Here is a 57671-nt window from a genome sequence, read left to right on the forward strand (position 1 = left end):
CTGCTCTCGGCAACCAAATGCCTGTTACCTCTTCTTTGAATACAGAAAAATTCAGTTTATCAAAGAGAGGATCCGAAGACCTCCCGATGGTTACATTGTGAAATTCTAAAATGGCTTTATTCATTGCTTTTTGCTCCTTTAGAACGTCACAAACTATAAAGGTTCTGGTAAAAGTACTCTTGCAGTCATACCATTTTTTAAGATTCCTTTGCTATTATCAACTTGTATCTTAATCGCAAAGGTTTTCACGTCAAAGTCTCCTAGATCTTGCGTCGCTTTTCGAGTCGCAAAATCAGCACTAGCATTGATCCATACCAATGTTCCTGTAAATGGTTCTTCTACACCAGCAACATATACAGGCAGTTCTTGACCGATGGAAAGAGTCGTTACCAGATCTTCTGGTACTTGTGATCGCACCCAAACCTGATCGTTGTTCACAATGGTCATCATAGTCATGCCTGCTATAACCATCTCACCCATTTCTACCATGCGATACGCTATGATGCCTTCTTGCGGAGCTTTAATCTCTGTATTATCAACCATGGCTTGCGCTGCTTCTAGAGCCGCTCTTGCTTGCTCCACCACAGCATTTTGTAAAGAAAGTTGATGGCGGTTCCCGATGGCCATTTGATAGACTGCTTCTGCTTGGGCAACCTTGGACTTTCCTCCGTCAATTTCTTCACTGCGACTGCCTTCTTCCACCATAGCTAGCTTTTCTCGGGCTTGTATGTAGGTGGCTTCTGTGCTTTCTACCATCGTTTTGGCGTCATCACGACTTTTGGCCGGGACAGCACCATTTTCAAATAAAACTTCCATTCTTTCATAATTATTTTTGGCATTTTCATAACTCGCTCTAGCTTGATCGACCGCTGCTTTGGTCATGGCGATTTCTTGAGAACGAGGTCCTTTTTCTAATGCCTGTAAGTGAGCTTGGGCACCTTCTAAAGATGCTTTGGCTTGTGCAATTTGGCCTTCTATGGTTTCTGCTGCCAACAAAGCGCCATATTGGGCTTGCGCTAATGCAGCTTTCGCTTGATTCAATTGTTCTATCAATTCACGACTTTCTAAGCGTACTAGAACTTGTCCTGCTTCGACTCTGTCTCCTTCTTGGACCAGAATCGCTTCTACTTTGCCTGGTATTTTGCTGCTTATATTCACTTCTGTACCTTCAATATATCCGCTCAAAAGTTTATCTCTCTGTCCGCTTTCTTTAGAAGACCAAGGATAGAAAGTAAAGCCTAGTAAAGAAAGGATAAACAAAAGGAGAACTGCAATGATGGTCATTTTTTTGTTTATTCTGTCCACCTCTTTCTGTTAAACTGACCAGTCAGTCTAGTAGAGATTATAGTAAAATATTTATGTTGCGTCAATATCTGATATATAGAAAGACCTATCTCAAAAAAACATGAGATAGGTCTTTCTATATTTTCTTCTGTTGCTATAAGTCTTCAATTTATACCTTTAGACCAGCATAAAACTGTTGAAATAAAAATTCAGCCATTTCTCGGTGTTGCATTGGTTTTTCATCTAATATAAAGCGTAATGCTAACATAGCTGTTGTACCGAACAATGTGATAGAAGACCAATCAATCGGCGATTTCCTGATCTTTCCCATCGCTTCTGCTCTCGTAAGAATATTCTCAATGAGCCCATAGTAATCTTGTAACAAATATCGAAACTGTTTCTCACGACAGTTGTCAGACCAGGCACCTTTGAGTAATATCTGGCAGAGATTTCTGTTTTGATCAAAGAACATCAATTGTGCTTCAATTAAACTCTTAATCTGCAAAAGTGGATCTGTCTTATTATCAATTTTTTCTTTTACTTGTTCTATCAGCAAGTTCATGCCTTTTTTGATCAAGAAAGAAATCAGTTCTTCCTTGCTTTTGAAGTGATAGTACAAGGTTCCTTTGGCCACACCCGATTGCTCGGCAATTTCATCCATGGTCGCGCGGTCAAAACCTTTCTCAGCAAAAACCTCAATGGCACCAAGAAAGATTTTATCGACCTTACGCATTGAATCCACCACCTAGACTTCTTCTTCCTTCATGGCCACTCGAGCCAATGCTACCACTTTATCATCTTGACTCATACGCATGATGTTTACACCTTGTGTCATTCTGCTTAGCTTGCTAATTTCATCTACAATGAGACGAATAATCACACCTTCGGCAGAAATAACCATGACTTCATCACCAGAACGAACCACTCTAACGCCGGCCATGAGTCCTGTTCGATCGGTCAGGCGCATGACCATAATTCCTTTTCCGCCTCGACGTTGCTTTCGATATTCCGATAAGGATGTACGCTTGCCCATACCACTTTCAGTAATCATAAGCAAATCATCATCGTCTTTAACGATTTCAAGGGCTGTCAATTGATCGTCATCAGAAAGATCGATGCCTTTTACGCCACGAGCGACTCGACCCATGGTTCGAACATCGGCTTCATTAAATCTTACTGCCATGCCTTTGTTGGTAACGAGCAAAATATCACTTTGCCCGTCTGTCATTTTTACGCTAAAGAGTTCATCGCCGTCATCGAGATTTAATGCAATAATGCCGTCTTTACGAGAACGATCATAATCTTGTACCGGTGTTTTTTTCACTACACCATTGCGTGTAGCCATAAATAGATAATGATCGGGATCGTAGTCTTTTACAGGGAATACTGCTGTAATCTTTTCTTCAGAGACGCACTCTACTTTATGGCTCATATCACAGCGGGCTTCTAACATGGTTATGACCAGGCTGTACGGTTCCCCTGAAATAGCCAATAAGTTAACGATAGCTGTTCCTTTGGCTGTACGAGAAGCTTCCGGTATTTCATGCGCTTTTAGGCGATAGACTTTGCCTCGATTGGTGAAGAAAAGTAGGTTATGGTGCGTAGTGGTGATGAAAAGAAGTTCTACAAAGTCATCGTCTTTTGTTCCCATTCCTGTTACACCACGACCACCACGATGCTGTGCCTTGTATGTATGAACAGGCAAGCGCTTGATGTAGCCGTTGTGGGTAATTGTAATGACAGCGTCTTCTTCTGCAATCAGATCTTCAATGTCAAATGCTCCACCTGCTGCAGTGATTTCACTGCGTCGCTCATCAGCAAACTTTGTTTTGATTTCGATAATTTCTTTGCGGATAATATCGAGTACCATTTTTTCTGAGTTCAATACTGCATTATAGTAAGCAATGTCATTGAGTAAAGATTGATATTCTTCTTCAATTTTCTCTCTTTCTAGTCCAGCTAGCCTTTTTAACCGCATGTCTAAAATGGCCTGGGCTTGCTTTTCACTTAGTGAAAATTCGCTCATCAAACGTGGACGAGCTTGTTCTTCTGTAGGTGAGGATCGAATGATTTCGATGATCCGATCGATATGATCGATAGCAATGCGCAAACCTTCTAGAATATGAGCTCTTGCTTCTGCTTTTTCTAAGTCATAGCGAGTACGGCGTACAATTACATCTTTTTGGTGTTCTAAGTAATAATAGATCATGTCCCGAAGGTTCAATACTTTCGGGACACCATCGACAAGGGCTAATAAGATAACGCCAAATGTATCTTGAAGTTGTGTCTGCTTAAACAGTTGATTCAAGATAACCTGTGGATTGGCATCTCTTCGTAATTCGATGACGATTTGCATCCCTTTGCGATCGGATTCATCGCGAAGATCTGTAATACCATCAATTCGCTTGTCTCTGACGAGATCTGCAATTCTTTCTAAAAGGCGAGACTTGTTGACCTGGTATGGAATTTCATGAACAAGAATGCGCATCTTGCCGCCATTCATCTTCTCGATGCGCGTTTTCGCTCTCATCACAACACTGCCGCGACCTGTTAGGTAGGCTTGTCGTATTCCATCTCTACCCATGATCAAACCACCTGTTGGGAAGTCAGGCCCTTTAATGACTTTCATAAGATCTTCTGTTGACACCGTTGGATCATCAATCATCATGATGGTGGCATCGACGACTTCTCCTAAGTTGTGCGGTGGAATGTTGGTAGCCATACCCACAGCAATGCCTGAAGAACCATTAACCAGTAGATTGGGTACACGAGCTGGCAAGACAATGGGTTCTTCTCGTTTGTCATCATAGTTGGGTTTGAAGTCTACTGTGTTTTTTTCAATATCAGAAAGAATATGTGTTGTAATTTTGGCCATGCGCAATTCTGTATAACGCATGGCTGCAGCTGGATCGCCATCAATAGAACCAAAGTTGCCGTGACCATCAATGAGTGGATACCGTGATGAAAAGTTTTGAACAAGCCGAACAATGGCATCATAAATAGCAGCGTCGCCATGGGGGTGATAACGACCCATGACGTCACCAACGAGACCGGCTGATTTGCTATAAGGTTTTTCAGGTGTTCTACCTGTTTCATGAAGGGTATAGAGGATTCTTCGATGAACTGGTTTTAGGCCGTCTCTTACATCGGGCAATGCCCTAGAGACTATAACGCTCATCGAATAGTCTAGGAACGATTTTTTCATTTCGTCTTCTAATTTGATAGGTACTACTTTACCAACGATTTCGGTCATTCACAAATTCACTCCAAGCTCTATTCCTAGTAGCCTTGATGAGTAATAAGACCTTTTCAGGAATAATAAACTCGTTCTATAAAGAAGAAGCTCAAAAATACTCACTATTTCTATTATAACCAATCTTTTCAATGATTTCAAAGTCTGAGGGCACAAAAAGGTTATAAGAAGAATTTTTTTAACAAAAAAAAGAATTATTATTGTTAATTTGATGGTATAATTATTTTTATATGTCACAATGAAAGAGGCTTTACAATGGATAATAAAGGGTTTCGGTTCCGTAAAACTCCTTATACGTTACTAAGTTTTTTGCTTCTTGCTGTGATCTTATTGAATTCTTTTGCCTTCACAGCAGCTTGGGCGAATGAAAGAGCTGTTTATTATGAAGCTCCTACAGAAGATTTTTATACCGAGGCCTATGCCGAAGATATCTTGCCTTTTCACGACTTTGGTCCTGTCAATGAAGTATTTCTAAAGGGCAAAGTGATTTCTATCATTGACGAGACACCGCTCTCTGGTGATTTTTTTGATGTTAGGCATAATGATTTGATGCGGCAGCATTTGCAAATCGAGATCATAGACAAGCCTTACCAGGGACAGCGCAAAATAGTCGAACATACGGCTAGTATCACGAACCCTTTTCAAGGCGTCTATCTTGTTCCTGGCGACAAAGTTGTTCTGTATGGTGTCTTAGATCAAAATGATAATTTACAGGAGATTTATATCCAAGATTTAGTGAGAGAAAGGTCTGTTTTTTGGCTTGCCTTTACTTTTGTTGCAATACTTCTCGTTCTAGGTGGTCTTAAAGGATTAGGCGCTATCTCTACCGTTGTATTGACAGGGCTGCTATTATGGTTCTTTTTATTGCCTGCCGTTTTACAAGGCTTTAATCCTTTGTGGGGTGCTGTGTTGGTCTGTGCCATTGTTAGTATTGTGAGTACTCCTATGGTGGCGGGCTTAAATCGTAAAACCTTAGCCGCCATTATAGGCACCATTTCCGGTGTTTTTATCGCCGGTATATTGGCGTATTATGCTGGCTTTCAAGCGCGCATTGTAGGTATTGAGTTTGATTACATTAACTTGCTTCTTAATATTCCTGGTGATGTAACCTTAGATTTACGAGGCGTCTTTTTTGCCGGTGTTCTTATTGGTAGTTTGGGTGCTGTTATGGATACGGGCATGTCTGTTGCTTCATCAATGCGAGAGATCGCTGCAGCAAATCCGAAAATTACTTTCAAAGAACTTTGGAAAGCGGGTATGAACGTCGGTAAAGATGTTATGGGCATGATGTCAAGTACACTCATTCTGGCCTATGCCGGTAGTGCCCTTCCACTTCTACTACTGATGGTTGCTTATGAAACACCAGCTTTAAAACTCTTAAACTCTGATCTGATTGTGAGTGAAATTATCCGTTCATTAGCTGGTTCCATCGGTCTTTGTTTATCCATTCCAATTACAGCTCTCGTCTCATCCTATTTGTTGCTAAACAGAAAAAAATAACTTAATTTATGCTTGTCTGAAGTCTTTTATGTATGTTACTCTTTAAATACGTGTAGCTGGGAGGAATTTTTTGGTTTTATTTTCCACCCCGTTACCAGTTTAATTTATACTAGAAAGGTGGATGCTCCTTTGAGTCCAAAGAAAGTTGTACAAAATGTTCCTGGCCTAAAAGGTACGGAGACAGAGAAAAATTTATTAGCTGCCTTCGCCGGTGAATCTCAAGCAAGAAACAAATATGAATTTTTTGCTGAGATTGCTGAAAAAGAAGGCTACCGTCAAATCGGTCAAATTTTTAGAGAGACTGCTATCAACGAAAGAATGCACGCGAAACGTTTTCTTCAGGCTGCTACCAATCTAGGTACAACGGAAGAGAACCTACTTATGGCTGCAGCGGGTGAGAACGAAGAGTGGACCATGCTGTATAGAGACTTTGAAGTAAAAGCTCGTGAAGAAGGCTTTGAAGAAGTAGCTGATCTTTTCAAAGAAATTGCTGAAGTAGAAGAAGCTCATGAAAAGCGCTATCGTGCTTTGGCTGAAAGCGTGAAAGCTGGTAAAGTCTTTACTCGCGACACAGCTGTTGATTGGCACTGCTTGAACTGCGGCTATATTCATAACGGTACCGAAGCACCCGATATTTGCCCTGCTTGTCAGCATCCCCAAGGCTGGTACGAAGTGGCACCCTATAACTATTAATTAGGATTTTCAAGGAATCTAATTAATATAAGCTTTTACAGCGCTCTATGATTCTCTTTAAGGGAAATGGAGCGCTGTTATTTTATTCCTTTTTCTTGTTTCTATCTTCTATTTTACGGTACAATAAAAAATGGCGATAGAAAGGAAGGTGTTGCTTTTGCATGAATGGAAAGAAATCGTATTAGAAGTCATTCAAGCTGTGATTCCCGTAATTGTTGTCGTTTTTTTATTGCAAGTTTTTGTTGTTTCCATGCCCACGTCCGTATTTCTCCAATTTTTAATTGGTGCTGCCATGGTGATGGCAGGTCTTGTGCTCTTTTTACAAGGTGTTCAAATCGGTTTATTACCGATGGGTGAAGCCATTGGCGCAGAGCTACCCAACCGAGGCTCTATCTTTTTTCTCGTCTTTGCTGCTTTTATGCTTGGTTTCGTTGTGACGGTAGCAGAGCCAGACGTTCGCATATTAGCCAGCCAAGTTGAGTTTGCTTCTGAAGGCGAAATTAGTAAAACCATTTTAATAACCATGGTAGCACTGGGGGTCGCTTTTTTTGTCGGTCTGGCTATGCTACGTATTGTACTAGGCGTACCAATCGCCTACATTCTTGCAGCAGGCTATGCGATTGTCTTAATCCTTTCTTTTTTCACGCCGGAAAATTTTGTGCCCATTGCCTTTGATGCTGGTGGCGTCACCACAGGACCTATGACCGTACCCTTTATTCTTTCTCTCGGCCTTGGTACAGTCTCCGTACTAGGCGGTAAATCTTCTTTGAGTGACGGTTTCGGACTGGTTGGTCTGGCCTCCATTGGTCCCATTATTGCCGTTCTCCTGCTAGGAGTGATGTATGGTTGAGCGATCTGGTTATTTTTCAGGGCATGGGCCATGTATTTCTTGAGGTCTTTCAAGCACTTGCACCGTTGTTGCTTTTCTTTTTCTTCTTTCAAATTTTTTATCTGAAGCAATCGAAAGAATTTGTTATACGGGTCGTAAAAGGCGTCGTTCTCACATTTTTTGGCTTGACCCTCTTTCTACATGGTGTTCATATTGGTTTTTTGCCTGCAGGAAGAGAAATGGGAGAAATCATGGGTGCTTACGAACATCGATGGATTTTAATCCCCATTGGCTTTGTATTGGGTTTTGTAGCTACCATGGCAGAGCCAGCTGTTCGTGTTCTTAGCTCGCAAGTCCAAGAAGCTTCTACAGGCTATATTCAAGAAAAGATTATGATTTATACTCTTTCTTTTGGCGTAGCTGTTTTTGTTGCTCTTGGTATGGCAAAAATCATCTATGGTATTCCACTTTATTATCTCGTTGTTCCCGGTTACCTGTTGGCCATGGTTCTGCTTAAATTTTCTAACGCCACCTTTACTTCCATTGCTTTTGACGCTGGTGGTGTCGCTACAGGGCCGATGACGGTAACTTTTATCATGGCCATGGCCATTGGTGTCGCCACTGTCATGGAGAACCGCGATCCTGTTATAGACGGTTTTGGATTGATTGCCCTTGTAGCACTAGCACCGATCTTATCAGTCATCACCTTGGGTGTTTTTTTGGGGCACCGTGAAAAGGAGGAAGCCTAATGCAAGTAAATAGTCATGATCTTATTGTTACCATCGTAAAAAAAGGTTGGTCTGAACGAATTATCAAAGCAGCCAAAGCTGCCGGTTCTGAAGGCGCTACCATTCTCTACGGTCGCGGTACGGGGATACACGAACAAAAGAAGTTGCTTGGTATACCAATTGAGCCGGAAAAAGAAATTATTTTAACGGTAATCAACAAATGTAAAACCGATCAAGTCTTAGAAGCCATTATGGAAGCCGGTGAATTGAAAAAGCCTGCAACGGGGATTAGCTTTGTTCTCGGCTTAGATAAAGTCGTGGGTATTGCTCACCTTATGAATAAATGTTAAGTAAGAATACTCAGTATCCACATAGTTATCCACAAAACTGTGGATAACTATGTGGATAAGTGGTTGTTTTTCTAGCTAAATGTGTTATCAACATGTGAATAATTATTTTTCTTTCCTCGATCTTTATTTTTTAAAAAGCAATTGATAAAAAAACCCCCTCCCATAAACATAGGAGGGGGCTTTTTTTTAGATAGACTGCTTAAATGTCCAGGTTACGAACTTCCCGAGCATGATTCTGAATAAACTCTCGGCGAGGCTCAACGCGATCACCCATCAAAGTGGTGAAAACCGTTTCTGCTTCCATGGCATCTTCCATCGTAACTCGTAAAATCGTACGTTCTTCAGGATTCATCGTTGTTTCCCACAACTGATCTGGATTCATTTCACCGAGACCTTTGTATCGTTGAAGGGTAACATTTTCTTTGCCTTTTTCTTTCAAATGTTCGCTTAATTCTTTATCACTATAGAAGTAGCGAACATCTCTGCCTTTTTTCACTTGATAGAGAGGCGGCTGGGCAATATAGATATATCCTTCTTCTACGAGTGGCTTCATGTATCGATAAAAGAAAGTTAAAAGCAAAGTTCGAATATGGCTGCCATCTACATCAGCATCGGTCATGATACAGATACGATGATATCGTGCTTTTTTGGCATCAAAGTCTTCTCCAATGCCTGTTCCAAGCGCTGTAATAATAGCACGGATTTCTTCATTGGACAGAATCTTATCCAGTCTTGCTTTTTCCACATTCAAAATCTTACCACGCAGCGGCAAGATGGCTTGAAAACGCCGATCTCGACCTTGCTTGGCACTGCCACCGGCTGAGTCACCTTCCACTAGGTAAAGTTCACAGAGGGATGGATCTCGCAAGGAGCAGTCAGCCAATTTTCCTGGCAGGCTTGTTGATTCGAGAGCACTCTTACGCCTTGTTAGTTCTCTAGCTTTGCGGGCTGCTTCACGAGCCCGCATGGCATTGACCGACTTTTCTATAATTTTTTTGGCTATCGATGGGTTTTCTTCAAGAAAAGTACCAAGGCCTTCTGAAACTGACGAATCGGTCAGTCCTCTTACTTCAGAATTGCCCAATTTCGTTTTCGTCTGCCCTTCGAATTGAGGTTCCCTTACTTTTACAGAAATAATTGAAGTTAGGCCCTCTCGAATATCTTCACCCGATAAATTGTTATCGTTGTCTTTAAGCAAATTTTGACGACGGGCATAATCGTTGATCACTCTGGTTAAAGCACTCTTAAACCCTGATTCATGGGTCCCACCTTCGTGCGTATTAATATTATTGGCAAATGAAAAAATATTTTCAGCGTAGCTGTCGTTAAACTGCAAAGCCACTTCAATGTCTACGTTTTCTTTTAGGCAATGAAAATAAATTACATTCTGGTGTAATACATCTTTGTTTTTGTTGAGGTATTTAATAAAGTCTACGATTCCGCCAGCATGTAAAAATTCTTTTTCTTTACCAGTTCGTTTATCCGATATCGTAATTTTTACATTTTTATTCAAAAAAGATAGTTCACGAAGGCGATGAGCCAAGGTATCAAAGTTATATTCTAGCTCTTCAAAAATTTCTGCGTCCGGTTTAAAGAAAATGGTCGTTCCCGTTTCTTCAGACTTTCCAATGACAGTTAGCTCTGTTTTTGTGACGCCCCGTTCGTATTTTTGTTCATATACGTTCCCGTTTCTTTTAACAATAACTTTTAGTTCTTCTGAAAGTGCATTGACAACAGAAAGACCAACGCCATGCAATCCTCCAGAAACTTTGTACCCATCACCACCGAATTTACCACCAGCATGCAGCACCGTTAACACGACTTCTACAGATGGTTTGCCCATTTTGGGATGAATATCTACAGGAATACCACGGCCGTTATCGCTTACTTCGATACTATTATCTTCATGAATAATCACTTCAACGGTATCACAGTAACCTGCCAAAGCTTCATCGATAGAGTTGTCGACAATTTCATATACAAGATGATGAAGTCCACGAGCACTTGTGGATCCAATATACATACCCGGTCGACGTCGTACTGCTTCTAAGCCTTCTAAGACTTGAATTTGACTGGCGTCGTACTTGCTGTCTCCATTCATAGACCAATTTTCTTGATCGGCCACCCGAAAAAACCTCCATTCAAGGTTTAGATACAGGTATTCTTAAAGGAACATTATACCATACTTTCGTAAGGTTCACAAATTTTCGGGCTAGCCAGTAGCACTTTCTTCCCATTGTTTTACCATAATCGAAAAGTTATTTCCTCTTTTCATCAGTGTGTTCGATGAGATAGGAGAATAATAAATATATTTATCAGTAATCACAAAAGATTTTTCTTTTCCTTCTTCGGAGATACGAACGACATATCGTTTCGTAGTATCAGATTCTAGAAATTCTTGGGTGGGAAGACCTTGTAAGGATGAATCTAAATCGATAATCGCAATAATATCTTTTTTGGGTACAATTACGTCTCCACCAAGATGTAAGTACATAATCTTCCCTCCTATTCAGTGGTGGGCCACAATCGCCCTTCTTGCACACGAAAAAGAGCCATCTCTTTGATTCGCTCCTTAGAAAAAGCTCTCAAATGGGTCGTCGTTATAAAAACTTGAATCTGACGACGATGTAAATATTGAAGCAACTGCTCCCTCCGGTTGGGATCTAGTTCACTCATTACATCATCGAGCAACACAATCGGGTACTCTCTTCGAAAATGGTAGATAAAAGCGATCTCAGCCAGTTTTAGAGAAAGGGCAATGGAGCGTTGTTGACCCTGGGAAGCATATACTTTGGCTTCTCTTTGATTAAGATAAAGCTGTAAATCATCGCGATGGGGGCCTGTAAGCGTTATCTGTCGGTTAATTTCTTCCCTTCGTCGTTCTTCCAATGCTTTTTTATAATCATTCTGCCAACGACTGCGATCGTGATGCAAAGGAAAAGAAGAGCGATAGGTAAGTTCTAGTTCTTCCTTTCCTTCACTGAGGGCTTGATAGATTTGACGAGCATAAGGTGCAATTTTGGCGATCCCATCGAGACGACGTTTTAGTACTTCTACAGCTAAGGGGGCTACCTGGTCATCCCACAGCTCTAATTCTGTTATTGATGCTTCTTGTTGGCGAAGACGACGAAGTAAGGCATTTCGTTGTGTAATCACTTTTTGATATCGCTGTAGCGCATCGCTATAGGCAGGACTGGTTTGCCCGATTTCTCTGTCTACAAAGCGTCGGCGTTGTTCCGGAGAGCCTTTAACCAAAGCCAGATCTTCAGGTGAAAAAACGACTGTATTCACAGCTTCAGACAGTTCATAAGCACGACGTAAGGTACGACCGTTCAGTTGTACTTTTTTTCTTTTTTCGTTGCTGTACAAGTAGTCAATCTGAAAAGGATGCTGTGATGAAAGACCCTGGGCTTTAATGCGATAATAGTCTTTTTGCCATCCTAGCATGTCTCCATCTTTGGCATCGCGATGAGATCCTTTTCCATTAAGTAAAGCAATGGCTTCTAACAGATTGGTTTTACCTTGTCCGTTAGGGCCAACCAAAATATTAATACCTTGATGAAAAGGAATTTCTACATGCTCATAATTTCGAAACTGGACCAACTCGATGGATTTTATTTCCATGGGAGCACGTCCCTGTGAAAAATTTTAGTTCTTTCTTTCATTAACAGGATCATATATATGGGATAAGATTCCAGATGAATCCTATCCATCTTCGTTAAACCGTTCGAACCGGTACAATGAGATAAAGATAACGCTCTTCACCAATGGGTCGAATGACACCAGGGACGAGAGGACCTGTTAAATCAATATGAATGTCTTCTACCGACAAAACTTTTAATGCTTCTTGTAAGTATCGGTAATTAAAAGCAATGGGAATTGATTCTCCATCCATATCTACAAATACTTCTTCGTGAATATGGCCTACTTCTGGAGAGTTAGAACGAATGGTTAAGATGTTGCCTTCCATCGTTACTTTTATAATATTAGAACCTTCTTTACCGATGGAAGCAAGAGCTGCTCGATCGACAGCCTCTAATAGAGCTTTTACTTTTACAGTAATTCGAGTCTTGTAGTCTTTCGGTATTACTTGCTGATATTTTGGATATTGCCCTTCAATAATGCGAAGAATCACTCGCATTTGTGCTGTTTCCATTAAAACTTGTGATTTTGTAATGGTCAGCTCAATTGCGCTTTCTTCATCATGGAGCAGCCTAGCTACATCAATTAAGGTTTTGCTGCTCAGAATAATTTGTCGTTCTTCTTGAATCGAGCCTTCCAAATAATGGCCTTGTAATAATGCAAGTCGATGCGTATCGGTAGCAATCCACTTAATATGATCAACTTGCAGATCCCATAATATACCTGTGAACCAAGGTCTTGACTCATCTGTAGAAGCAGCAAAACCAATTAGACGGGTCATTTCTTTGAATTGTCCCTGCGTAAAAGATATTTGTTGACCTTCTACAATATGAGGCAGTACGGGAAACTCTAAAGGATTCATCGTATGCAAAGTCAATTCAGATCCAAAGAATCGTACTTTTAGCAAATGGCTTTCGTCTACTCGAAAGGTAACTGGGCCATCTGGCAAACGACGTACCATTTCACTGAAGATTTTAGCATTAACCACGGTGGTACCTGTTTGCGTAGCTCGAATAGGAATCGTATATTCAATGCCTAGTTCCATATCCGTAGCAAGAAGTCGCAAATGGCTTTCCTGCACTTCCATATAGATACCAGTCAGAATCGGTATAGGTGGCCTAGCAGAAACGGCTCGTAAGACTGCGCTTACACCTTCTGTTAACTCTTGTCGTGTACAGGAAAATTCCATCGGTGTAACCTCCTTCGTTTGCTCTGCTTTTCTTCACAAATAGATAGTAGTCATAGTATAGTCACTGAATATGTGGATAAGTGCTTGTAGCCTTGCGATGTTAGGAAAAACCTCTGTGGATAACCATGTGGATAACTAGGATAATAGGGGATAACTTTTATTTTCGCTGAATTTTTTCTTTCAATAGCTGTAGAGCCATCTCTAATTGTGGGTTTTTTTGTCGTTCTTTGCTGATTTTTTCGTGGGCGTGAATGACCGTCGTATGGTCTCTTCCACCAAATTCTTCACCTATTTTAGGTAAAGAGATATCCATGAGTTCTCTCGATAAATACATAGCGATTTGTCGAGGAAAGGATACATCACGGGTTCGTTTTTTCGCTTTTAGATCTTCTACTCTGAGATTATAGTGCTCTGCTACGATTTCTTGAATCAGAGCAATCGTAATGGGCTTGATCTGATTGGCTGGCATAATATTGCGAAGTGCTTCTTCAGCCAGTTGAATGGTCAGCTCTTTTTTTGATAGAGAAGAAAAAGCCATGATGCGGTTTAGCGCACCTTCTAGCTCCCTTATGTTTGATTGAATGGTGTTGGCAATAAAAGCAATCACTTCATTGGGGACTTCTAAGTTTTCAACCATCGCTTTTTTTCGTAAGATGGCAATCCTTGTTTCTAAGTCGGGCGCATTGATATCAGTAATCAAGCCCCATTCAAAGCGACTTCGCAGTCGGTCTTCTAATGTTGGAATTTCTTTAGGAGGACGATCAGAGGAGATAATAATTTGTTTATTGGCTTCATGGAGAGCATTAAAAGTATGGAAAAACTCTTCCTGGGTTCGCTCTTTACCAGCTAGAAATTGAATATCATCAATCAACAAAACATCGATATTGCGATATCGATTTCTAAAATCAACCGTTTTATCGTCTCGAATGGAATTGATCATTTCATTCGTAAACTTTTCCGATGATACATACATAACTTTTGTCTGCGGCCACTGGTTAATTACGTAATGGCCAATGGCTTGCATTAAGTGGGTTTTTCCCAATCCAACACCGCCATAAATAAAGAGCGGGTTATAAGCTTTTGCGGGAGATTCAGCTACAGCAAGAGAAGCAGCATGAGCAAAACGATTAGAATTGCCCACTACAAAGGTATCAAAGGTGTACTTGGGATTTAATTGTGGTTGAAAATAATCTTCATCATTATGGGCAGGCCGTTGCTTTGTTTTTTCATTTTGACTGCTTTCTTGGTTCGGTGAGAAAAAATGAAGCTCAATAGGATGTCCGACAACGACAGAAAGAGAGTTCTTGATTAAGGTTGCATAACGGTTTTCCAGCCAGTCTCTAGCCAAATCGTTCGGAACAGCAACATAAGCGTCGCGGTCTTGAATCGAGACAAGCTGTGTGTTTTTCAACCAAGTGTCAAAACTCTCCGGGTTTAGTTCTTGTTTTAATATCTCCAAAGTTTGCTGCCAAAGACCTGCGATCTGTGTTTGTGCCACCGATCCATACCCCCAAAACGGATATTAACAAATTCTCCACTGTTCTATCCCCGTGGATAAAACAACAAAAAGCTTTATGCATAAGGATAATCGCGAAAAAAGCGATTATTATCCACAAAAAACATTAGACTGAATAATTTTCAACAGAGGATAAAGTATAAGAAAAAAATGATCCACCAAAGAGGCCTTAAAAAAGTGGAATTAAAAACAAAAAAACACACAATTTATCCACAGCCTGTGGAGAAAAGGGTAGAAAAGTCTTGTATAGCAAGGGTTACACACCTGTGGAAAAGTTTCATCCACAATTGTACAGTCTTACTGAGTTATCCACAAGGGGATAAGTGTCGAAAGACATCTATTTTACCCACATTTTTGAATGCTTCACTTTATGTCGCCACTTTTCTTGACTTGTTACGGCTATTCGAATATAATAGGTGTGTTTGTTAAGTGCTGTCAGGTCAACCTATTGGCAGGATGTATAAAAAACCATCTGGATCAACAACATACTAAGGAGGTGTTTCGTGTGAAGCGCACCTATCAGCCAAAAAATAGAAAGCATAAGCGTGTCCATGGCTTCTTAAGCCGCATGCGTACGAAAAATGGCCGGAATATATTAAAACGTCGCCGGGCCAAAGGTAGAAAAGTTCTCAGTGCATAAGGCCGCTTCGGGGGCCTTCTTTTGTTTATGGGGGTGATCTTTTGCTACCCCGTCGTTACCGTTTGCGGCGCAGCAAAGATTTTCAAACTGTTTACAGGCGTGGAAATTCTGTAGCCGGACGTTATGTTGTTTTATATCTTCTAAAAGGGAAAGGCACCCAACGCTTTGGTTTTTCTGTATCTTCTAAAGTTGGAAAAGCTGTTATTCGGAACAAGGTAAAAAGGCAACTCAGAGAAATATGTCGTCGTTATCGTCCACGGCTTCACCAGGGGCGAGATGTTATTTTAATAGCTCGTCAAAAAATAAAAGGAATTCCTTTTCGTGAAGTCGAAAAAGATGTAATTAAGCTATTTAAAAGGGCTAAGCTCTGGATGGGAGAATCTAATGGCAATCAATAAACTTATTATTGTGCCCATACGATTCTATCAACGCTACATTTCTCCCTTACTTGGCCCTCGCTGCCGCTTTCTACCTACTTGTTCGGACTATGCCATTCAAGCCGTGGAGAAGTACGGATTTTGGCGAGGTATAGGTAAAGCCATCTGGAGGATTTTACGTTGTCACCCTTTTCATCCTGGTGGTTACGATCCAGTGTAAGGCCCGGCATCAAGAGCGACCGATTTTTCGGTACATATGTAAGGAGGAATGCTTGCCTTGGGTCTGTGGGATCTCATAGTAGGATCATTTATCTCATTCATTCAGTTTTTCTATAACATTACGAACATGATTGGAATTCCCAATTATGGATTGGCCATTATATTGATAACAATCTTTATCAAAATGGCTCTCTATCCCCTTACGGTAAAACAGATGCGATCGATGCGATCGATGGCGGAATTAGCACCAAAGCAGAAAGCGATTCAAGAGAAGCACAAGAAAAATCCACAAAAAGCACAAGAAGAAATGATGAAGCTATATAAAGATGCAGGCGTCAACCCACTAAGTGGCTGTTTACCACTGCTTATTCAGCTTCCCATTCTAATTGCTTTTTATGGAGCCCTTTTGAATTTCAATTATGCCAATGAAGCGCATGCTCAATTTTTATGGCTTGATAGCTTGTCTGTTGCTGATACGACCTTTATTTTACCTATCTTAGCTGCCGCTACAACTTACTTACAGATGAAAGTATCGGCACCACCTGCTAACCTACAAACACCACAATCAGAACAGATGCAGAAGATGATGTCCGTGATGATGCCACTTTTGATTGGTTGGATGGCTTATACATTCCCTGCCGGTCTTGCGCTTTACTGGGTGACATTTAATACCGTAGGTATCCTTCAACAGTTGTACATCAACCGATCCTTTGAAGTTCAGAAGGGAGAAGGAACCGCTTAATGACCCAGCCCATTATCGTTGAAAAAACGGCCAAAACGGTGAAAGAGGCTGTAAATGCCGCTCTAGCAGAACTTCAATTGGAAGAAAAAGATGTTGAAGTTCATGTGATTGAAGAACCATCTAAAGGATTTCTAGGCTTAATTGGTGTAAAGCCAGCACGTGTAAAAGTTACTGTGAAGCCTGATCCATTGAGAGACACCCTTCGATTTCTTAATGACATCTTTCAAACGATGGAAGTTCAAGCTGAAATCATTCCACAATGGAAAGATGAGATTCTTCATATCACATTTAAAGGTGACGATTTAGGCATCTTAATCGGTCGACGTGGAGACACTTTAGATTCTCTTCAGTATTTGACCAACCTTGCCATTAATCGCCAAAGCCTTTCTAGAATTCGCATCATTCTAGATGTTGAAAATTATCGTCAGCGTAGAGAAGAAACACTGGTGCGGTTGGCCAAGCGATTGGGAGACAAGGTAAAGAGAAGTGGTACTCGAGTCGCCCTAGAACCAATGAGTCCTCAAGAACGTAGAATCATTCATACAGCTCTACAAGGCGATCCTAAGTTATCAACTTTTTCAGAAGGTGAAGATCCCTTTCGTAAAGTTGTAATTGTACCAAAACAGGAACAACGTCGTCCTAGAGGGAACAATCCTAATTCTGCAAACGAATATAAAGGCGAGTACAATCGCTCGGCAACTGCAACGAGAGGAAAGAGTCGTCCTTACGAGCAGAGAGAAGGAATCTCCAAGAGTATGGAAAAAGATAGACCAGGGTATGATAGATAAAAAGCGCTTAGGCGCTTTTTTTCCTATGTGGAAGAGGTAAGTATTTCATGTATCAAGATACAATAGCAGCTGTTTCAACAGCCATTGGAGAAGGCGCCATTGGAATCATTCGTGTTAGTGGACCTGAAGCAATTGAAATCGTTCGTAAAGTTTTCAAGCCCAAGTATGGAAAAACAATTGATCAGTGGCAGAGTCATACGTTACATCTAGGTACGGTCATTCACCCTGATCAAGGGCAGCCCATTGATGAAGTTTTGGTAGCTTGGATGAAAGGGCCGAAAACATTTACAACAGAAGATGTTGCTGAATTTCACTGTCACGGGGGATCCCTTCCTTTACGAGAAACTTTAGAAGCGATACTACGAGCCGGAGCAAGACTGGCTGAGCCTGGAGAATTTACAAGACGAGCTTTCTTAGGTGGTCGACTCGATCTGGCCCAGGCTGAGGCAATTATGGAAGTGATTCAATCTAAGACACGAGATGGTTTGGGAGCGGCTCTCTCTCAATTAGAAGGTCATTTATCTAAAAAAATAAAAGAAGTAAGCGATCGTCTCTTACAAGTGATGGCTCATCTAGAAGCGCTCATTGACTTTCCAGAGGAAGATTTGCCTGAATTGAGCGACGAAAAATTACGTACCGATCTGGAAATCATCAAAAATGAATTGATAGGATTGTTACAAAGAGCCCAGACAGGAAAAGTATTACGAGAAGGCTGGAAAACAGTCATAATAGGACGGCCCAATGTGGGCAAGTCGAGTCTTTTAAATGCTTTATTAGATGAGCAGAGAGCTATTGTTACAGATATACCAGGTACAACTCGTGATGCCATTGAAGAGATGATCGATCTTGGTGGCATTCCTTTGCGTCTTATTGATACGGCAGGCATTCGAGAAACAGCGGACCAAGTTGAAAAAATTGGTGTAGAGAAAACGTTGCACTACATGGAAAAAGCAGATCTCATTCTTTTTGTTCTTGATGGTTCTGAAAAAGTCACAGCAGAAGAAAAAGAATTGCTTAGCTCCTTGAAAAACCGTCCGGCGATTGTTTTGATTAATAAAGCTGACTTGGAAGAAAGAAAGATTGATCAAGAAGAAGTAAAAACTATTACGCACCAAAAGCCGATTATTTCAATTTCTGCTCGAGAAGCCTGGGGATTAGAAGAATTGTCAAAGGTGATTCGTCAATTTGTTTACGGTGATGAAAAAGAAAAAACAGCATCATCACTAGAATATGAACGACTTGATCTTATTACACAAGCGAGGCATCGAGAAGCCATTGAAAGAGCTCTTCAGCATATTCAACAAATGATCGTTGATTTGGAACTTCAGACGAGTCCTGATTTTTTAACAATAGACTTAAGAGCTGCTTGGGAAGCACTTGGTGAAATCACAGGTCATACAGTTGGAGAAGATGTTATGGATAAGATCTTCTCATCCTTTTGCATTGGAAAGTAAAATGGAGTTGATGAACGGTGCCATACGAGGCCGGACAATATGATGTAATTGTAATCGGTGCCGGTCATGCCGGATGCGAAGCTGCACTGGCAGCGGCTAAAATGGGATGCCATACTCTTGTTGTCACAATAGCCTGGGACAATGTAGCTCTTATGCCCTGTAATCCAGCCATCGGTGGTCCTGCTAAAGGTCATCTTGTTCGAGAAATCGATGCTTTAGGTGGTCAAATGGGTTCGGCCATTGATCATAGTGCGATTCAAATCCGTATGTTGAATACAGGAAAAGGCCCAGCCGTCCATGCTTTGCGTGCACAAGCTGATAAAAAAGTCTATCAGCATTACATGACCCAACAACTAGAAAACCAAAAGAACCTCGATGTAAGACAAGCTATGATTGATGAAATACTTGTGGAAGAGAATCAAGTCGTTGGTATAGTAACTCAAACGGGTGCTACCTATCGATCGCCGACTGTGGTTTTAACGACAGGTACATACCTTACTGGAAAAATCATTTTGGGTGATCTCTATTATGATGGTGGACCCAATGGCTACTTTTCTGCTCGATCATTGAGTCATTCCTTAAAAAAGCTTGGTTTACGTTTGGGGCGCTTTAAGACAGGTACACCGGCTCGAGTCGATGGTAAAACCATTGATTTTTCTAAAATGACAGAACAACCTGGTGATGCTGGTAATTTACGATTTTCTTTTATATCTGAACCACATGAAAGAGAACAAATCTCTTGTTGGCTTACTTATACAACTGAACAAACGCACCAGATCATTCGTGATAATCTACATCGCTCGCCCCTTTTTAGTGGCATTATAGAAGGAACAGGGCCTCGCTATTGCCCGTCCATTGAAGATAAAGTGGTTCGATTTGCTGACAAAAAAGCCCATCAAGTTTTTATAGAACCAGAAGGTAGAGAAACCCAGGAGTACTACGTACAGGGGATGTCTACCAGTTTACCGGAAGATGTACAGCTACAAATGTTACAATCAATCATTGGCTTAGAATCTGTAAAAATCATACGACCTGGTTATGCCATTGAATACGACTATGTAGATCCTACACAGTTAAAGCTTTCTTTAGAACATCAAGAAATTAAAGGTCTTTTTAGTGCTGGCCAGATTAATGGAACTTCTGGCTATGAAGAAGCAGCGGCGCAAGGATTGATAGCTGGTATTAATGCAGCTTTACTGGTACAACATAAAGAACCTTTTGTATTAAAACGTTCTGATGCCTATATAGGTGTTTTAATCGACGATTTAGTAACCAAAGGCACCAATGAGCCTTATCGAATGTTAACATCAAGAGCAGAATATCGACTCTTGTTACGACAAGACAATGCCGATCAAAGACTAACTGAAAAAGGTCGTCAGATTGGACTTGTAGATGATCGTCGATATGAAATATTTCAAGAAAAAATTAAATTGTTACAAACTGAGAAAGAACGATGGCAAAGCACGATGATGAAACCAAGCAATGAAGCCTTTATGAATGTACTATGTCAGGAGAATAGTGCCTCTATAACAAAAGGTATTAGCTTGTATGATCTATTACGTCGCCCTGAGCTTAGTTATAAAATTTTGCGTCCTTTTCTAGATAGTGATAAGAGTGATAGCGATCTTGAAACTAGAGTTTCCTATTTAGCGGAAGACGTGGCAGAACAAGTAGAGATTATCGCTAAGTTTGAAGGCTATCTAGCCAAGCAAGAAACTCAAGTTGAACGTTTTAACAAGTTAGAAAACAAACGCTTACCGGAAAATATTAACTATGAAGAAATCGGCGGGCTTTCCACGGAAGCGCGTCAAAAGCTACTTCAAAGAAAGCCAGAGTCACTCGGTCAAGCATCAAGAATATCTGGAGTCAGTCCGGCTGACATATCATTATTACTTGTTTACTTAGAGCAACGGCGAAGAAAGAAAAAGAATGAGGGGTCTTTGGATGAATCTTGAGAATCGCCAGAGTTCTGTGACGAACAAAAGAAATAATGATTGGTCGGAAAAAGATGATCAAAGATTTCGTCATGTTCTTTTAGAAGGGTCGCAGTCATTTCATCTACCTATAGAAAGCCACATAATCGATAATTTTTCTCTCTATGCAAAAGAATTGGTTTTAACGAACAACAGCTTAAACTTAACAGCAATTACGGAAGCAAGTGAAGTGGCTGAGAAACATTTTTTAGATTCTATACTTCCTTTATTGGCTTCCTCGATACAAGATCTAACAAGCAATTCTATTAAAGTTGCTGATATTGGAACGGGTGCTGGTTTTCCAGGGTTACCCTTGGCTATCATGTATCCTTCTTGGCAAGTGACCTTACTTGATTCTTTACAAAAGCGCTGCCGATTTTTAGAACAACTTGCGAATCAATTAGATTTATCAAATACCCAAGTGATTCATGGACGGGTCGAAGAATTGGGTAGGCAAAAAGAATTGCGAGAACAATTTGATCTAGTTATGGCTCGTGCTGTTGCACGCTTACCTGTTTTGGTAGAATATTGCTTACCCTTTGTGAAGAAAGATGGTTTATTTATCGCTATGAAAGGTCCTGAAGGGAAAGATGAAATAGTAGAAGCCCAAAAAGCAATTTCGCTATTGGGTGGAAGCGTTGAGTGGGTTGAAGAAAATACATTGCCTTTGTCAGGAGATAAGCGTATTTTAATTTGTATAAGAAAAGAGAATTCAACGCCTCATACCTTTCCTAGAAAAGCTGGTGTTCCATCGAAAAAGCCGATTCTTTAATACGAAAATAGATTTTTCATCATTGGTTGTGCCCGGGCGGGCATGAGGGGTTAACACGAAAATAGCATTTTCATCATTGGTTGTGCCCAACCGGGCATGACTGGTTAGTACGAAAATAGCTACCCTGTGGTGGGGCAGGCGTTATGATTTCCTTCCGAACGGACTCATCCCACGCCATGAGCGGCAGCAAGCTGCCGATGGCTGTAGGTCTGAAGTCCTCTCCTCCAGGAAGTCATAACGCCTGCCCCAGGTACATCTTGCTGGTTGTGACTGAGTTTTGGCCTATTGCAAATGCAATAGACAGTTGATTTTCATCAAATGGTTGTGCCCGACCGGGTATGATGGTTTAATAAAAAAACAGTTTGGTTTTATAGACCAAACTGTTTTTTTATTTTATCATGCAATAGACAGTTGATTTTCATCAAATGGTTGTGCCCGACCGGGTATGATGGTTTAATAAAAAAACAGTTTGGTTTTATAGACCAAACTGTTTTTTTATTTTATCAATGTTCCACGTGGAACATCAGTACAAGTGGTAATATAGATTTAAGCAAGGAGCATATCAAAGAGCTGCTTAATGTTCCACGTGGAACATCAGTACAAGTGGTGATATAGATTTAAGAAAGAGCATATCAAAGAGCTGGTTAATGTTCCACGTGGAACATCAGTACAAGTGGTAATATAGATTTAAGCAAGGAGCATATCAAAGAGCTGCTTAATGTTCCACGTGGAACATCAGTACAAGTGGTAATATAGATTTAAGCAAGGAGCATATCAAAGAGCTGCTTAATGTTCCACGTGGAACATCAGTACAAGTGGTAATATAGATTTAAGCAAGGAGCATATCAAAGAGCTGCTTAATGTTCCACGTGGAACATCAGTACAAGTGGTAATATAAATTTAAGCAAGGAGCATATCAAAGAGCTGCTTAATGTTCCACGTGGAACATCAGTACAAGTGGTAATATAGATTTAAGCAAGGAGCATATCAAAGAGCTGCTTAATGTTCCACGTGGAACATCAGTACAATGACCACCATATAAATTTGAACAACAGTATATCAATTTATAACAGAATATAACACAAAATTTCGAACAAGAATTCCCCAGTTTAATCAGCCTATAAGCCTCTGAAAAACAATGTGAATATGATTGCCTTTAGAAGGGGGTAATTTTGACTAGGAGTCTTTTTAGGGTCTTTACAGGACATGGACATTTTTTGTGTCGAAAAGATTATGATGTAGAGAAACTTCTGCAGGAGTTACCATATTCATGTTGAAATTGAAAAATGAAAGGTATACTAAAAACACAGCAGAATAGGTGGTGTTACGATTTGACTCAAATCATTGCAATTGCGAATCAAAAAGGTGGAGTAGGAGTGCGTCCGTAAAGGAACTTTCTATATCGTCCTTAAAGGGATTTCAGAGTAGAGAGAACTCTGAATGGTCAACTGACTTACCTAAGATGGAAACATTGCAAGGGAACATAGCATGTCAGTAAAGCCTGTGGTTTCATAGCTAGCAATGGAACAGACAGGCAAGACCAAGAAGTGATATGGCTAAGGCTACACTGCTTGAAACCCAGTCTCTTGGCTTTAACCACGGGGTACACAGAAGCTAGTTGATATGTGTATGAGAGCCTGTTATGCAAGAATTTTCCTATGACTTGTATACTCTCTACAAGCTCTCCGGCGTATTGTAGATACGTTAAAGAGACGAACGGGTGCCTACGTCACTTTTATTGTATAGAAAGATCTAAACGGAGATAGTCTACGTCGATCAAAGCAATCGATAGGGCTACGGAGCTTCCATAGTAGTTTGAGGTAGGGAAAGCCTACTACATGGCGAAGGGAAGCAGGTTATTCAATTGACAAATTATAGAGGTGTGCGAAATGCAAAAGGCCGAAGTAGTTTTGTCAATACTAAGCGAACAATCAAAAATAAATAAAGACTATCGCTTTGACAGACTTTATAGAAATTTTTTTAATGAAGATTTTTATCTACATGCATACAAAGAATTGCTGAATCATGAGAAAAGCTATAAGAATATATCACTTGATTGCTCTACTATAAAAGAGCAAATCATTCTTATGAAAAAAGAAGGTTACAAAACATTATTAAAGAAAAAAAATAAAAATACAAATGATGATCTATTCATTAACCTCTTACTAAGAATAACAAACATCTTATTAAGAAAAATTTACGAACCTCTTTTTCTTAAATATTCTTATGCTCTATCTCAACCAGTCCATCATTATACTCCACTAAAGCAAATCAAAATAATTGGAAGTAGAAAGAACTGGGTCATACAAGGAAATATAGATAAGGCAAGCGTCGCTAGTGATCACAATAGCTTGGCTTTTTTATCTATTAAAATTAATGATGGAAGAATTCTAGAACTAATAAAAAGCTTCATAGCAACAGGCTATCGAATTCCAGTTATTACAGATATTTATCTATATACAATTGATCAACAAATTAACAATAAGTGCACTGAAAAAGTGTTTTATTGTCGCTATGAAGAAAACTTATTATTTCTGATCGATTCGACGAAAAAGGAAGCTCTAGAAATACAAGAAGAATTAAACAGAACGATATCAAATGTAACGAAAGGGACTTGGTCATACCAATTGACGAACTGGAATGATCAAAGTTTTATATTTTTAGATTACGAAATCCGAAAAAATAAATTAGTACACTCGAAAGAATCGAACGTACAACTTCTTGTACCTTCTTCCAAGATTAAAGAAAAAATCAAGCCTTTTACTGCCCAGGGTAAACCCAGACACCACAATCGAAGAATAAACCTTCCTACTAGAGAAATAGTAAAGCTTTATAATGATGAAATTACTCAACTATATCAATATTATGGACTGGCCGAGGACGTAAAAAAGAAAATACGTAGTTTTAGGTATTATCACTATAGAAGTTTACTGAAAACAATTGCAAGAAAAGAAAAAAGCACTGTTCCCAAGATAATTAAAAAATACGCTTTTTCGATAAATGAAAAAATTGATTGTGATCAGTATTTCTATCAATTTGTATGTAAGTAGATAAAAATAAAAATTACAGATTTACAAGGTTCGCTTAGGAATGACTGGAGAGCCGGATACATTGAAAGGTGTACGTCCGGTTCGGAGGGGGATCATTAGAAACCTGATAAACATCAAGGCGCTGTTGATCTACCCTACAAAACAACAACAACAGTTAACTTAGGTGCTTGCTTAGCTGAATTAGATTATTCTGTTCTTCTCGTTGACATGGATCCGCAAGGTAATAGCTCAAGTGGACTTGGAATTGATAAATTAAAGCTACAACACTGTATCTATGACGTTCTTATCAATGGTGCGCCACCGGAGTCGATTATTCACAAAGCTGTTATTGAAAATCTCGATGTCTTACCAGCAACGATACAATTGGCTGGTGCCGAAATAGAATTAGTATCAGCCATCTCTAGAGAAGTCAAGTTAAAAAAAGCACTTGAGTCACTGGGCGATCAATATGATTACATAATTATTGATTGTCCACCTTCTCTCGGATTGCTTACATTGAATGCTCTAACGGCGGCCAACTCGCTTTTAATCCCTATACAATGCGAGTATTATGCCCTTGAAGGAGTAAGCCAATTGATGAGTACCATTAAACTTGTACAGCGTCATCTCAATCCAGATTTAACTCTTCTAGGCGTGTTGCTTACAATGTTTGACGGAAGAACAAATCTAAGCATACAAGTAGTAGAAGAAGTAAAAAAACACTTTCAAGAGCAAGTCTTCAAAACAATCATTCCACGTAACGTGCGCTTAAGTGAAGCGCCTAGCCATGGCCAACCTGTGATTCTCTATGATACAAGATCACGAGGTGCAGAAGTTTATCGTGAAATGGCAAAGGAAGTGATTTTACGTGGCTAAAAAAGGGCTGGGGCGAAGCTTAGGCAAAGGACTTGACGCTTTAATTCCATCGTTACCTCAAATAAAGCAAGAAGAAGATGATCAAAAAGAAGAGGTATCCGAAATCACTCTAGAACAAATCGACCCCAACCCGGAACAACCTCGCAAAAACTTCGAACCAGAAGCACTTGCTGAGTTGGCTAGTTCCATTCAAGAGCATGGCCTAATACAACCCTTGGTAGTAAGGTCTGTAGGAAAAGGTCGCTATCAACTGATTGTTGGAGAAAGAAGATGGCGTGCCTGTAAATCCATTGGATTAAATAAAGTCCCAGTGATTATAAAAAATTGGGACGATCAAAAAGTAGCAGAAATTGCTCTAATTGAAAATATTCAAAGGAAAAACTTAACACCTGTAGAAGAGGCTGAAGCGTTTCGCAGTTTACTTGAAGATTTTTCACTTACTCAAGAAGAACTAGCCAAACGAGTTGGCAAAAGCCGCACTTATATTACCAATTCGTTGCGTCTTTTACAGTTGAACGAAAAAGTTCAGTCCATGATTAATATGGGTCAGATCACGACGGGTCATGCGAAAGCAATAATGGCTCTATCAGATGGGCAAGATCAAGAATTGATGGCACAGACCGTACTAGAAGAAGGCTGGTCTGTTCGCAAGACCGAAGATCAGATTCGAGAAAAATTGGGTAGAGAGAAAAAAGTAAAAGAGCCTCTCGATGAAAATAACAGGGGTTATGGAGAGGTAACTGTCAATCCAAAAGATAAAGATATTCCTGACAAAGGAAGGGCTGAAAAAAGAACTTATAAAGATCCAGAAATTATTGCACTAGAAGAAAGAATGCGTACCTGGTTAAAAACACAAGTTAAGATCAAGCACTACGGAGAAAAAGGAACGATAGAAATCTCTTATTATAGCCTCGAAGATTTACAAAGAGTTTTTGACTGTTTTTTTGATGAACAAGAGAAGTAGATAATCTTTCAATGTTCCACGTGGAACATTGAAAGGGACTTAGTACAGAAGGGAGTTAAATAGTTGATCTATCTAGATAACGCAGCAACGACTTGGCCAAAACCAGAAATCGTATGGCAAGAAGTACTGCGGGCAGGAAAAGAATATGGTGCCAATCCTGGTAGAGCCAGTCATCAAATGGCCATTGACGCGAGTAGAAGCATTTATAAAGCCAGGGTTGCTTTGTCGCAACTATTTAACGCGCCTGATCCACTGCGAATCATATTTACACTCAATGCTACGGAAGCCTTGAACTTGGCTATTTTTGGAACCCTTAAATCAGGCGATCATGTCATTACATCCAGCTTAGAACACAATGCTGTTGCTCGCCCTTTAAAGATATTGCAAGATCGGGGCGTGGAAGTAACCTATCTACAAGGCGATGATTATGGTTATATGGATGAAGATGAACTAAAAAAAGCTTTGCGTCCCAATAGCAAAGCTTTCGTCTTCTCCCATGCTTCCAATGTAACCGGAACACTGCAAGATGCAGCAAGACTGACGAAAAAAGCAAAAGAATATGGACTTACCGTAATTATTGATGCAGCTCAAACAGCAGGCGTTCATGACATTAACATAAAAGACTGGGGTATTGACTTGTTAGCCTTTCCAGGGCACAAAGGACTTTTTGGACCGCAAGGGACAGGTGGTCTCTGGATTGGCGAAGGACTTCATATACCACCACTGTACTATGGAGGTACAGGCAGCCAAAGTGAATCAGAATATCAACCCACTCATTTACCAGACCGCTTTGAAAGTGGAACACAGAATACACCCGGTCTTGCAGGCCTTGCTGCCGGTGTAGAATTTATTAAAGAAATAGGTAGAGAAAAAATTGAAGAGCAAGAAGAAAAGCTTACTATAAAATTGCTCGATGGATTGAGCAACATGAAAAAAGTCACACTTTACGGCCCACCTGTCCATCTACCGAGAGCTGCAGTCGTTTCAATGAACATTGAAGGAGTTGAAGCTGCAGAATTTGGCTTTTTACTTGACAAGGTTCATCAAATCGCCGTACGGACAGGATTGCATTGTGCACCTCTAGCCCATAAGCGAATAGGAACGATTGAGAGTGGAACAATACGTTTTAGTCCTGGGTACTTTACAAGGGATGAAGAGATCGAACAAGTATTATCGGCAGTTGAAAAATTAATTGAAGAAGTAAGTTAGCACGAAAAAAGATAGTTTGTGGTGGGGGCAGGCGTTATGACTTCCTTCCGAACAGACCAGTCCAGAGCGGAGGAAAGCGTGATGACCAGGCCCCTCTATGAAGTAACTCCAATGTGAATAAAAAGGAAAACAAAACCTTGAATAAAACACCAACCGAAAAAGAAAGCATGCTCCATTTATCAACACCTACAATTGTTGTCAACGAAGAAATATTACGACGTAACATCAGAAAGATGGCGCAAGCTTGTCGAGAGAAAAAAATTGCGTTAAGACCCCATTTTAAAGCCCATAAACTTCTTCCCATAGCAAAAATGCAAAAAGAAGAAGGTGCTCGTGGCTTCACAGTCGCTAAACTATCAGAGGCAGCGGTGCTTATCAAAGCCGGTTACCAGGATGTCCTCGTAGCCTATCCGCTTTGGGGTCATGACAAATGGAAAGAGTACGAAGAACTAGCTTCTCAGGCTAAAATGGCAACAATCATTGATTCTTTTGAATCTCTTGTTGCCTGGGAAGAAAGAGCTCGTAAAAAAAGAAGGCCTGTTGAAGTCTACATCAAAGTAGACACAGGCCTTCATCGTGTTGGCTATGCACCAGGAGAAAAACTTTACGATCTGATACAAAGAGCCAGTAAAAATGAGCATATCATCTTACGAGGTTTGTTAACCCATGCTGGTCACGTTTACGGGGCTAAAAACGAAGAAGAGAGAAAAAGAATAGCCCTAGAAGAAGGGAAAATTCTTCTAACAGTAGCCCATAAAATGCGAAAAGAAGGCATTGCCCTACAAGAAATCTCTGTAGGCGCAACGCCTACCGTCGCTTACAATCTACAAACGCCAGGCGTTACGGAAGTAAGGCCTGGCAACTATGTATTTAATGATGCTACACAAGTAAGACTCTCCGTAGCGAAAAAAGAAGACTGTGCCCTTCGCGTATTGACAACCGTTGTAGCCAGACCAGCAGAGAACCGACGAATCATTGATGGTGGCGCCAAAGTATTTGCCCTTGATAAAGGAGCTCATGGACAAGATGGGACCGATAGTTACGGTATAGTAGAGAATATAGAAGGTTGGAAACTATGTCGCCTATCGGAAGAACACGGTGTCTTAGAAAAAATAAGAGCAGAAGCTCCTGAGCTACCTTTAGGATCTAGAATTACTGTCATACCGAACCATGCTTGTCCCGTTGTAAACTTGACGAATGCAATAACCGTGCTCGATCAACAAAACCAAGTCATCGAGCACTGGCCTGTAGATGCTAGAGGTTGTAGTCAATAAAAAAATCTAAGAAAATATTTTGTAATATTCTACAAGTGCAGCCTGATAAACTTCCTTCAGTGAAGTAGCATGATGGCGAGCTTGTTGTACACAATCTTCATACTCAGGTTGGACATTGATCACTTTGTCCTTCCAAAAAGCTCGTTTAATAGCAATAGCACCATAAGCAGTCTCCACCGATACAAAATCTCTTTGCAAAACAGCCCTTTTTTCTCGGCGACAACGAAGCCCTAAGGTCGTAGTGTGTTGAAAAATAAGCTCTACAAGCATAGAACTACAATGGGGAGGACAAAGAACTTTCAATGCATGGCCGACTCTTTCTTTTTTCATCATTGTAGCTGTAACTTCCATATCAAGAGCACCAGCAGAAAACAACCGTTCTCGTAAAAAGTGAAACCACTGTGGGTTCATGTCGTCGATGGTAGCTTCTAAAATATCAACTTCTTCCCACAATGTCGCAGTGTCATCGGCAGCCATTTCTATGACAGGTAATAGATTTTTTTCTGAACCGCAATGGATAGTACTACCATTGCTCAGGTTCTTTTTTTTTCCACAATCATAAGTCGGAGTACATTAGGAACTTTCTTAGAAGGGCGCAGACCTGCTCCATAGCCAATGGAGCGAATAAACCAACTCGAAAAATCAGCATCAAGAGGTTTTCCCAGCGTTGTACAAAGGGCGGCACCTGTTGGTGTCACCAGCTCTCCTTCGCCGGAACCGATGATCACAGGAAAATCTTTTACAAGCTCAGCCGTAGCCGGAGCCGGCACAGGCATAATACCATGATCACACTTTACTGTACCCGAACCAAGGGGTAGAGGAAGTACATAGATAGTCTCAATCTGTAATTGTTGTAAAGCCCAGACAGTGCCTACAACATCAATAATTGCATCGATGGCTCCAACTTCATGAAAGTGGACTTTTTCAACAGACGTACCGTGTACCCTAGCCTCTGCTTCCGCAAGACGAGTAAATACAGCTATAGCGCCTTTTTTAACTGTATCTTCTATCGTCGCATCTTCAATCATTTTTACAATATGATGAAGATGGCGATGAGGCTGATCCTTTTGCTCAAGCAAAACTTTGACTTGACTGCTGCGAATTCCTCGAGCAGATATTTGTTGATGCTCGAGGTGATAACCAGAAATCGGTAAAGAACCAATAACACCTACCAAATCATCCCAGGGTACCCCTAGATCAACCAAGGCAGCCAACCACATATCGCCAGCTACCCCACCAACCGGATCAACAATCAAAGCACGTTCCATAATAAATTACAAGAATCCTCCTTTACCGTCCCCCTGTGCCAACTGTGCCTTACGCCAATAGCTACTACGAACAATCGTAGCCGCCAATGCGGCACCACCAAAACCATTGTCTATATTGACAACACCAACCCCAACAGCACAAGAGTTTAACATGGTCAACAAAGCCGACAAACCACCAAAGTTAGCACCATAGCCTACACTCGTTGGTACAGCAATAACAGGTCGATCACTCATGCCAGCTACAACAGAAGCCAAAGCGCCTTCCATACCTGCCACAACCACAAGAGCGTCCATGGTAGCCAATTTATTGCGATGATCGAGAAGGCGATGCAAACCGGCAACACCGACGTCAAAAATAGGTTCTACATAACAGCCCATTGCTCGCGCTGTAATAACTGCTTCTTCTGCTACAGGTAGATCAGCCGTTCCTGCAGAAAGGATAGCAACTCTTCCATAGCTCTGTTCATCGGTACATTCAGGAATGCGATAGCTGATCACTTTGGCGAGACTATGAAAAGTGGCTTCAGGGACAAAAGCTTGCACAGCTTCAAAAGCTTTTTCATCGCACCGAGTCGCAAGAACGGGATTGCCTTTTTCAGCAAGACGTTGAAAAACAGCACCGACTTGCTCAGGTGTTTTACCGAGACCAAAAATAACTTCAGGAAAGCCTTGATTGGCACTTCGGCAATGATCTACTTTAGCATACCCTAAATCTTCATAAGGCCAACCTTTTAGGCGATCCATCGCTTCTTCTAGGGAAATAGAATCATCTTTCAGAGATAAAAGCAAACGTTTCAGCTCTACAGGATCCATGGCAGTCACCTTCTAATCTATGATATTTTATGAATCTAGAGAATCACGATTAGGATTTAAGCTTCCCATGCGATACCCTTCCAAATCAAGAGAAATATAACGAAAGCCAATTTCTTTCAAAGCGCTGATCACGTGAGAACGATAAGGCTCCTCCAAAAGAAAGGAAGCGTTACGCCCATAGCGCTCATCGATTTCAATGCGAGCACCATCGCCATGATAGCGTACCCGAGAACCGGGAAAGCCAAGTTTATGTAATACCAACTCAGCTGCATCTATTTGCTGAAGCTTTTTTTTATCGACAGCGACACCATAAGGAATACGAGAAGCAAGACAAGCCATACTAGGTAAGTTCCAAGTAGGCAGTCCCATTTCTTTTGACAAAAAACGAATCTCATCTTTTGTCAGCTTGGCCTCAGCCAGGGGACTAAAGACAGCCAGTTCAGAAAGGGCACGATGACCCGGTCGAAAATCTTTCAAGTCATCAACATTGGTTCCATCAAAAAGAAAAGAGATTTTTTCTTTTTTTGCTAGATTTACAAGCGACTGAAAAAGATGAAGCTTACAATGATAACAACGATCCCATTCATTTTTGCTCATAAAAGGTTCTCTTAGAGGATCAATTTGTAGAAAGCGATGCTCTGCATCCATGAAATCAACCATTTTTTGTACATCTTCAGCCGTTCCTGTTGGTAACAGTGGCGATAGAATCGTACAAGCTAGCAAGCGTGGACTTTCTGATTCCTCCGAATCAGTCCTTGCCGATTTACCTGTAACGACTTTGTTGTCACGTACTGTTACATCCACACGATTTTTCTTTTTATCTTTCCATACTTCGTGCCAGGCAGCAAGCAAGAAAGTGCTATCGACTCCACCTGAGTACGCAAGCAAGGCGGAGGGGTATGAGAGTAAAATTTCTCGAAGCTGGGAATACTTGCGAATAGCTTGAACAGAGCTTTTATTTTTTTGATAAAAATCAAAAGATAAATTGTGAGTCACCTTAAAACCTCCTTGATTGATTTTATATCCACTTTTTTTTTATGTCAAAAAAATCCTATTTATGAAGGATTTTTTCCATAGCCATAGAGGAAAAAGACGAAAAATGTGGAATAAATGACAGGGGGAAAGGAGGAAGAAGGTTGCCACAATGGATGGAATGGCTTCATGAAAATAGCTTTGCTTTGCTTATCATTACACTCGGCGTAACATTTTTAATCCTTCTTCTGATGGTTATCTTGTTTTATCGCTTTAAGAAAATATCAAAAATGTATAAGAACTTGATGACGGGACAAGAAGGCAATAGCAAGAATCTAGAAGAATTACTTTTTCAAAATTTAGAGAATAATGAAAACATTATCCAAAAACTCAAAGAACAAGAAGTAGAGATTAATCAATTAAAAAATATATCCTTAGAAACAATTCGTCACATAGGAATTGTACGCTATAACGCCTTTGATAACGTGGGATCGAACCAAAGTTTTTCTGTGGCATTGCTCGATCATAAAGGCTCAGGCGTTATTTTAAGCAGTCTTTATGGACGAGAAGTGTCACAAGTTTACGCCAAACCCGTCAAAGAAAGCCGCTCAAGCTATCCTTTGACCGAAGAAGAAGAAAAGGCAATTCAGGAAGCGATGAGTGAGTAAAGATTCTTTAAATTAAAGCAGGTGAGTAGGATTCATAGCTACAATCGGTCTTCCAAAAAAAAGAAAGTAGAAAATTATACAGTTTTTTTTGTATCTGACCATGGTAGAAAGAGACCTTTTCGCCTTCATTTATCGCAAGAGAAATTACGCTTAGTAGCAGGAGGCGCTGTTGTATTTTCCCTGTTGTTTGTGGTAATGCTTGGTCTTTCTTTTTACTCCAGCAACAATGTGATAGAGTTGCAACGTCTTCGCTCTGTCAACGAGCAACAGGCCCAACAGATTGCAGAACTTCGAGAATTTGCTGTTGATGTACAAGATAAAGTTGAGCGAATCAAAATGATGGATCAACAAGTTCGCCAACTGGTTGGCTTAGAAGGTCAAGTACAAATGAATCTACCCGTAGAAAGACTAGAACATCACGCAGAAGATGAAGAAAATACAAGGGCAATCTTAGAAACAAATTCAGAACAAAGTGATGCACGAAGACTTTTTGGCCTCTTTCCATCTCGTTCTAGTTATAGTAGAGCAGAAGCAGCTGTTCAAAATGTAAATACAAAAAATGTTGATACACTTGATTTAAATGAACTAAAAATTTCCTTAACAGAGCTAAGTGATGATTTAGAGTATCATAAGGAAAACTTATATCAGCTTGAAGAAGATGTAGAAGAACGACTTCGTTACTTAGAAGCCCTTCCTTCTACCTATCCGGTAAGAGGACGTATCTCGTCGCCTTATGGCAATCGCCCCTCTCCTTTTGGCGGCTCTTCTATAGAATTTCATTCTGGCATTGATATTGCAGCCGACTATGGTACAACGATCCGAGCTTCTGCAGCCGGTACCGTTATTTTCGCCGGTTGGAAAGCAGATATGGGCAGGGTTATAGAGATTCAACATGGTTATGGTTATGTATCAACCTATAGTCATCTTTCTGTCATAAATGTGACGGTCGATCAGAAAGTAGAAAGAGGCGACCCTATTGGACGGGTCGGAAGCAGTGGAAGAAGTACAGGTCCTCATTTACACTTTGAAATATATAAGAATGGTCGACTTCAAGATCCCCAAAAGTATTTGGTTCATTAAAGTAGCGGGAGGTTACAGACATGTTTGGCAAAAAGAGCAATCAATCAGTTCAATCTGGCCCAAATACTGTTGAAACCGTAATTGGCAAAGACAGTGAGTTCAAGGGAATTCTTAAGGCAACAGGGGCCGTACGAATTGATGGCTCCTTGCATGGAGAAATTATTGGTAACGGTGATATCATTGTTGGTGAAAGCGGAGAAATAGAAGCATCGATTGACGGTCGTAATGTAATCATTGCAGGTACAGTTCACGGCAATATTACTGCTACAGGTCGCCTAGAAATCGCAGCTACGGGCAAGCTTTACGGAGATATTTACACAGGTAGTTTGGTTATTGATGAAGGGGCTCTTTTTCAAGGAAGCTCTAAAGCACAACAGCCAGTACAAGAAAAAGAAAGTGTACCGGCTGTTTCTTAAAGCATCTTATCAGACAGCTCCATCATTGATAGGGAAATGCTTTTCTTCCCGGGTGGCGCTGTAAGCTAGATTATGATTCATATGATAAACTGGTTGACGACGAGCTACTCTGTAGTAACCAAAAAGAATTCCTCTACTTATTTGATGAGCGATTTTCATTACAGAAGCAAGACGTGTATTTTGTAAAACCATAAATTCCATAAATCCACCGACATTCACGATACCGGTGATATGCAGATCTCCCACTGAAGGGAGATCTTTTTTACGCCCGCACCAGGACGAAGACTACCCAAACCAATAGAAATTTTGCCTACCTGATCTACGGTACCCAAAGAAGCATCGATAGCAATCATGATTCCATTAGGATGAGCCTCTTCAATCGCTTTTTTTCGTTCAATTAAGTTTGTGGCATGAATGGGATCGTCAAGTGTCCCGTAGATATGATAATACGATGAAGCAAGAGGCAACAGTTGTGTGCCTACCAAAGGACCTAGGCAATCTCCTGTAGAGCGATCGGTGCCGATGCAAAGAATGACTCGAGGTCTTATCATATCTGGATCAAGATGAAGCAACAATTCAGCCAGTGCATCACCGAGTTCATGAGCTGCACCGTTAGAAGTCTCTATATAATGCTTTTTGCCAAACCTTATATGATCCCACTTTTCTGTAGTCATGTCCTATCCCCTTTTTTAATTATGGCTACATTTTTCCCTCTGTAAAGGCAAAATAAACCATCCAGTTTCGTTCTGAGGGAGGTAATTTTGTGGGCTTTCTCTGGCAATTACAAGTTGCATCTGTATACATTGGGGCGGTTCTCGGTGCAGGATTTGCTTCTGGCCAAGAAATTATGCAATTTTTTGTGCGATACGGTTCCGATGGACCTTCGGCCGTTGTTTTTTCTGGCGTTCTCTTTGGCGTCCTAGGGCCTGCAATTCTTGCTCTGTGTCGACAACGATCTATATTTCAATATCAAGATCTACTTAACTTCCTTTTTGGTCAACGACTTGGCAAGGTAATGGACTTCGTTATCGCGTTATCATTGTTTACAGGATTGATGGTAATGTTATCAGGTACAGGCGCTCTTGTTTCCCAGCAATGGGGTTGGCCTGCCTGGAGCGGTGTGTTGATCACGTCTATTTTCTTATTTTTCTCATTGTGGAGTGGCCTTGGAGGACTCTTGTGGGTAAACACATTTTTGGTTCCACTAAAAGCGATTATCTGTGTCGCCGTTGCCGCCGGTATCTTACTGATTAATCCTAGCATAGAAAGCATATCAGCCGATTGGCAAGAATACTTAACATGTCTTGCTGGCTATAACAATCCGAATATCGATTCATCGGGGCCTACCGAATCATTTGGACTTTTACCACCTTCTGCAGCCTTTGGTGCTTTTCTATATGTTTCCTTTAACTTGGCTATGTCCATTGTTGTTCTTGTTGCTTTAACTCCACAAGTAAAAAAACAAGGTGGCTACCAGGGGGCTGCCATTGGCGGTCTCTTACTAGGTTTTTTTGCTTATGTTTTAACAATGGCTATGTTACAGTATGTACCTGAGATTGAAGCCTATCCGGTACCCATGCTTTTTTTAGCCGGTGCCCTTCATCCTTGGACCGGCCACGTCTACGCCTTTTTACTCTGGTTGGCCATGTTCACAGCTGCATTAGGAAGTGCTTTTGGTGCTGCCCTTAGAATATCGAGTGAGAAGAAGGGAAAAAAATTCAAAAAAGCCCTGCTTTTTTCTATCGTCATCGTGTCACCCTTTGCCCTTCTACCATTTGCTGATCTTGTTGCAACGTTGTATCCGATTTTTGGTTATATAGGCCTGCCTATTATCGGGGCCATCGTCTGGTCCATTGGCCGCGAGTGGCTTCACCGAAAGTGGAGCAGTTATAAAAGTTTCTAAAAAAGAGTCTGCTTTCTTAATAAAAGAAGCAGACTCTTTTTTCTCATTCTTATGGATCAATTACGGCTACCAGTTCGAGGGTAGGCCCTACTTGCATGACCGCCATGGGACGAAGGGCATGACGCTCTTGACCAATCTTCATAGTGCCTCCGGCAACAGGCCAGGGTTCCATTTGTTTTATTCTTTCTGCTAAGGCCTGCTGATCCTCAGGATCCTTACATTCTGACAGCGCTTTGAGCAAGCCTTTCGTTGCGTCGTAAGCCCAGAGTGCAATGGGGTGTGGTTCTTCGTGATATCTTGCTTTATATGCTTTTTCAAATGTTTTACCTTCTTCAGTCGGTAGAAAGTTCGGCGTTATGTAAAAAAGTCCCCACCGAACCTGGTTGCGGCTTTCTTGGAGTAGAGATCGAGCCATTTCTTCCAAGCTATCACCACCGAGTATAGGGAGGGCAATTCCTACTTGACGAGCTTGTTGTAAGAAAGCAGCACTTTCTTTGGCATAGCCTGGCAAGTATATGACTTGTGGTTGCCCATTGAGAATGTTAGATAATAATGTAGAAAAGTCCTGTTGATCTCTCTGGTAGTATAAAGTATTGACAATAGTTCCTCCTGCTTTTTCATAGGTTTGCCGAAAAGATTGAGCCAATGCTTGTCCATAGGCGCTTTTTTCTTCTACGACCATAACGGCTCTTTCACCCCAGTAAGAAGAGGCAAAGTGTGCTGCTGCCGAGCCTTGTTGTCGATCGTCATAACTTCCCTGATAAATATTATCACCAAATGTGGGCGTAGACGGGTGTGTTGATAGACTGAATAAAGGGAGTGAAAGATTCTTCTGGGCTAACAGTTCTGCTTTCGATGGTGTCATGGGGCCAATAATAGCAACAAGGTTTCTATTTACAGCTTCTCTGGCAAACACAGATAGTCCTTCTGCGTCACTTGCATCGGCTGTATGAGTCTGAATGTAACGACCTTTTATCCCACCTTGGTCGTTGACTTCATCGATGGCCATTTGAAGACCTTTGAAAGCTGCTTGACCCCACGGTGAGATTTGCCCTGACAGTTCCAAGGCAACGCCCAATTGAATGGGTGTAGCAGCAGGCTGTGGCTCTTTCAAGGAGGATATTTTCTGATATCCTACATAAAAGCCTATGGGCACTATGAAGAGTAAGGCAAGAATGAGTAGCAATGTTTTACGCGTTAAAAAAATCATGGTACATCCCTCCTTTACAATCGGTATGTACCATAATTTCTACATATTCCATATTTTACCTTTTTATTATTTATCTTTTCAAGTAAATTGAGTTTTTTAGTTCTTCACTCTCTTTTTTTCAATCTAAAAAAGAACACGCTTGTCTCCCACTCTTTTTGTGATACGCTCACGATCTAACCATTCCATAAGTGGTACCGTATATCGTCGTGAACTCCCTGTAAGATCACGCACTTCAGCAATGGTCATTTCTCCTTTTTCTTGTAGCGCCTGAATCACCTTGTTGCGAAATAGCGCCATGCTTTGCTGATGGATGCGCAAATCTTCAGCGATTTTCACAAGTCTTCCTGTCTCTGTTAAGTACGATAGTATTTCTTCTGCCTCTTCTTGACGCTGCTTTTCTTCCTGGATCAACCTTTCTATGACTTCACCAGTCGTAGGAGGTTGAAAAGCCTTCTCTTGAAACCAACTTTCTATTTTTTTTATGATTTCTTCCATTTCAGAAGTCGGTTCGTTCTGATATTGATAAGAAGACAAGGTGTGCCCAGTTATGTCAATGCTTTGGCGCTGTTGTAACGTTTGAAGCAAGGCATTGTAAGCTTTGCTGTTCCAAGTCGGAACAAGCTTGCCTTTTAGGTCTTCTTTGGCCATTCCTGTGCGCAAGGGATATTTTTGATGGAATTTTTCAAGATGGCGCAGAATAGTTCGCTCTAACGTTTCTAATAGGGCTTTTGATAGCATATATGTGTTTTTTTTATCGGAGCATAGTAAGGCAACCGATGGACTTTCTTGTACTTTTACTTCTTCTAAGAAGTTCTGGACTTCAGCTTGGCTAATGTTAAATTTTTTTATCGTTTCATCAGGGCTTAGAGGCATAGCCGTCTGGGCGAGATGCTGTGCCAACAGCTCGGCCAATGATCCTTTTTCTTTGGTTGTCAGTGAATTGAGCAATTCTGGCTTATTTTTCTTGATCTTAAAGGCATCGGGTTCAATAATACGACCACCGCCAATGGTAACGGCAGGAGAGTAGCTTCGCAAGACAAAGCGATCGCTTTTGAGCACGACGACAGGCTCTTCTAAGATAATCTGAGCCAAGCAATCTTCTCCTGGTTTCACTTCAATTCGATCTAGTAGCACCAGTCTCCCGAGGGTTTCTCGCGTGCCTGCATGAAAGCGCACTCTTTGCCTATCTATCAATGTTTCTTCGCTGTGAGCAAGATTTTGTAACCGTACGGAAACTCGGTAGGCTGGCGTGAGCAATTCTGGTGAAGCAAGGACATCACCTCGCTGGACATCTGACAATTCAAGGCCCGATAAGTTTACGGCCACTCTTTGCCCAGCCTGCGCCTCTTCTACTTTATCTCCATGCACTTGCAGGCCTCGAATGCGACAAGGTTGATTCTTCGGCATAAGTATTAACTGTTCTCCTACCTGCAATTGTCCCGATAGAAGAGTACCTGTAACCACTGTGCCAAAGCCAGTCATAGTAAAGACTCGATCAATGGGCAATCGAGCGGCACCAGCGAGGGGACGACGCTGAATCTGTTCTACTTTTTCCACGATCATTTCTTTTAAGGCATCGATGCCTTGTCCCGTTGTAGAAGAAAGAGCCAGAACAGGAGCACTTTCAAAGAGAGTGCCTTGCAATGTTTCTTTTACTTCTTCAATGACCAACTCCAGCCAATCTTCTTCCACGAGATCGGCTTTTGTTAATACCACAATGCCCCTAGGGACTTGTAACAGTTCTAGTACATCAAGATGTTCTTTGGTTTGAGGCATTACGCCTTCATCAGCGGCAATGACGAGTAGCACCAGATCCATACCCACAGCACCGGCAACCATTTGCTTAACAAAACGCTCATGGCCTGGTACATCCACAATGGCAGCTAACTTGCCATTCGGTAGTAGAAAGGGAGCGAAGCCGAGTTCAATGGATATACCCCTTGCTTGCTCTTCTTTTAAGCGATCGGTTTGAATCCCTGTTAACGCATGGACGAGCTTTGTTTTTCCATGATCAACGTGACCAGCTGTGCCAATGATGACGTTAACTCGTTCTTTTTCTCCCATTTTCAGCCTCCTCTCAATATTATGCGAAAACTGTCCTGTACAATTAGAAAAGCGCCTGTATTATTATCCTTTACACCCACCATCTTCATTGTTCCCTTTTCTTGTGCTTGTTGAATACTAAAAAAGGCAAGCAGGAGGCTCTCTTTATCTAGTCGAATAGGATTCTAGCGAGTAAAAAGTTTCCTACTTTTTTAGCAAATGTAGATAACAATGTTGTATTGGGAAGTGAAATTTTTAAGATGGAATTTTTTCAAGCGATCTCTTTTGAAAAAGCAAAAGAATCTATCATCCATAGCCTTAGGCACATCAGGGCCGATCAGGAAAAGGTCGATCTTCCCCAGGCTCTTCATCGAATTGCTGCCACCCACGTCATAGCGCAAGAAAATTTACCGCCTTTTAGCCGCTCTACCGTTGATGGCTTTGCTGTGCGCAGTGCTGACACTTTCGGCGCTAGTGAATCGGCGCCCTCTCTTTTTCTGGTGGCAGGAGAGGTCTCCATGGGTGCGGCTGCATCGATGACGTTGCAGCCAGGAGAAGCTGTTATTATACCGACAGGTGGTATGTTACCACCAGGTGCCGATGCTGTGGTTATGGTTGAACACTCTGAACAGCCTGATGATCAAACGGCTTTGATCACGAAAATGGTTGCACCCGGTGAAAATGTTGTGATGAAAGGCGAAGATCTTTCTATTGGTACAACAATTGTAGCAGAAGGACAAAAAATTACATCGCCTCACATCGGGGCACTCGCAGCAGCAGGTATGGCTTCTGTAAATGTACGAAAAAAAATATTTGTAACTATTTTATCAACAGGCGATGAATTGGTCGATATCACAGCGACAGCAGAAGTGGGTCAGATTCGAGATACCAACTCCTATGCACTTGCTGCCATGCTAGAAGCCTATGGCTGTGAAGTGCGGCGCTGGGGTATTGTGAAAGATCGCTATGAAGATTTTTCGAAAGCTCTTGCCGATGCTTTATCTTATAGTGATGTCGTCGTCATATCAGGTGGTAGTTCTGTAGGCACCCGTGATTACACGGTACAAGCCATTAAAGGCATGAACCAGGCGCAGTTGCTCTTTCATGGCCTTGCCATCAAGCCAGGAAAACCAACAATTTACGGTATCGTGGGGTCAGTACCTGTATTTGGATTGCCTGGTCACCCTGTAGCGGCCATGACCATATGCGAGCTTCTTGTAAAGTTGGCAATACGACAACTGCAAGGACATCAAGAAGCTTCTTCGCGGCATACCCTTGTGGCTTCTCTCACCCGCAACATTCCTTCTGCACCGGGCCGAGATGATTTTTTCCCTGCAAAGCTTTTTAAGCAAGAAGGGCAATATAGGGCCACACCCCTATTCGGAAAATCGGGATTGATTCACTTGTTAACGGAAGCAGATGGCCTAATTCATATTCCTTCTGAAAAAAGCGGCTTATATGAGGGTGATAAAGTTGATGTACTTGTAATGACATAAAAAATGAAATGAAGAAAGGTGTCTAAAATGCAAAAGCAAAAAGCTTACTTAGATTGTTTGCCTCGTCAAGAAGCACAAGAGCTTTGGATAACAAAGCTAACAGAAGTGGGCTATTTTAATAATCTTCCTCGTGAAAAAGTGGCTGTTACGGAAGCGTTAGGTAGAGTAACGGCATCCGTTATCTTTGCCAAGCAGTCAGTGCCCCATTATAACGGTGCGGCCATGGATGGTATAGCTTTGTATGCACCCGATAGTTTCGGCGCCCAGGAGACGGCACCGAAGCGGTTACAGTTGTTGCAACCTGACGAGACTTTTCAGCCAGGCGGCTGCTATGTTGTAGATACAGGTGATCTTCTTCCTACGGGTACCAATGCTGTCATCATGATTGAAGATGTACACTGGGTAGACGATCAAGCTGAAGTCATTACAGCAGCGACGCCATGGCAACATGTACGCATTATTGGAGAAGACATTGTTGCCAAAGAAGTGGTATTACCAGAACACCACTTGATTGCTCCTGTTGATATGGCAGCGCTGCTTGCTGCTGGTATCGAGGAAATTGAAGTGGTTAAGCGACCGAGAGTTGCCATTATTCCGACAGGCGATGAGATAGTAGCTTCTCGCCAAGATCTTAAGCCTGGAAAGATTCTCGATGTCAATGGGCCCATGTTGGCTGCCGCTGTTACACAATGGGGCGGTGATCCTGTAAGAAGAGAGATTGTAAAAGATCAACGCGCTGCCATTGAAGAAGCCATCCTTGCTTCTCTAAAGGATTGTGACATGGTTGTTGTAAATGCTGGTACCTCTGCAGGACGAGAAGATTACACGGCTCCGATCTTGTCCGAGCTTGGCCAGGTTCTTGTTCATGGTGTAGCCATTAAACCTGGAAAACCTGTAATTCTTGCTATTTGTCAGGATAAGCCTGTTATCGGTTTGCCAGGTTATCCTGTATCGGCCATGCTAACAGCGGATCTTTTCGTTCGTTCTGTTGTCCTGGCTCGGCAGAAACTACCGCAGCCAGAGCAATCTCAGGTAGAAGCCTTTTTATCTAGACAAGTGCCTTCAACCATCGGATTGGAAGAATACTTGCGATTGTCTATTGGTTCTGTAGAAGGTCGACTCGTTGCTGCCCCTTTAGGGCGTGGTGCAGGCTTGCTTTCATCCTTAACGAAAGCACAAGGATTGTTACGCATTGATCCTTCAAGTGCTGGAATAGCCGCCGGCGCTTCTGTACCAGTAACTTTTTTGCGCTCTTCAAAGCCTGAGAATACTATCTTAGCCGTTGGCAGCCATGATCCTGCTTTGGAGTTACTAGGTTTTTACATGCGACGCTTTAAGCCAGAACTATCCCTATCTTTTGCCAATGTAGGTAGTTTGGGGGGGATTATGGCTATTCGCAATCGAGAAGCCCACCTTGCTGGAATTCATTTGCTCGATGAAGCAACAGGGCGCTACAATGTGCCTTATGTACAAAAGTACTTGTCCCAACGAAAGGTTCACCTTGTTCACTTTGCCATGCGCCAGCAAGGTCTTCTTGTCCTCCCCGGAAATCCAAAGAAAATTTATAGCCTGGAAGATTTACTGCGTCAAGACAAGCTAACAGGTCAAAAGATCACCTATGTGAATCGCCAGCGAGGAACAGGAACAAGAATGCTGCTCGATTATCAGTTGAAAAAAGCCGGTATCGATAGCTCTCAAATTGTAGGCTATGAAAAAGAAGTAGGGACCCATATGGCTGTAGCCGCCTCTGTAGCCAGTGGTACGGCCGACACAGGCTTGGGACTAGAAGCAGCTGCGCAAGCTTTAGGCCTTGATTTTATTCCAGTTACAGATATTCATCAAGGTACAGGAGAGCAATATGATTTGCTTCTAAATTTTTCTGATCATGACAAAGTGATGGAATTGATCCTTCATATCTTAAAGTCACCTGATTTTCGACGAGATGTAGAAGCAATGGGCGGCTATGATCTGAGTAAAGCTGGTATGATCATCGAGCTGTGAGAAAGGCTCGAGAAGTAAAAGCAATAAGGAGATTTAGAAAAAATGAAGCAGTTATTTTATCATTTTAGTTTCTTTATTTTTTCACTTATCTTGTTATTTCCGACTGCCTCTGAATCTCATCTTGTGAAGTTTCATGATCTAAAAGGTCATAAAGCAGAGCGTGCAGTTGCAGTTTTAGCAGAGCATGGAATTATAAAAGGAACCGCAGAAGGAGAATTTCAGCCAGAGAGAGCTGTAACAAGGGAAGAGTTCGCTGTGATTCTAGGAAAAACTTTAGGATTACAACCTCTTTACTTGGAAGAAGAAGTTTTTTCTGATTTGCCTTCTCATTCTTTTGCCTTTGGCTATGTGATGGCACTGCGAGCAACTGGGATAATTCAAGGTAGGAGTGAAGATTTTTTTGGATCCTCTCACAGTTTAACGCGACAAGAAGGGGCTGTTTTAATCGACAGGAGCCTTTCTCTAGTATCAGATTTTCAGGAAGTATCAGAGCTTCTTTTCTGGGAGGATCGAGAAAAGATAGCTCCTTATGCAAAAGATGCGGTAGCTCGCCTTACAGCGCTAGATTGGTTTACTATGTATCAAGAGGAAAATCTTTTTCGTCCTGAGGAAGCGATTTCACGAGGTGAGGTAGCAATATTATGTCAAAAAGTTCATGATCAACGTCTCAAAATCGCAAAAAAACCTTTTCGAGTAGAGCCGCTTTACCTTCAGGCCAGGGCAGGCTTTCCACAGCAAATCCAACTTGTCGACTCAATGTCACCTTATCCAGCTTCCTATGGCATTGATCAAGCATACACAGCTTTATTACGAGATGATGGTGTTTTTCAACCAACGGCGGCAGCTGCACCTGCGTATATAACAGTAAACCAAGGTTTGCAATCTGTCCAAATTCCCGTTAGAGCTACCAGCCATGAACCTATCAATGAAAGTGAGGACGAGCTTTTATACCCTCTCGCCTCATTGAAGACAATAACACCTCTTGCTTCTACTGTTGAAATCACCGGTTTCACGGATGCTGCTTACATAGAACTAGAGAAAAAAAGCTATCCCGGACCAACACAGGGACTTCTTTCCTATAGCCCTACGTGGACAGGTTATTACCGCCAACAAAGTCGAGCAGTAACCGTTGACCTCGGTTCGTTAAAAAAAGTAAGCCGTTTTTCACTACAATTTTTAGGTAACAAAGATCAAGGAATTACTCTTCCACAAGAAATGATGATAGAGATTTCTCAAGATGGCTCCTATTGGAACTATATTGGGAAAGTACTCAGAGGTCCTGAAGAGACGGAGGAAAGAGGTCCCACTGTCAAAACCTTTAGCCTGACATCAGCCCCTGTAGAGGCACAATATATACGCATTTCTTTTCCTGTCGAAGTATGGACTTTTGCTCGATGGCTCCGCGTAGAAGGACCAGCTCATGAGATTGCCCCTCCCCAATCTGAGAAAAATTTGCTTACTTTAGTACCACAAGGCGCGCCCCCTGTGAGCACTTCATACGTCGAGGGACCAAACAGAGAAAGGCTTCGTAACCCCATCCGCGATCTTTTGCTTATCTACACAGGACCTCATCAGAACAGTGAGTGGCGTCGAGAAGACTTTTTACCGATGATCGCCTATCGTACGACAGATGGAGAATTTGTAGACTCTTTCTTTGACGGCATGCTTTTTCTTCCCTATGTTAATCTTCCTTCTAATCCAGACAGCTGGCGTAGCTACTTAGACAACCTTTTCACACCGGAAAGACAACTTCATGCATTAAATGATGCCGTTTCACAATGGAAAAAAATGGGCAAATCCACATTGCAGAATCCTTACCCAGTTGTTCTTACACTTCCCTATCCCAACAATCAACAAGGTTCTTGGAAAAGCTATGAGGAACGAAGAGAGGCCTTGTTCTGGTACAAAAAAGAACTAGAAAAAAGATGGCAAGAAGCAGACTTCGACCATCTTGAACTAGTTGGATTTTATTGGGAAGGTGAAGCTATATATAACAAGGACGATGCTACGTTAATTCGCGAAATCGCTTCTATCTTGCGCTTTGAGAATCGACTCTTTTACTGGATACCCTATTATGAAGCAGCTGGCTTAAAAGATTGGCTTGTTCTTGGTTTTGACCAAGTCTACTTACAACCGAACTATTATTTTGTAAGTAATACTACAACCGAACGACTAGAAAACGCTAGGAAAATTGCCAATCACCTTGGCATTGGCTTGGAACTGGAAGGCGACGAACGTTTTATGAATTATCCTGATTTTCAACAACGTTATCTAGACTATCTGAAATGGCCAAGAGAAGATCACATGTCTTACGCCTATTACTATGGTTCAAAAAACTTACTACGGGCTATGTATAGCGGTAATTCAGAGGTACATCGAATCTATCACCAGCCTATCGGTGGATAAAAGATAAATAAAAAAGCTAGCACGATATGCTCAACTGAACAGGGGCACAATTGCCCCCATTACCTTAGTAAAATTTTTCCAAACAAGAGGTTTAAGCAAAGCAACAACAAGGCAAGACTACTCCCGTAAGAAAAAAATCTTGCGAAGGAGGAAGCACCTTGTTGTCGCAACAAATTGCTCCTACCTTCCGGCTCCTAACCCTCTCCACCCTTTTACTTCTCTTCTGTCTAACCGTAGCTTACTATCTGCCGCATATAGAAGCTCGAACAGAAGACCCCTTGCCACTACTGCGTTTGCATGTAGTGGCTCCCTCGAATGAAGAGCACGATCAAAACCTTAAACTACAAGTTCGTGATGACATAATAACCTATATAGACCCATTGCTAGCAGAGAGTCACTCTATAGAAGAAGCTCGCGAAAAAGTACAAGCCCACCTTGATGAAATCACAGAGATAGCAAAAAAGCGCATTCAAGAAGAAGGATATAGCTATAGCGCAGCAGCAGAAGTAGGTCGTTTTCACTTCCCCAAAAAAGTATATGGACATCTCAGTGCACCAGCCGGCGAATACGAAGCTTTGCGCATTCTCATCGGTACAGGCCAGGGAGACAACTGGTGGTGCGTACTTTATCCACCTCTTTGCTTAAACGATAGAATAGGTACACAAAAAACAGAAAGCCAGGATAACATAGAACAAAAGTCGACTCTATCACAGGCAAGCCCTAAGGAAGAACAAACCATTGAAGTGCGCTCGAAATTTTGGGACTGGATCCGGTCACTCATAGAGAAAATAAAAAAAACATCCAAGCCATCATGACTTGGATGTTTTTGTACTATTATGTAGTCCCACGCAGGCCGTCACTGTAACGTTTTCTAACCTGATGCTCTCAGGTGGGTGCTTCGTCTATAGGGATTTGCCCTCCTGTTAAACAGGCCCGGCAGCACCTATATGAACAAAAGCTCCCGTTTATACAATATCGATTGAAAACATTAAAAAGCAACGAACCCCGCAGGGCGTCGGTAACCACCGACATATAGGATTATAAACGAAAAAAATTAAAAAGTCTACATGTTTATGATTGGCAATAAAAATGGAATAAATTTTAATAAATGGATTTCATTTTTATTTATTTTTATTTAACAAAATGGTATTATATATAAGACGTAAAACACCACGGGAGTGCATAGGTCCTGGTGGGCTTCCTGGGCTTCAAACCCACGTGGCGCGCGGCAACCCCGGGCGCGGTAGGTTCGATTCCTACACACTCCCGCCATTATTAAAATTCCGCTAGATCTGCAAAGTTGTTACTTTACCCATGAGTTTGCCGGTTTAGCAAGGTTATGCTTCCAATCGAAAAACGTGAGAAAGCTTCTCTCATTCTTTATGAGGGGGGCTTTTTTGATCATTGAGCAATAAAGATAGCGGCAAAAAGCTTTTGACTCCGGGAACTTAGTTATGGCAACGACTTAAGGCACATCAATGTTAACGTTCTCGCTAATTTCTTTTATTTCAATTTTCATAACTCGATTTGACTTCGTTTCTGTGACTGTAAATTTATTATTCTTATACTCAAATGAAGTTCCTTCAGTTAAGGGGCCTTGCATATGAGCCATAAACCATCCACCGATGGTGTAGACGTCTTCTGATTCCAAATATATGCCCAACTCCTGCGCTATATCTGCAAGAGAAACTCGTCCATCTACCAAATAATGCCCCGGTTGAAGTTTCGTAATAGGTGAATAATCTTGATCATATTCATCTTGTATTTCACCAACAATTTCCTCAAGAATATCTTCAATCGTAACAAGGCCTGCCGTGCCGGCATATTCATCTAAGACGATAGCAATCTGAGTTCGTTCTTTCTGCATTTTTTTCATGATATCTATAAGAGGCGTAAATTCATAGACCAATAGAGGCTTCCGAATCAACTCCAGTAGAGAAGGGCTTCTGCTTTTATCTACGCAAAGATCGAGTAAGTCTTTTGTGTGAATATAACCGACAACATGGTCTTTATCGCCCTCACATACTGGATAGCGCCCATACTTTTCTGATTGAACGATTTTCAGATTTTCTTCAAATGAAAGATTTGTGTACAGACAGACCATATCGGGTCGAGGAATCATGATTTCCGTAACTACTTTCTCCGTCATCAAAAAAACATTGTTGGTAAAGTCCAGTTCAGTCTGGTTAATCTCACCACTTTGATGGCTTTGCAACATAATCATACGGATTTCTTCTTCTGAGTGACTTTCACTATGCTCCGATATGTTGCGAAGTCCCAGGGCACGAACAAGAATTCTTGCCGAGCCATTTAAGACCCAGATAAAGGGATACAATGCTTTATAAAATAGGATCAAAGGACCCGATAACCATAATGTGACTTTCTCTGCTCGTTGAATGGCCAATGTTTTTGGAGCCAATTCTCCTACAACAACATGAAGAAATGAGATAATTGAAAAGCCAACAACAAAAGAAATAGCTGAAATCGTACCTTGCGTTAGTTGTAGCTGTGCTAGAAGAGGATAAAATAAAACAGCAACAGCAGGTTTGCCTAACCAACCAAGTCCTAATGCTGTTAAAGTGATACCAAGTTGACAAGCCGATAAGTATTCATCAAGATTGCTGGTGACTTTTTTTGCATTTAATGCTTTTTTGTTGCCCTCATTAATTAATTGTTGAATCCGAGAATCTCTGACTTTTACGACAGCAAACTCAGCCGCTACAAAAAAAGCTGTCGCGGCAATGAGTAAAAACACAAGAAAAAGTTTGAAGCCCACACCAAGCTCTGGCATTGTTCGTCAACCCCCGAGGTCGCAAGCATTATACAATACTCGGTATTATTTCTCAGGACCTATGGGAGTATGTACTTGAAGAGAATGACGAAGGGGCCAACAACAAAGCAGTATATGGAAAAGTAAAGGAGCTTACCTTTTTTCATAACATTAATAAACCATTTCAAGGCCAGGTAAGAAGCAATAAAAGAAGATAGAAAAGCAATAATATAGGGGAGCAGCATGGACGAGCTTTCAGAAAGAATATCGCCTAGTGTATCAATTTGAAGAATCACCGCACCGATACTCACAGGAATATACAAAAGGAAAGAAAAGCGCAAGGCTGATTCACGGGTGAAACCTTTGAACATAGCGGCAACAACGGTAGCACCTGAACGACTAATACCAGGAATCAAAGCAACCGATTGAGCCAATCCAATGATGATGGCATCGATGACGGAGATTTGATTGTCTTTCTTTTTCCCAACTAAGTTCTGAATCAACCACAGAAAAATACCGGTGACAATCAAAGCGATTCCAACAACAATAATATTTTCAAGATGGCCTTCTAAGATATCTTTTAACAGCAACCCAAGAACTCCCGCTGGAATGGTCGCAATAAGTAGCAGTTTTACATAATCAAAGTCACTTTTTAGGTCGGGTGATTTATTGTAAAGGTAGACAGTGGAATTTATCGCCAATCGAAAGATATCACTACGATAAATAAGTAGCACAGATAGCAAAGATGCTGCATTGACAAGCGTTGCAAAGGCAAGTTGTTTGTGAGGCTCCCCTACAGAAATACCTAACAGTTCTTGAGCGATCATTAAATGTCCGCTTGATGAAATGGGAAGGGGCTCTGTAATGCCTTGCAAAAGGCCAAGTAGAAAAAACAAAATCAGTTCATTAGATATGGGACTCACTCACAATCATAATGTTTTTCATAAAAACGTAGACTTTAGTCTACCTCACGAAGCATCTTCTCAATGGCATTGATACGTACTTTCATTTCGGAGAGATCTTTAACTATCTTTTCCTGATCTTCGCTCATCTTTCTTTGCACCGAGACAACTTCTTCGGCAAGTTTACGATAAGCCTCATCTCTAGCAAATTCAGCCATATTCGATGTTTTAGCTCGTGCAGTTTTAAGTGCTTGCGTTATGGCAACAGCAATAACAATGGTAATTAGCGAAAAAAGGATAAGCACAAAAACCATTCCAAAAATTTCTTCACTCATTTGTCATCCTCCTTTTTAGTATCGGGATCTAATACGGTAGGAACAGTTTTCTTAAGGGTCAGTGTTTTTACCGCCTCAGCAATGCTCTCTGGGCTTATCTGCAGTGAAAAAGATGTTAGCTCATAAAATCTCATAGCTTTCCCATTATCCGATAATTTCATGGTGCTACTTACCAATCCGGCTGACTCGAGTTTTTTCAAATGCATGTATAGTAAAGGTCTACTAATCATAACCTCACGGGCCAGTTGGCTTACATGGATAGATCTTCCATGTAGTAAAGCAATAATTTTCAAGCGATAGGGGTTTGCTATTGCATCTAGTACTTTCAGTAGTTCATTGCCAGAAGGTAACATTAGATTGATGTTTTTTTCATTAATTACCTATCACCCACCTCATCCTAGCTAAATGAAAAATGTAAAATGTCTATACAAACAAAGAAAAAGATTACACGTGTAACAATTTTATTACAGGTGCAATCCTTTTTTAAGTGCTTTCGCTGATTCACTCTGTCGTCAAACTTGCTGAATTGATAATCATGTGAACTGCTCACCATTACTTCGTTCCCGTTGGCATTGCTTTGCGTAACCTCCTTTATTTCCCAATGACTCAGTCACAACCAGCAAGATGTATCTGGGTCAGGCGTTATGACTTCCTGGAGAGAGGACTTCAGACCTCAGCCATCGGCAGCTTGCTGCCGCTAAAGGCTCCTACGCGCCTCGCCGACCAAGTTTTTGGAATTAAACCTCCTTCTTCCAAGAGTCGCATTATTGCTTTCACAATATGAACATGATAGACTATAGTTGTAAAATTCTCAGAAATGATCGCGCAAAACTATGACTACATTTTTACACAAGACTATGAGTAAGGTTACAAAACTGCTTACGGGATTTCTTTGCCTCATTTCATGAGAAAGTGCAGACATACTCTTAGGCTCCGAATTTGAAGGGAGGCACCTATCCTTGCTCGTTCGGGATTGGATGAACAAAAGGCCGATTACCATACAATCAGATAGTACTTTGGCTGACGCAATGGCCCTCATGCACAACCATAATATTCGTCGATTGCCTGTCATGGAAAAAGACGATCTTGTCGGTATCGTAACGAAAAGCGACATCTTGAGAGCGACCCCACCAGGGACCATGACGACCTATGAAATGCATCTACTCAGTTCAAGCACCTTTTTATATCAGATTATGTCTAATGAAGTCATTACCGTACAATCTGACGCACTCCTTGAAGAAGCAGCGCTTTTGCTACGGAAACATAAAATTGGTGGTATGCCAGTACTAAAAAATAATCGCATTGTCGGCATGATCTCTGGTACAGACATTCTTGATACTTTTCTCCACGTCATGGGTATTTCCCGCAAAGGCTTGCGTCTTAACGTTGTTATTAACAACCACCCTGGTGAGCTAGCCAAACTCACAGAAATCGTAAAACAATACGGCAATATTTCTAGTATCGTTAATTTTGCCGGAACGAATGGTAAAGCTTCTCTCGTCTTAAGGCTAGAAGAATCTAGCAAAGACAAAGAAGTGCTTGAAGAAGCACTGCGCCAAGGAGGCTTTCAAATTCAGTCGTTGATTGAAGCATAATAAAGCACAAGTAAAGCAAAAAGCCAGTCTGCCTACTCGATAAAGGTGAACTGGCTTTTTCTATGTCTTTTTTTCACAATGAACAGACACCTAAATTTTCTTTTCCCATAATCTATGGGTGACTAGATTTCCCATACTTAACAAGGATGGTGAAACAATGGAAAAGAAATTCTGGTGGCCTCCTCTTGCAGCCTGGCCTATCGGCCCCCGTTGTGAAAAACCTCGCTCTCACGGCATTACCATGGTATTTGACAAGGGCATGGGTATGAATAATTTTCAAGATTTATTAGAAATAGCAGGAGAATATATTGATTTTATCAAGCTCGGCTTTGGATCGGCTGCTTTATATCGAAGTGAAATGCTAGCGCAGAAAGTAATTATGGCCCGTCGCTATGGAGTAGAGCTTTACACAGGCGGTACCTTAACAGAATTGGCTTACTGGCAAGGACTATTTGATGAATTCTTATACACGTTGCGCTCTCACGGCATTCAATGGGTTGAGATCTCCGACGGTACCATCCATCTCTCTTCACGAGAACGTAGAACCTTAATTCATAAAGCCGTTGAACAAGATTTTAAAGTACTCACAGAAGTGGGGAAAAAAGATCCCAAAAAACACTTGGCCTTGCCGGCTTTAATTCAACAAGTTCTCGAAGATACCAGCGACGGTGCTTCATACGTTATCGTAGAAGGACGAGAATCAGGCAAAGACGTAAACCTCTACGATGAATCAGGCACTGTAAAAGAAGAAGACATGAAGATGCTCATAGAATCATTGCCATCACTTGATCAATTGATCTGGGAAGCACCCCTAAAAGATCAACAACAATATCTGATAGAAACTTTTGGACCGAATGTTAATCTAGGAAATATTCCTTCCAACGAAGTGATTGCCCTGGAATCGCTGCGTCGTGGCCTGCGCTCTGATACATTGCGACAAGCATTAACAGGACGAAGCTGGCAAGAAGAAATTCATCCGAATACACAAATAATATAAAACCTGTCTAATAAAAGGAAAGAGCACTGCTTTTTCTCTACCAATCAAACCTGGAGGGGACCCTTTTGTATATTCGTATCTACGCCACCCACCAGGATGTAAAAAAAAAGGATCTAAAAAATAAAAAAGTCGTCGTAATAGATACACTACGAGCCACATCAACAATTGTGACAGCGCTGGCACATGGTTGTCGCCAGATCTTTCCTGTGTCGACAACCAACGAGGCCAAAATATTATCATCCAGTTGGTCCAAAGAAGAAGTGGTTCTGGGAGGGGAGTATAGAGGCTACCGTTTTGCTCACTTTAATTATGGCAACTCACCGTTAGAATACGAAGAAGAAGCCATAAAAGGAAAAAATCTTTTTCTAGTTACAACCAACGGTACCGTAGCATTACAAAAAACATCAGAAGCCTCAGAAGTCCTCGTAGCTTCCTTGTTAAACGGTCGCGCCATTGCTGACTATATCAGCCATATAGATCCGGCACAAGTCATCCTGCTTTGTTCTGGCACACAAGGTCACTTTTGTTTAGAAGACACGATTACAGCTGGGAAAATTATTTATCACTTATCAGAAAAGGAAGGTGAAATCGAAGGCGACGAAATGGCCATTGCAGCGCTTCAACTATACCAGTTGAACAAAGATCAATTGTTGGAACTTATGAAGCTAACTGATCATGGTCAACGCTTGATTGAACAAGGCTATGAACAAGATCTTAACTTCTGCCTGCGAGAAGATATTTACCCGATCATACCGCAACTGAGTCTGTCTAGAATTCGTCTTCTTAACAGAGGGGAAAACATTGGCATGGAAAAAAAGCTCTAGCATAAGCATAGTAGCAGACAACCCTCCTGAGAGGAGGAGGTACCCTTGAATGGGGGAACTCTGCTACTTCTTATCGTTATTCTCATTGGTATCTTAGCAAGATCGCCACTGACTGTCATGGCCACGGTGGCCATCCTCGTACTGCATCTCATGGGCTGGCATGGTTGGTTACACTGGGCAGAGCGACACGGTGTCAACGTAGGACTATTCATGTTAACACTGGCCATGTTAGCCCCTTTTGCTACAGGAAAAGTAGGCTTTAAAGATGTGGTCCAGACTTTTGTGTCAGTACCTGGTCTGATAGCTATAGCGGGTGGTGTTATTGCCACCAACCTGAACAAGCACGGCATTGCCCTATTGCACGGCGAGCCTCAAATTATTGTAGGGATGATTGTAGGATCTTTGCTAGGCATCGTATTCTTCGGTGGCATACCTGTAGGACCCTTGATGGCAGGCGGTCTCACAGCCCTTGCTTTATCCATCTACCGCTATTTTTTAAGCTGAGCCTGTCGCCTGACTCTTAGGAGGTTGCAGGTAGCGCCAAGCAAGAAAAAGAGTAATTGCCCCGACGACAGCCCAGGGCGCATAGAGCATCACCGGACCACCACGCTCCAGCAAGCTAAAAACAGGCGGACCTAGGGCAACACCAATAAAGCGTACACCACCATAAAAAGCTGTCATAGCACCGCGCTCTTCTTCCGGTGCTGACGAAGTAACAATCGTATTCAACCCTGGGAGCAACAGTCCCACACCGAGTCCGAGCACAGCAAGCAAAGCCAAAACAGCAGGAATGGTCTGAAATAGAGCAGAAAGAACAAGTGATATGGAAAAAAGAGCTAAGCCGATCAATATGGCCGTCTTTAAAAAGTTGGGTTTTTTCTGTAACAAAAAGCCAGTACCGAGAGCTGTCGAAGCAGATGCTAGAACAGGAAGGGCTAGAACGAGGCCTTTTTGCACACCTTGTAAACCATAGGTGGCTTCTAGAGCATCAGAAAGATAGGCCAATACACCGAAAAGCGTAAAAAGAGCGAGCATGCCGCCAAAAAAAGCGACCAATAAAGTAGATGCTTTCTTCTTGAAAAGACTGAATACACCAGAGAAATAAGCGGACAGGCTTTTACCCTGTGCTGCTTTTTCTTTTTTTGACTCTTTGACCAAGAAAGCAACAGCAAGAGCCACTGGAATGGCTAAAGCAGCATAAACGTAAAATATGGACCACCAGATAAATAGTACAAGCAAAGAACCTAGGATAGGGCTAATCACCTTGCCCATGCCATTGGTTGCTTCTAAAACACCAAGAGCTTTATTACGAGCTTTACTTTGATAAAGATCACCAACAAGTGCCATAGCCAGCGGAGCCGTACCAGCAGCCCCTAAGCCCTGTATAATTCTACCGGCCAACATAACAGTATAAGAATTTCCAAAAAGCACTGGTGACAAACCGGAAATAAGTCCGCCCAAGCCGTAAATGAGCAAGGCAGGCACAATAATTTTTTTTCGTTCCATACGGTCAGACAAAAAACCAACGAAAGGAATCGCTAAACCAGCAGGGATGGAGAAAAAAGTAATCAACAGACCGACCTGTAATGGCGTGATCCCCATGGCTTCGCGAATCTGAGGAAAAGCAGGAATTAACATAGAATTGCCAAGCACCATAATGAGAGGAACACCTGCTAAGGCAAGAAGAACCCAGTTAGAAGGGGATGTAGCAACCGTACTTTCACCGGAAGCACTACCTTTGCTGCCATCATCACTGCCTGCGGTAGAGCTAAAAGGGCCTGCAGGAAAAGGTTCTTTGAGAGATCCTGCCCATTCACTGGCAAATTCCGTTCCGGCATATTCCGAGCCTGTCGTTTCTGCTGGAGCCGGTGTTTTAACAGTTCCAGCCCACTCTTTTTTCCCGGCCTCGGCACTATCTTCTAAGGCCTTTTTTGACTGGTCCATGGGGAAGGCCTCCTGTCATTCTATCTTTTGTAGTTTCATTTTTTACCTGCTCATTCTTCCCCAAAGGCGCGAGTCCTATGTTCTCTTGCTTGTCTTGATCCATTAAAAAAAGCTCCTGCAGAGCCGGGGTGCCTCTACAGGAGCTTGCATATCTTAATTAAATTATTAGTCTTCCATTGTGGAAAGATCGCCTGTAGGTAGGCCCAGTTCCCAAGCTTTGAGAACGCGGCGCATAATCTTACCAGAGCGAGTCTTAGGAAGCTTATCACGAACTTCAATTTCTCTAGGTGCTGCGTGAGCTGCCAGACCTTTTTTCACGAAGTCAACAATTTCAGCTTGTAACTCTTCAGACCAAGTATAACCTTCGCGAAGAGAGATGAAAGCTTTAATGATTTCACCGCGAACAGGATCAGGCTTACCAATAACGCCGGCTTCACCGACGGCAGGATGCTCTACCAGCTTAGACTCTACTTCAAAGGGACCGACGCGCTCACCAGAAGTGTTAATAACGTCATCGATACGACCTTGGAACCAGAAGTAACCTTCCTCATCCATGTAAGCAGAGTCACCAGATACATACCAGCCTTCAATTTTGAAGTACTCGTTGTACTTAGCTTCGTTCTTCCAGATTTTACGCATCATGGAAGGCCAGCCTTTGCGAACGGCCAAGTTACCCATCTGTAATGGAGGCAATACATTGCCTTTATCATCAATGATAGCAGCTTCGATGCCAGGGAAAGGCTTACCCATGGAGCCAGGCTTGACAGGCATACAAGGGTAGTTAGAAATAATTTGACCACCTGTCTCAGTCATCCACCAGTTATCGTGAATGCGGCGATCAAATACTTTCATACCCCAACGTACCACTTCAGGGTTCAAAGGCTCACCGACGGACAGAACGTGACGAACACTGGAAATATCATGCTCTTTTACCAGATCGTCACCAGCAGCCATTAACATACGAAATGCTGTGGGTGCACTGTACCAAACAGTGACTTTGTTCTCTTCAAGGGTCTTGTACCAATCAGCAGGCTTAAAACGTCCACCGCGAACAACGGAAGAAACGCCATTGAGGTAAGGGGCCCATACACCGTAGGAAATACCGGTAACCCAGCCAGGATCGGCAGTACACCAGTAAATATCGTCTTCTTTCAGATCCAGAATCCATTTGCCTGTCTGATAATGCTGAATCATGCCGTTATGTACGTGAAGCACGCCTTTTGGTTTACCTGTTGATCCAGAAGTATAGAGCAGCAACATGGGATCTTCACGATCGACCCACTCGATGTCAAATTCAGTTGAAGCTTGTTCCATTTCAGCGTGCCAATCGATTTCGCCTTCACCGAGACCTTCTTCAGGTACGCCAACCATGAAGATGTGCTTTAAGTGAGGCAATTGATCTTTGGGGATACGGTTGCGCAGTGCTGGTGTTGTAATAATAGCGACTGCTTCTGCATCACCAAGACGGTCCCGAACGGCCACTTCCATAAATGCCTCAAAAAGTGGTCCAGCAATACAGCCTGTCTTAATAATACCCAAGAAAGAAGCGTACAACTCAGGACTACGAGGCATGAAGATAAAGACGCGTTCGCCTTTATTAATGCCATACTTCTTGAGTACATTGGCAAATTGGTTGGACCTTTCCATCATCTGGCGATACGTAACTGCTTCGTTGCGAGCAGGGTCTGAGTAGTACAGTGCCACCTTATCGCCTAAACCTTTTTCCAGCACGTTGCGATCAACGGCCTCATAAGCGATATTGACTTTACCCGTCCTGTACCAGGAAAACTCTTTCTCTACGTCTTCCCAATTAAAATTCGCCCGGGCTTCTTCGTAGTTTTTCAGGTTGTTATCACCCGGAAAAACAGGGATCAGTTCTCCTTGCATTCAGCGCCCTCCTCATTCAACTCTAAGCTTTTTTAGAAATATTCAGAGAAATCAAAATTGAGGCCATTTCAGATTAGCAAAAAGAATAGCATAAGTATATGGTTTTTCGATAAACTGTTAATTTTCAACCTTGAAATGTCTATATAGCACTCTGAATGGTAATAAGGAACAGAGAAAACCAAAAAATAGAAAAAAGACAAAGGGGTTAGTGTGTGGATAAAACTGTGGATAACCCCCGAAAAGAGCGGTATAATTGTGGATAAATGGCGGTTAAGGTGTGGATGACGGTAGAATAATTTTTCTAGAATTACTTACGTCTGAGGGATCTTAAGTTGTGGAAGCTGCTGCAAGAAAGATTTACGCCGCTCATGGCGTTGCTCTGCTTCAGTTACAAAAGATTTATACTGCTCCATGGCGCTGACAATGTTGTGAATGGCCAACTCTAAGGGACAATGAGAGACAAAAACCCACGTAGGCATCAAGTTCACATCAGAAGGCGTAATAAAGTCACGTTCCATAATCTCCCCATTTTTTGTTAATGTGTAAAAGACCTTGCGGCGATCATCGTAATAGAGGACAATTTCTGGATAGAAATGGCCTGTGTTGGCAATGGGGAACTTAATGCCGCCTTGATATACCATACCGAGCACTGGGAGAATATTTTCAATCAGACGTTGGAGCATAGACGTTTCTTGCGTTTCAAGATGGACTTTTTCTTTTTCAATGACCGCTAGCTTTTTGCTTAACCGGCCAATTTCGTCTATTAACTGAGTCTCTGTCTTTTCCAAGAAATTCTTAAGATTTTCAGACATAGCAAACCCTCCTTTTATCTCTGTGATA

The 57671-nt window shown here is 41.7% G+C and carries 51 protein-coding genes, 1 tRNA gene, 1 other RNA gene and 2 pseudogenes (1 of these 55 running past the window's edge); 31 read left to right on the top strand and 24 right to left on the bottom strand.

Translation table 11 applies throughout. The annotated features are described in order from the left end of the window. The 4 genes from FTV88_RS03675 to gyrA all read right to left on the bottom strand — a co-directional run. Window positions 1-124, bottom strand: partial view of an ATP-binding cassette domain-containing protein gene (locus tag FTV88_RS03675; protein WP_153724449.1) — the 5' end (the start) only. It extends 521 nt beyond the left edge of the window; the window shows 124 of its 645 coding nt (coding positions 1-124); the start codon lies at window positions 122-124; the stop codon falls past the left edge of the window. Window positions 125-153: 29 nt separating this feature from the next. Then, the gene (locus FTV88_RS03680) at window positions 154-1305 is read right to left on the bottom strand and encodes an HlyD family secretion protein (protein WP_162007884.1); all 1152 of its coding nucleotides are present in this window, start codon (window positions 1303-1305) and stop codon (window positions 154-156) included. A 148-nt stretch (window positions 1306-1453) separates the two neighbouring features. Next, window positions 1454-2017, bottom strand: coding sequence for a TetR/AcrR family transcriptional regulator (locus tag FTV88_RS03685; protein WP_153724451.1), 564 nt, complete (start codon window positions 2015-2017; stop codon window positions 1454-1456). A 12-nt stretch (window positions 2018-2029) separates the two neighbouring features. Beyond that, window positions 2030-4537 carry a DNA gyrase subunit A gene (gyrA, locus tag FTV88_RS03690; protein WP_153724452.1) on the bottom strand — a complete coding sequence of 836 codons (2508 nt, stop codon included), beginning with the start codon at window positions 4535-4537 and terminating at the stop codon, window positions 2030-2032. 255 nt (window positions 4538-4792) lie between these two features. Here gyrA and FTV88_RS03695 point away from each other — a divergent pair, with 255 nt between their 5' ends. From FTV88_RS03695 to FTV88_RS03715, 5 genes are all read left to right on the top strand, one after another. Continuing rightward, window positions 4793-6037, top strand: coding sequence for a YibE/F family protein (locus FTV88_RS03695; protein WP_153724453.1), 1245 nt, complete (start codon window positions 4793-4795; stop codon window positions 6035-6037). 129 nt (window positions 6038-6166) lie between these two features. After that, window positions 6167-6730: a rubrerythrin gene (rbr, locus tag FTV88_RS03700; RefSeq protein WP_153724454.1), complete on the top strand. Its 564-nt coding sequence runs from the start codon at window positions 6167-6169 to the stop codon at window positions 6728-6730. A gap of 157 nt (window positions 6731-6887) precedes the next feature. Beyond that, on the top strand, window positions 6888-7580 hold the full coding sequence (locus FTV88_RS03705; RefSeq protein ID WP_438266906.1) for a DUF1538 domain-containing protein: 693 nt from the start codon (window positions 6888-6890) through the stop codon (window positions 7578-7580). Continuing rightward, on the top strand, window positions 7577-8308 hold the full coding sequence (locus FTV88_RS03710) for a DUF1538 domain-containing protein (RefSeq protein WP_207707906.1): 732 nt from the start codon (window positions 7577-7579) through the stop codon (window positions 8306-8308). Before FTV88_RS03705 ends, FTV88_RS03710 begins: the two co-directional genes overlap by 4 nt. Beyond that, entirely contained in the window at window positions 8308-8637 is a 330-nt protein-coding gene (locus FTV88_RS03715) for a P-II family nitrogen regulator (protein ID WP_153724456.1), read from the top strand. The genes FTV88_RS03710 and FTV88_RS03715 overlap by 1 nt, the downstream gene beginning before the upstream one ends. Before the next feature lie 199 nt (window positions 8638-8836). Here FTV88_RS03715 and gyrB read toward each other — a convergent pair whose 3' ends face one another. The 5 genes from gyrB to dnaA form a co-directional block, all read right to left on the bottom strand. Further along, complete coding sequence (gene gyrB / locus FTV88_RS03720) at window positions 8837-10738, bottom strand: DNA topoisomerase (ATP-hydrolyzing) subunit B (protein WP_153726491.1); 1902 nt, start codon at window positions 10736-10738, stop codon at window positions 8837-8839. A gap of 111 nt (window positions 10739-10849) precedes the next feature. Next, a complete protein-coding gene (remB, locus tag FTV88_RS03725) occupies window positions 10850-11131 on the bottom strand; it encodes an extracellular matrix regulator RemB (RefSeq protein WP_153724457.1) in 282 nt (93 codons plus the stop codon). Window positions 11132-11142: 11 nt separating this feature from the next. Next, a complete protein-coding gene (gene recF, locus FTV88_RS03730) occupies window positions 11143-12261 on the bottom strand; it encodes a DNA replication/repair protein RecF (protein ID WP_153724458.1) in 1119 nt (372 codons plus the stop codon). Between the two features lie 94 nt (window positions 12262-12355). Then, the gene (gene dnaN / locus FTV88_RS03735; RefSeq protein ID WP_153724459.1) at window positions 12356-13468 is read right to left on the bottom strand and encodes a DNA polymerase III subunit beta; all 1113 of its coding nucleotides are present in this window, start codon (window positions 13466-13468) and stop codon (window positions 12356-12358) included. Between the two features lie 157 nt (window positions 13469-13625). Then, a complete protein-coding gene (dnaA, locus tag FTV88_RS03740; protein WP_153724460.1) occupies window positions 13626-14966 on the bottom strand; it encodes a chromosomal replication initiator protein DnaA in 1341 nt (446 codons plus the stop codon). Between the two features lie 523 nt (window positions 14967-15489). Between dnaA and rpmH the strand changes: the two genes are divergently transcribed. The 13 genes and pseudogenes from rpmH to FTV88_RS03805 all read left to right on the top strand — a co-directional run bounded on the left by rpmH (window position 15490) and on the right by FTV88_RS03805 (window position 29301). Continuing rightward, entirely contained in the window at window positions 15490-15624 is a 135-nt protein-coding gene (gene rpmH, locus FTV88_RS15765; RefSeq protein ID WP_153724461.1) for a 50S ribosomal protein L34, read from the top strand. 41 nt (window positions 15625-15665) lie between these two features. Then, window positions 15666-16022 (top strand): ribonuclease P protein component, encoded by a 357-nt coding sequence (gene rnpA, locus FTV88_RS03750; RefSeq protein WP_153724462.1) that lies wholly within the window; start codon window positions 15666-15668, stop codon window positions 16020-16022. Further along, window positions 16009-16221 carry a membrane protein insertion efficiency factor YidD gene (gene yidD, locus FTV88_RS03755; RefSeq protein WP_153724463.1) on the top strand — a complete coding sequence of 71 codons (213 nt, stop codon included), beginning with the start codon at window positions 16009-16011 and terminating at the stop codon, window positions 16219-16221. The genes rnpA and yidD overlap by 14 nt, the downstream gene beginning before the upstream one ends. Before the next feature lie 57 nt (window positions 16222-16278). Continuing rightward, window positions 16279-16962: a YidC/Oxa1 family membrane protein insertase gene (locus FTV88_RS03760; protein ID WP_368277479.1), complete on the top strand. Its 684-nt coding sequence runs from the start codon at window positions 16279-16281 to the stop codon at window positions 16960-16962. Next, on the top strand, window positions 16962-17750 hold the full coding sequence (jag, locus tag FTV88_RS03765) for an RNA-binding cell elongation regulator Jag/EloR (RefSeq protein ID WP_153724464.1): 789 nt from the start codon (window positions 16962-16964) through the stop codon (window positions 17748-17750). The genes FTV88_RS03760 and jag overlap by 1 nt, the downstream gene beginning before the upstream one ends. Window positions 17751-17797: 47 nt before the next feature. Then, window positions 17798-19204 carry a tRNA uridine-5-carboxymethylaminomethyl(34) synthesis GTPase MnmE gene (mnmE, locus tag FTV88_RS03770; RefSeq protein WP_153724465.1) on the top strand — a complete coding sequence of 469 codons (1407 nt, stop codon included), beginning with the start codon at window positions 17798-17800 and terminating at the stop codon, window positions 19202-19204. A 17-nt stretch (window positions 19205-19221) separates the two neighbouring features. Next, window positions 19222-21159 carry a tRNA uridine-5-carboxymethylaminomethyl(34) synthesis enzyme MnmG gene (gene mnmG / locus FTV88_RS03775; RefSeq protein ID WP_153724466.1) on the top strand — a complete coding sequence of 646 codons (1938 nt, stop codon included), beginning with the start codon at window positions 19222-19224 and terminating at the stop codon, window positions 21157-21159. Continuing rightward, on the top strand, window positions 21149-21949 hold the full coding sequence (gene rsmG, locus FTV88_RS03780; RefSeq protein ID WP_153724467.1) for a 16S rRNA (guanine(527)-N(7))-methyltransferase RsmG: 801 nt from the start codon (window positions 21149-21151) through the stop codon (window positions 21947-21949). The genes mnmG and rsmG overlap by 11 nt, the downstream gene beginning before the upstream one ends. Before the next feature lie 1889 nt (window positions 21950-23838). Next, a complete protein-coding gene (locus FTV88_RS03785) occupies window positions 23839-24999 on the top strand; it encodes a group II intron reverse transcriptase/maturase (protein WP_153724468.1) in 1161 nt (386 codons plus the stop codon). 138 nt (window positions 25000-25137) lie between these two features. Further along, a pseudogene (locus FTV88_RS03790) lies at window positions 25138-25854 on the top strand (ParA family protein); the annotation flags it as partial. After that, entirely contained in the window at window positions 25847-26818 is a 972-nt protein-coding gene (locus tag FTV88_RS03795; protein ID WP_243137288.1) for a ParB/RepB/Spo0J family partition protein, read from the top strand. The pseudogene FTV88_RS03790 and the gene FTV88_RS03795, both read left to right, overlap by 8 nt. A 63-nt stretch (window positions 26819-26881) precedes the next feature. Then, window positions 26882-28027 (top strand): aminotransferase class V-fold PLP-dependent enzyme, encoded by a 1146-nt coding sequence (locus FTV88_RS03800; RefSeq protein ID WP_153724469.1) that lies wholly within the window; start codon window positions 26882-26884, stop codon window positions 28025-28027. 137 nt (window positions 28028-28164) lie between these two features. Then, window positions 28165-29301: an alanine racemase gene (locus tag FTV88_RS03805; protein WP_162007885.1), complete on the top strand. Its 1137-nt coding sequence runs from the start codon at window positions 28165-28167 to the stop codon at window positions 29299-29301. A 6-nt stretch (window positions 29302-29307) separates the two neighbouring features. Here FTV88_RS03805 and larC2 read toward each other — a convergent pair whose 3' ends face one another. The 4 genes from larC2 to larE are packed head-to-tail and all read right to left on the bottom strand — an operon-like array spanning window position 29308 to window position 32378. Beyond that, a complete protein-coding gene (gene larC2, locus FTV88_RS03810; protein ID WP_153724471.1) occupies window positions 29308-29778 on the bottom strand; it encodes a nickel pincer cofactor biosynthesis protein LarC2 in 471 nt (156 codons plus the stop codon). A gap of 56 nt (window positions 29779-29834) precedes the next feature. Next, the gene (gene larC / locus FTV88_RS03815; protein WP_153724472.1) at window positions 29835-30569 is read right to left on the bottom strand and encodes a nickel pincer cofactor biosynthesis protein LarC; all 735 of its coding nucleotides are present in this window, start codon (window positions 30567-30569) and stop codon (window positions 29835-29837) included. Between the two features lie 6 nt (window positions 30570-30575). Further along, window positions 30576-31382, bottom strand: coding sequence for a nickel pincer cofactor biosynthesis protein LarB (larB, locus tag FTV88_RS03820; RefSeq protein ID WP_153724473.1), 807 nt, complete (start codon window positions 31380-31382; stop codon window positions 30576-30578). A 27-nt stretch (window positions 31383-31409) separates the two neighbouring features. Beyond that, the gene (gene larE / locus FTV88_RS03825; protein WP_207707909.1) at window positions 31410-32378 is read right to left on the bottom strand and encodes an ATP-dependent sacrificial sulfur transferase LarE; all 969 of its coding nucleotides are present in this window, start codon (window positions 32376-32378) and stop codon (window positions 31410-31412) included. 140 nt (window positions 32379-32518) lie between these two features. On the opposite strand from larE, the gene FTV88_RS03830 reads away from it, so the two are divergent. Genes FTV88_RS03830 through FTV88_RS03840 form a run of 3 tightly spaced genes read left to right on the top strand, consistent with a single transcriptional unit; the run spans window position 32519 to window position 34518 of the window. Further along, the gene (locus FTV88_RS03830) at window positions 32519-33022 is read left to right on the top strand and encodes a DUF4446 family protein (protein WP_153724474.1); all 504 of its coding nucleotides are present in this window, start codon (window positions 32519-32521) and stop codon (window positions 33020-33022) included. 21 nt (window positions 33023-33043) lie between these two features. Beyond that, window positions 33044-34102, top strand: coding sequence for a M23 family metallopeptidase (locus tag FTV88_RS03835; protein WP_162007886.1), 1059 nt, complete (start codon window positions 33044-33046; stop codon window positions 34100-34102). Window positions 34103-34122: 20 nt separating this feature from the next. Then, window positions 34123-34518 carry a bactofilin family protein gene (locus FTV88_RS03840; protein ID WP_153724476.1) on the top strand — a complete coding sequence of 132 codons (396 nt, stop codon included), beginning with the start codon at window positions 34123-34125 and terminating at the stop codon, window positions 34516-34518. A 9-nt stretch (window positions 34519-34527) separates the two neighbouring features. Here the strand turns inward: FTV88_RS03840 and yyaC are convergent. Beyond that, window positions 34528-35192 (bottom strand): annotated as a pseudogene (gene yyaC / locus FTV88_RS03845) (spore protease YyaC). Window positions 35193-35281: 89 nt separating this feature from the next. Here yyaC and FTV88_RS03850 point away from each other — a divergent pair. Then, on the top strand, window positions 35282-36421 hold the full coding sequence (locus FTV88_RS03850; protein WP_153724477.1) for a YkvI family membrane protein: 1140 nt from the start codon (window positions 35282-35284) through the stop codon (window positions 36419-36421). A 49-nt stretch (window positions 36422-36470) separates the two neighbouring features. Here FTV88_RS03850 and FTV88_RS03855 read toward each other — a convergent pair whose 3' ends face one another. Both FTV88_RS03855 and selB read right to left on the bottom strand, forming a co-directional pair. Continuing rightward, window positions 36471-37631 (bottom strand): ABC transporter substrate-binding protein, encoded by a 1161-nt coding sequence (locus FTV88_RS03855; RefSeq protein ID WP_153724478.1) that lies wholly within the window; start codon window positions 37629-37631, stop codon window positions 36471-36473. 123 nt (window positions 37632-37754) lie between these two features. Next, entirely contained in the window at window positions 37755-39695 is a 1941-nt protein-coding gene (gene selB, locus FTV88_RS03860) for a selenocysteine-specific translation elongation factor (RefSeq protein WP_153724479.1), read from the bottom strand. Between the two features lie 239 nt (window positions 39696-39934). Between selB and FTV88_RS03865 the strand changes: the two genes are divergently transcribed. The 4 genes from FTV88_RS03865 to spoIIR all read left to right on the top strand — a co-directional run bounded on the left by FTV88_RS03865 (window position 39935) and on the right by spoIIR (window position 46392). Then, window positions 39935-41170, top strand: coding sequence for a molybdopterin molybdotransferase MoeA (locus tag FTV88_RS03865; RefSeq protein ID WP_153724480.1), 1236 nt, complete (start codon window positions 39935-39937; stop codon window positions 41168-41170). Window positions 41171-41197: 27 nt separating this feature from the next. Beyond that, a complete protein-coding gene (locus tag FTV88_RS03870; RefSeq protein ID WP_153724481.1) occupies window positions 41198-43171 on the top strand; it encodes a molybdopterin biosynthesis protein in 1974 nt (657 codons plus the stop codon). 42 nt (window positions 43172-43213) lie between these two features. Beyond that, window positions 43214-45577 carry a DUF4855 domain-containing protein gene (locus FTV88_RS03875; RefSeq protein WP_153724482.1) on the top strand — a complete coding sequence of 788 codons (2364 nt, stop codon included), beginning with the start codon at window positions 43214-43216 and terminating at the stop codon, window positions 45575-45577. Window positions 45578-45735: 158 nt separating this feature from the next. Then, window positions 45736-46392 (top strand): stage II sporulation protein R, encoded by a 657-nt coding sequence (gene spoIIR, locus FTV88_RS03880; protein WP_153724483.1) that lies wholly within the window; start codon window positions 45736-45738, stop codon window positions 46390-46392. 22 nt (window positions 46393-46414) lie between these two features. Here spoIIR and ssrS read toward each other — a convergent pair. Continuing rightward, a non-coding RNA gene (gene ssrS, locus FTV88_RS03885) (6S RNA) lies at window positions 46415-46594 on the bottom strand. A 157-nt stretch (window positions 46595-46751) separates the two neighbouring features. On the opposite strand from ssrS, the gene FTV88_RS03890 reads away from it, so the two are divergent. Continuing rightward, window positions 46752-46849: transfer RNA gene (locus tag FTV88_RS03890), tRNA-Sec, on the top strand. Window positions 46850-47042: 193 nt separating this feature from the next. Here FTV88_RS03890 and FTV88_RS03895 read toward each other — a convergent pair. From FTV88_RS03895 to FTV88_RS03910, 4 genes are read right to left on the bottom strand one after another with little or no spacing between them, the layout of a single operon-like run. Then, window positions 47043-48368 (bottom strand): hemolysin family protein, encoded by a 1326-nt coding sequence (locus FTV88_RS03895; protein ID WP_153724484.1) that lies wholly within the window; start codon window positions 48366-48368, stop codon window positions 47043-47045. Window positions 48369-48427: 59 nt separating this feature from the next. Continuing rightward, window positions 48428-49270 (bottom strand): undecaprenyl-diphosphate phosphatase, encoded by an 843-nt coding sequence (locus FTV88_RS03900; protein ID WP_243137289.1) that lies wholly within the window; start codon window positions 49268-49270, stop codon window positions 48428-48430. Window positions 49271-49305: 35 nt separating this feature from the next. Beyond that, window positions 49306-49584, bottom strand: a complete 279-nt coding sequence (locus tag FTV88_RS03905) for a hypothetical protein (RefSeq protein WP_153724485.1) — start codon at window positions 49582-49584, stop codon at window positions 49306-49308. Further along, window positions 49581-49937, bottom strand: coding sequence for an ArsR/SmtB family transcription factor (locus FTV88_RS03910; RefSeq protein ID WP_153724486.1), 357 nt, complete (start codon window positions 49935-49937; stop codon window positions 49581-49583). The genes FTV88_RS03905 and FTV88_RS03910 overlap by 4 nt, the downstream gene beginning before the upstream one ends. 606 nt (window positions 49938-50543) lie before the next feature. Here FTV88_RS03910 and FTV88_RS03915 point away from each other — a divergent pair. From FTV88_RS03915 to FTV88_RS03930, 4 genes are all read left to right on the top strand, one after another. Beyond that, a complete protein-coding gene (locus tag FTV88_RS03915; protein ID WP_153724487.1) occupies window positions 50544-51179 on the top strand; it encodes a CBS and ACT domain-containing protein in 636 nt (211 codons plus the stop codon). Window positions 51180-51336: 157 nt separating this feature from the next. Further along, a complete protein-coding gene (gene comA, locus FTV88_RS03920) occupies window positions 51337-52176 on the top strand; it encodes a phosphosulfolactate synthase (RefSeq protein WP_153724488.1) in 840 nt (279 codons plus the stop codon). 65 nt (window positions 52177-52241) lie between these two features. Beyond that, the gene (locus FTV88_RS03925; protein WP_162007887.1) at window positions 52242-53000 is read left to right on the top strand and encodes a 2-phosphosulfolactate phosphatase; all 759 of its coding nucleotides are present in this window, start codon (window positions 52242-52244) and stop codon (window positions 52998-53000) included. 45 nt (window positions 53001-53045) lie between these two features. After that, window positions 53046-53504: a DUF441 domain-containing protein gene (locus FTV88_RS03930; RefSeq protein WP_153724490.1), complete on the top strand. Its 459-nt coding sequence runs from the start codon at window positions 53046-53048 to the stop codon at window positions 53502-53504. On the opposite strand, the gene FTV88_RS03935 is transcribed toward FTV88_RS03930, so the two are convergent. The 3 genes from FTV88_RS03935 to FTV88_RS03945 all read right to left on the bottom strand — a co-directional run bounded on the left by FTV88_RS03935 (window position 53496) and on the right by FTV88_RS03945 (window position 57643). Continuing rightward, a complete protein-coding gene (locus FTV88_RS03935) occupies window positions 53496-54944 on the bottom strand; it encodes an MFS transporter (RefSeq protein ID WP_243137291.1) in 1449 nt (482 codons plus the stop codon). The two genes, FTV88_RS03930 and FTV88_RS03935, sit on opposite strands and share 9 nt — an antisense overlap. Window positions 54945-55109: 165 nt before the next feature. Next, on the bottom strand, window positions 55110-56831 hold the full coding sequence (gene acsA / locus FTV88_RS03940; protein WP_153724491.1) for an acetate--CoA ligase: 1722 nt from the start codon (window positions 56829-56831) through the stop codon (window positions 55110-55112). Between the two features lie 311 nt (window positions 56832-57142). Further along, window positions 57143-57643, bottom strand: coding sequence for a hypothetical protein (locus FTV88_RS03945; protein ID WP_153724492.1), 501 nt, complete (start codon window positions 57641-57643; stop codon window positions 57143-57145). Between the last annotated feature and the right edge of the window lie 28 nt (window positions 57644-57671).

Origin of the sequence: Heliorestis convoluta (assembly GCF_009649955.1) — a bacterium.
Classification (GTDB): domain Bacteria; phylum Bacillota; class Desulfitobacteriia; order Heliobacteriales; family Heliobacteriaceae; genus Heliorestis; species Heliorestis convoluta.

Excerpts from the sequence above, each read along its gene's own strand:
- FTV88_RS03685 (WP_153724451.1), bottom strand. The coding sequence starts at position 2,017 with ATGCGTAAGGTCGATAAAATCTTTCTTGGTGCCATTGAGGTTTTTGCT.
- gyrA (WP_153724452.1), bottom strand. The coding sequence starts at position 4,537 with ATGACCGAAATCGTTGGTAAAGTAGTACCTATCAAATTAGAAGACGAA.
- FTV88_RS03695 (WP_153724453.1), top strand. The coding sequence starts at position 4,793 with ATGGATAATAAAGGGTTTCGGTTCCGTAAAACTCCTTATACGTTACTA.
- FTV88_RS03715 (WP_153724456.1), top strand. The coding sequence starts at position 8,308 with ATGCAAGTAAATAGTCATGATCTTATTGTTACCATCGTAAAAAAAGGT.
- gyrB (WP_153726491.1), bottom strand. The coding sequence starts at position 10,738 with ATGAATGGAGACAGCAAGTACGACGCCAGTCAAATTCAAGTCTTAGAA.
- remB (WP_153724457.1), bottom strand. The coding sequence starts at position 11,131 with ATGTACTTACATCTTGGTGGAGACGTAATTGTACCCAAAAAAGATATT.
- recF (WP_153724458.1), bottom strand. The coding sequence starts at position 12,261 with ATGGAAATAAAATCCATCGAGTTGGTCCAGTTTCGAAATTATGAGCAT.
- dnaN (WP_153724459.1), bottom strand. The coding sequence starts at position 13,468 with ATGGAATTTTCCTGTACACGACAAGAGTTAACAGAAGGTGTAAGCGCA.
- yidD (WP_153724463.1), top strand. The coding sequence starts at position 16,009 with ATGGCAATCAATAAACTTATTATTGTGCCCATACGATTCTATCAACGC.
- jag (WP_153724464.1), top strand. The coding sequence starts at position 16,962 with ATGACCCAGCCCATTATCGTTGAAAAAACGGCCAAAACGGTGAAAGAG.
- mnmE (WP_153724465.1), top strand. The coding sequence starts at position 17,798 with ATGTATCAAGATACAATAGCAGCTGTTTCAACAGCCATTGGAGAAGGC.
- rsmG (WP_153724467.1), top strand. The coding sequence starts at position 21,149 with ATGAATCTTGAGAATCGCCAGAGTTCTGTGACGAACAAAAGAAATAAT.
- FTV88_RS03785 (WP_153724468.1), top strand. The coding sequence starts at position 23,839 with ATGCAAAAGGCCGAAGTAGTTTTGTCAATACTAAGCGAACAATCAAAA.
- larC2 (WP_153724471.1), bottom strand. The coding sequence starts at position 29,778 with ATGGCTGCCGATGACACTGCGACATTGTGGGAAGAAGTTGATATTTTA.
- larC (WP_153724472.1), bottom strand. The coding sequence starts at position 30,569 with ATGGAACGTGCTTTGATTGTTGATCCGGTTGGTGGGGTAGCTGGCGAT.
- larB (WP_153724473.1), bottom strand. The coding sequence starts at position 31,382 with ATGGATCCTGTAGAGCTGAAACGTTTGCTTTTATCTCTGAAAGATGAT.
- FTV88_RS03840 (WP_153724476.1), top strand. The coding sequence starts at position 34,123 with ATGTTTGGCAAAAAGAGCAATCAATCAGTTCAATCTGGCCCAAATACT.
- FTV88_RS03855 (WP_153724478.1), bottom strand. The coding sequence starts at position 37,631 with ATGATTTTTTTAACGCGTAAAACATTGCTACTCATTCTTGCCTTACTC.
- selB (WP_153724479.1), bottom strand. The coding sequence starts at position 39,695 with ATGGGAGAAAAAGAACGAGTTAACGTCATCATTGGCACAGCTGGTCAC.
- FTV88_RS03865 (WP_153724480.1), top strand. The coding sequence starts at position 39,935 with ATGGAATTTTTTCAAGCGATCTCTTTTGAAAAAGCAAAAGAATCTATC.
- FTV88_RS03870 (WP_153724481.1), top strand. The coding sequence starts at position 41,198 with ATGCAAAAGCAAAAAGCTTACTTAGATTGTTTGCCTCGTCAAGAAGCA.
- FTV88_RS03875 (WP_153724482.1), top strand. The coding sequence starts at position 43,214 with ATGAAGCAGTTATTTTATCATTTTAGTTTCTTTATTTTTTCACTTATC.
- FTV88_RS03895 (WP_153724484.1), bottom strand. The coding sequence starts at position 48,368 with ATGCCAGAGCTTGGTGTGGGCTTCAAACTTTTTCTTGTGTTTTTACTC.
- FTV88_RS03905 (WP_153724485.1), bottom strand. The coding sequence starts at position 49,584 with ATGAGTGAAGAAATTTTTGGAATGGTTTTTGTGCTTATCCTTTTTTCG.
- FTV88_RS03910 (WP_153724486.1), bottom strand. The coding sequence starts at position 49,937 with ATGTTACCTTCTGGCAATGAACTACTGAAAGTACTAGATGCAATAGCA.
- comA (WP_153724488.1), top strand. The coding sequence starts at position 51,337 with ATGGAAAAGAAATTCTGGTGGCCTCCTCTTGCAGCCTGGCCTATCGGC.
- FTV88_RS03935 (WP_243137291.1), bottom strand. The coding sequence starts at position 54,944 with ATGGACCAGTCAAAAAAGGCCTTAGAAGATAGTGCCGAGGCCGGGAAA.
- acsA (WP_153724491.1), bottom strand. The coding sequence starts at position 56,831 with ATGCAAGGAGAACTGATCCCTGTTTTTCCGGGTGATAACAACCTGAAA.
- FTV88_RS03945 (WP_153724492.1), bottom strand. The coding sequence starts at position 57,643 with ATGTCTGAAAATCTTAAGAATTTCTTGGAAAAGACAGAGACTCAGTTA.